The 55,116-nt window shown below is 64.9% G+C and carries 60 protein-coding genes (2 of these 60 running past the window's edge); 20 read left to right on the plus strand and 40 right to left on the minus strand.

Annotated features, from left to right (window positions below; all coding sequences use genetic code 11):
* From RAD04_RS17935 to hemH, 4 genes are all read right to left on the minus strand, one after another.
* Positions 1-125 carry the 5' end (the start) of an NfeD family protein gene (locus tag RAD04_RS17935; RefSeq protein WP_461624817.1) on the minus strand. 316 nt of this gene lie to the left of the window's left edge, so 125 of the gene's 441 nt are visible here — the first part of the coding sequence; it begins with the start codon at positions 123-125; its stop codon lies beyond the left edge, outside the window.
* Positions 126-180: 55 nt separating this feature from the next.
* Entirely contained in the window at positions 181-1,185 is a 1,005-nt protein-coding gene (locus RAD04_RS17940; protein WP_091966789.1) for an SPFH domain-containing protein, read from the minus strand.
* A gap of 223 nt (positions 1,186-1,408) precedes the next feature.
* Positions 1,409-2,386 carry an ABC transporter substrate-binding protein gene (locus RAD04_RS17945; protein WP_461624818.1) on the minus strand — a complete coding sequence of 326 codons (978 nt, stop codon included), beginning with the start codon at positions 2,384-2,386 and terminating at the stop codon, positions 1,409-1,411.
* Between the two features lie 10 nt (positions 2,387-2,396).
* The gene (hemH, locus tag RAD04_RS17950; protein ID WP_461624819.1) at positions 2,397-3,434 is read right to left on the minus strand and encodes a ferrochelatase; all 1,038 of its coding nucleotides are present in this window, start codon (positions 3,432-3,434) and stop codon (positions 2,397-2,399) included.
* An 83-nt stretch (positions 3,435-3,517) separates the two neighbouring features.
* Between hemH and RAD04_RS17955 the strand changes: the two genes are divergently transcribed.
* Entirely contained in the window at positions 3,518-3,916 is a 399-nt protein-coding gene (locus RAD04_RS17955) for an MAPEG family protein (protein ID WP_018316180.1), read from the plus strand.
* A 170-nt stretch (positions 3,917-4,086) separates the two neighbouring features.
* Here the strand turns inward: RAD04_RS17955 and RAD04_RS17960 are convergent, their stop codons facing one another.
* Genes RAD04_RS17960 through RAD04_RS17970 form a run of 3 tightly spaced genes read right to left on the minus strand, consistent with a single transcriptional unit; the run spans position 4,087 to position 7,933 of the window.
* On the minus strand, positions 4,087-5,223 hold the full coding sequence (locus RAD04_RS17960) for a nickel/cobalt transporter (protein WP_461624820.1): 1,137 nt from the start codon (positions 5,221-5,223) through the stop codon (positions 4,087-4,089).
* Positions 5,214-5,852 (minus strand): DUF1007 family protein, encoded by a 639-nt coding sequence (locus RAD04_RS17965; RefSeq protein ID WP_461624821.1) that lies wholly within the window; start codon positions 5,850-5,852, stop codon positions 5,214-5,216. Before RAD04_RS17965 ends, RAD04_RS17960 begins: the two co-directional genes overlap by 10 nt.
* Complete coding sequence (locus RAD04_RS17970; protein WP_461624822.1) at positions 5,852-7,933, minus strand: M3 family metallopeptidase; 2,082 nt, start codon at positions 7,931-7,933, stop codon at positions 5,852-5,854. Before RAD04_RS17970 ends, RAD04_RS17965 begins: the two co-directional genes overlap by 1 nt.
* A gap of 136 nt (positions 7,934-8,069) precedes the next feature.
* Between RAD04_RS17970 and RAD04_RS17975 the strand changes: the two genes are divergently transcribed.
* From RAD04_RS17975 to RAD04_RS17995, 5 genes are all read left to right on the plus strand, one after another.
* Positions 8,070-8,324, plus strand: coding sequence for a hypothetical protein (locus tag RAD04_RS17975; protein ID WP_018316184.1), 255 nt, complete (start codon positions 8,070-8,072; stop codon positions 8,322-8,324).
* A 690-nt stretch (positions 8,325-9,014) separates the two neighbouring features.
* Complete coding sequence (locus RAD04_RS17980) at positions 9,015-10,157, plus strand: type III PLP-dependent enzyme (protein ID WP_104462701.1); 1,143 nt, start codon at positions 9,015-9,017, stop codon at positions 10,155-10,157.
* 129 nt (positions 10,158-10,286) lie between these two features.
* A complete protein-coding gene (locus RAD04_RS17985) occupies positions 10,287-10,874 on the plus strand; it encodes a GNAT family N-acetyltransferase (protein ID WP_461624823.1) in 588 nt (195 codons plus the stop codon).
* A 146-nt stretch (positions 10,875-11,020) separates the two neighbouring features.
* A complete protein-coding gene (locus RAD04_RS17990; RefSeq protein WP_461624824.1) occupies positions 11,021-11,410 on the plus strand; it encodes a RidA family protein in 390 nt (129 codons plus the stop codon).
* A 67-nt stretch (positions 11,411-11,477) separates the two neighbouring features.
* Positions 11,478-12,920 (plus strand): homospermidine synthase, encoded by a 1,443-nt coding sequence (locus RAD04_RS17995; protein ID WP_461624825.1) that lies wholly within the window; start codon positions 11,478-11,480, stop codon positions 12,918-12,920.
* Between the two features lie 132 nt (positions 12,921-13,052).
* Here the strand turns inward: RAD04_RS17995 and RAD04_RS18000 are convergent, their stop codons facing one another.
* From RAD04_RS18000 to RAD04_RS18050, 11 genes are all read right to left on the minus strand, one after another.
* Entirely contained in the window at positions 13,053-13,382 is a 330-nt protein-coding gene (locus tag RAD04_RS18000; RefSeq protein WP_461624826.1) for a hypothetical protein, read from the minus strand.
* Between the two features lie 100 nt (positions 13,383-13,482).
* Positions 13,483-14,199 (minus strand): MgtC/SapB family protein, encoded by a 717-nt coding sequence (locus RAD04_RS18005; protein WP_104462706.1) that lies wholly within the window; start codon positions 14,197-14,199, stop codon positions 13,483-13,485.
* 121 nt (positions 14,200-14,320) lie between these two features.
* Entirely contained in the window at positions 14,321-15,340 is a 1,020-nt protein-coding gene (locus tag RAD04_RS18010; protein WP_461624827.1) for a WD40 repeat domain-containing protein, read from the minus strand.
* Positions 15,340-16,386, minus strand: a complete 1,047-nt coding sequence (locus RAD04_RS18015; protein WP_091966764.1) for a CobW family GTP-binding protein — start codon at positions 16,384-16,386, stop codon at positions 15,340-15,342. Before RAD04_RS18015 ends, RAD04_RS18010 begins: the two co-directional genes overlap by 1 nt.
* A 54-nt stretch (positions 16,387-16,440) precedes the next feature.
* Positions 16,441-17,304 carry a metal ABC transporter substrate-binding protein gene (locus RAD04_RS18020; protein ID WP_461625023.1) on the minus strand — a complete coding sequence of 288 codons (864 nt, stop codon included), beginning with the start codon at positions 17,302-17,304 and terminating at the stop codon, positions 16,441-16,443.
* Positions 17,305-17,309: 5 nt separating this feature from the next.
* The gene (locus tag RAD04_RS18025; protein ID WP_461625024.1) at positions 17,310-18,179 is read right to left on the minus strand and encodes a metal ABC transporter permease; all 870 of its coding nucleotides are present in this window, start codon (positions 18,177-18,179) and stop codon (positions 17,310-17,312) included.
* A gap of 5 nt (positions 18,180-18,184) precedes the next feature.
* Positions 18,185-18,940, minus strand: coding sequence for a metal ABC transporter ATP-binding protein (locus RAD04_RS18030; RefSeq protein WP_461624828.1), 756 nt, complete (start codon positions 18,938-18,940; stop codon positions 18,185-18,187).
* A gap of 2 nt (positions 18,941-18,942) precedes the next feature.
* Positions 18,943-19,173 (minus strand): hypothetical protein, encoded by a 231-nt coding sequence (locus RAD04_RS18035; RefSeq protein ID WP_461624829.1) that lies wholly within the window; start codon positions 19,171-19,173, stop codon positions 18,943-18,945.
* 46 nt (positions 19,174-19,219) lie between these two features.
* Positions 19,220-19,720 (minus strand): hypothetical protein, encoded by a 501-nt coding sequence (locus RAD04_RS18040; RefSeq protein ID WP_018316197.1) that lies wholly within the window; start codon positions 19,718-19,720, stop codon positions 19,220-19,222.
* The gene (locus tag RAD04_RS18045; RefSeq protein ID WP_461624830.1) at positions 19,717-20,328 is read right to left on the minus strand and encodes a permease; all 612 of its coding nucleotides are present in this window, start codon (positions 20,326-20,328) and stop codon (positions 19,717-19,719) included. Before RAD04_RS18045 ends, RAD04_RS18040 begins: the two co-directional genes overlap by 4 nt.
* A 249-nt stretch (positions 20,329-20,577) precedes the next feature.
* On the minus strand, positions 20,578-21,174 hold the full coding sequence (locus RAD04_RS18050) for a superoxide dismutase (RefSeq protein ID WP_028139981.1): 597 nt from the start codon (positions 21,172-21,174) through the stop codon (positions 20,578-20,580).
* 241 nt (positions 21,175-21,415) lie between these two features.
* On the opposite strand from RAD04_RS18050, the gene RAD04_RS18055 reads away from it, so the two are divergent.
* The 3 genes from RAD04_RS18055 to RAD04_RS18065 all read left to right on the plus strand — a co-directional run bounded on the left by RAD04_RS18055 (position 21,416) and on the right by RAD04_RS18065 (position 23,952).
* Positions 21,416-21,943, plus strand: a complete 528-nt coding sequence (locus RAD04_RS18055; RefSeq protein WP_461624831.1) for a GNAT family N-acetyltransferase — start codon at positions 21,416-21,418, stop codon at positions 21,941-21,943.
* 82 nt (positions 21,944-22,025) lie between these two features.
* A complete protein-coding gene (locus RAD04_RS18060) occupies positions 22,026-23,411 on the plus strand; it encodes an MATE family efflux transporter (protein WP_461624832.1) in 1,386 nt (461 codons plus the stop codon).
* Between the two features lie 106 nt (positions 23,412-23,517).
* The gene (locus tag RAD04_RS18065; RefSeq protein WP_461624833.1) at positions 23,518-23,952 is read left to right on the plus strand and encodes a DUF2147 domain-containing protein; all 435 of its coding nucleotides are present in this window, start codon (positions 23,518-23,520) and stop codon (positions 23,950-23,952) included.
* A gap of 4 nt (positions 23,953-23,956) precedes the next feature.
* On the opposite strand, the gene RAD04_RS18070 is transcribed toward RAD04_RS18065, so the two are convergent.
* Complete coding sequence (locus RAD04_RS18070) at positions 23,957-25,102, minus strand: DUF3095 domain-containing protein (protein WP_461624834.1); 1,146 nt, start codon at positions 25,100-25,102, stop codon at positions 23,957-23,959.
* Between the two features lie 225 nt (positions 25,103-25,327).
* Between RAD04_RS18070 and RAD04_RS18075 the strand changes: the two genes are divergently transcribed.
* Positions 25,328-25,714 carry a hypothetical protein gene (locus tag RAD04_RS18075; protein WP_461624835.1) on the plus strand — a complete coding sequence of 129 codons (387 nt, stop codon included), beginning with the start codon at positions 25,328-25,330 and terminating at the stop codon, positions 25,712-25,714.
* Between the two features lie 4 nt (positions 25,715-25,718).
* Here RAD04_RS18075 and RAD04_RS18080 read toward each other — a convergent pair whose 3' ends face one another.
* From RAD04_RS18080 to RAD04_RS18130, 11 genes are all read right to left on the minus strand, one after another.
* Positions 25,719-25,928 carry a hypothetical protein gene (locus RAD04_RS18080; protein WP_461624836.1) on the minus strand — a complete coding sequence of 70 codons (210 nt, stop codon included), beginning with the start codon at positions 25,926-25,928 and terminating at the stop codon, positions 25,719-25,721.
* A gap of 127 nt (positions 25,929-26,055) precedes the next feature.
* Complete coding sequence (locus RAD04_RS18085) at positions 26,056-26,778, minus strand: SDR family NAD(P)-dependent oxidoreductase (protein WP_461624837.1); 723 nt, start codon at positions 26,776-26,778, stop codon at positions 26,056-26,058.
* Positions 26,771-28,153, minus strand: a complete 1,383-nt coding sequence (locus RAD04_RS18090) for a class I adenylate-forming enzyme family protein (protein WP_461624838.1) — start codon at positions 28,151-28,153, stop codon at positions 26,771-26,773. The genes RAD04_RS18085 and RAD04_RS18090 overlap by 8 nt, the downstream gene beginning before the upstream one ends.
* On the minus strand, positions 28,140-28,385 hold the full coding sequence (locus RAD04_RS18095; RefSeq protein WP_008543699.1) for an acyl carrier protein: 246 nt from the start codon (positions 28,383-28,385) through the stop codon (positions 28,140-28,142). Before RAD04_RS18095 ends, RAD04_RS18090 begins: the two co-directional genes overlap by 14 nt.
* Before the next feature lie 141 nt (positions 28,386-28,526).
* Entirely contained in the window at positions 28,527-30,341 is a 1,815-nt protein-coding gene (locus tag RAD04_RS18100; RefSeq protein ID WP_461625025.1) for a long-chain-acyl-CoA synthetase, read from the minus strand.
* Positions 30,342-30,571: 230 nt separating this feature from the next.
* On the minus strand, positions 30,572-30,841 hold the full coding sequence (locus tag RAD04_RS18105) for a DUF3551 domain-containing protein (protein WP_461624839.1): 270 nt from the start codon (positions 30,839-30,841) through the stop codon (positions 30,572-30,574).
* Positions 30,842-30,873: 32 nt separating this feature from the next.
* Positions 30,874-31,158 carry a DUF3551 domain-containing protein gene (locus tag RAD04_RS18110; protein ID WP_104462753.1) on the minus strand — a complete coding sequence of 95 codons (285 nt, stop codon included), beginning with the start codon at positions 31,156-31,158 and terminating at the stop codon, positions 30,874-30,876.
* Between the two features lie 128 nt (positions 31,159-31,286).
* Positions 31,287-33,164, minus strand: a complete 1,878-nt coding sequence (gene htpG, locus RAD04_RS18115; RefSeq protein WP_461624840.1) for a molecular chaperone HtpG — start codon at positions 33,162-33,164, stop codon at positions 31,287-31,289.
* Between the two features lie 123 nt (positions 33,165-33,287).
* The gene (locus tag RAD04_RS18120) at positions 33,288-33,695 is read right to left on the minus strand and encodes a hypothetical protein (RefSeq protein WP_018316212.1); all 408 of its coding nucleotides are present in this window, start codon (positions 33,693-33,695) and stop codon (positions 33,288-33,290) included.
* A 250-nt stretch (positions 33,696-33,945) separates the two neighbouring features.
* Positions 33,946-34,539: a nuclear transport factor 2 family protein gene (locus RAD04_RS18125; RefSeq protein ID WP_461624841.1), complete on the minus strand. Its 594-nt coding sequence runs from the start codon at positions 34,537-34,539 to the stop codon at positions 33,946-33,948.
* Positions 34,540-34,678: 139 nt separating this feature from the next.
* Entirely contained in the window at positions 34,679-35,485 is an 807-nt protein-coding gene (locus RAD04_RS18130) for a response regulator (protein ID WP_026201627.1), read from the minus strand.
* Between the two features lie 219 nt (positions 35,486-35,704).
* Here RAD04_RS18130 and RAD04_RS18135 point away from each other — a divergent pair, with 219 nt between their 5' ends.
* Positions 35,705-35,935 carry a NepR family anti-sigma factor gene (locus RAD04_RS18135; protein WP_026201628.1) on the plus strand — a complete coding sequence of 77 codons (231 nt, stop codon included), beginning with the start codon at positions 35,705-35,707 and terminating at the stop codon, positions 35,933-35,935.
* Complete coding sequence (locus RAD04_RS18140) at positions 35,935-36,483, plus strand: sigma-70 family RNA polymerase sigma factor (protein ID WP_018316216.1); 549 nt, start codon at positions 35,935-35,937, stop codon at positions 36,481-36,483. The genes RAD04_RS18135 and RAD04_RS18140 overlap by 1 nt, the downstream gene beginning before the upstream one ends.
* Before the next feature lie 101 nt (positions 36,484-36,584).
* On the opposite strand, the gene RAD04_RS18145 is transcribed toward RAD04_RS18140, so the two are convergent.
* From RAD04_RS18145 to RAD04_RS18180, 8 genes are all read right to left on the minus strand, one after another.
* Complete coding sequence (locus tag RAD04_RS18145) at positions 36,585-37,283, minus strand: nitroreductase (RefSeq protein ID WP_461624842.1); 699 nt, start codon at positions 37,281-37,283, stop codon at positions 36,585-36,587.
* Positions 37,284-37,430: 147 nt separating this feature from the next.
* The gene (locus tag RAD04_RS18150; protein WP_461624843.1) at positions 37,431-38,675 is read right to left on the minus strand and encodes an acyl-CoA dehydrogenase; all 1,245 of its coding nucleotides are present in this window, start codon (positions 38,673-38,675) and stop codon (positions 37,431-37,433) included.
* Positions 38,676-38,802: 127 nt separating this feature from the next.
* Positions 38,803-40,044, minus strand: coding sequence for an acyl-CoA dehydrogenase (locus RAD04_RS18155; RefSeq protein WP_461624844.1), 1,242 nt, complete (start codon positions 40,042-40,044; stop codon positions 38,803-38,805).
* A 172-nt stretch (positions 40,045-40,216) separates the two neighbouring features.
* On the minus strand, positions 40,217-41,344 hold the full coding sequence (locus tag RAD04_RS18160; RefSeq protein ID WP_461624845.1) for an acyl-CoA dehydrogenase family protein: 1,128 nt from the start codon (positions 41,342-41,344) through the stop codon (positions 40,217-40,219).
* A 112-nt stretch (positions 41,345-41,456) separates the two neighbouring features.
* Entirely contained in the window at positions 41,457-43,328 is a 1,872-nt protein-coding gene (locus tag RAD04_RS18165) for an AMP-binding protein (RefSeq protein ID WP_461624846.1), read from the minus strand.
* 43 nt (positions 43,329-43,371) lie between these two features.
* Complete coding sequence (locus tag RAD04_RS18170) at positions 43,372-44,178, minus strand: enoyl-CoA hydratase/isomerase family protein (protein WP_461624847.1); 807 nt, start codon at positions 44,176-44,178, stop codon at positions 43,372-43,374.
* A 179-nt stretch (positions 44,179-44,357) separates the two neighbouring features.
* The gene (locus RAD04_RS18175; protein WP_461620115.1) at positions 44,358-45,116 is read right to left on the minus strand and encodes an SDR family NAD(P)-dependent oxidoreductase; all 759 of its coding nucleotides are present in this window, start codon (positions 45,114-45,116) and stop codon (positions 44,358-44,360) included.
* A 55-nt stretch (positions 45,117-45,171) separates the two neighbouring features.
* Positions 45,172-45,774 carry a TetR family transcriptional regulator gene (locus RAD04_RS18180; protein ID WP_461624848.1) on the minus strand — a complete coding sequence of 201 codons (603 nt, stop codon included), beginning with the start codon at positions 45,772-45,774 and terminating at the stop codon, positions 45,172-45,174.
* 209 nt (positions 45,775-45,983) lie between these two features.
* Between RAD04_RS18180 and RAD04_RS18185 the strand changes: the two genes are divergently transcribed.
* Positions 45,984-47,156, plus strand: coding sequence for an acetyl-CoA C-acetyltransferase (locus tag RAD04_RS18185; protein ID WP_461624849.1), 1,173 nt, complete (start codon positions 45,984-45,986; stop codon positions 47,154-47,156).
* Positions 47,157-47,273: 117 nt separating this feature from the next.
* Complete coding sequence (locus tag RAD04_RS18190; protein ID WP_461624850.1) at positions 47,274-48,818, plus strand: acyl-CoA synthetase; 1,545 nt, start codon at positions 47,274-47,276, stop codon at positions 48,816-48,818.
* Between the two features lie 178 nt (positions 48,819-48,996).
* On the opposite strand, the gene RAD04_RS18195 is transcribed toward RAD04_RS18190, so the two are convergent.
* On the minus strand, positions 48,997-49,539 hold the full coding sequence (locus RAD04_RS18195; protein ID WP_461624851.1) for a methylated-DNA--[protein]-cysteine S-methyltransferase: 543 nt from the start codon (positions 49,537-49,539) through the stop codon (positions 48,997-48,999).
* Between the two features lie 136 nt (positions 49,540-49,675).
* Between RAD04_RS18195 and RAD04_RS18200 the strand changes: the two genes are divergently transcribed.
* Positions 49,676-50,494 carry an alpha/beta fold hydrolase gene (locus RAD04_RS18200; protein WP_461624852.1) on the plus strand — a complete coding sequence of 273 codons (819 nt, stop codon included), beginning with the start codon at positions 49,676-49,678 and terminating at the stop codon, positions 50,492-50,494.
* A gap of 2 nt (positions 50,495-50,496) precedes the next feature.
* On the plus strand, positions 50,497-51,309 hold the full coding sequence (locus RAD04_RS18205) for an alpha/beta fold hydrolase (protein ID WP_461624853.1): 813 nt from the start codon (positions 50,497-50,499) through the stop codon (positions 51,307-51,309).
* A gap of 38 nt (positions 51,310-51,347) precedes the next feature.
* Here RAD04_RS18205 and RAD04_RS18210 read toward each other — a convergent pair whose 3' ends face one another.
* Entirely contained in the window at positions 51,348-51,803 is a 456-nt protein-coding gene (locus tag RAD04_RS18210) for a carboxymuconolactone decarboxylase family protein (RefSeq protein ID WP_461624854.1), read from the minus strand.
* 99 nt (positions 51,804-51,902) lie between these two features.
* Here RAD04_RS18210 and RAD04_RS18215 point away from each other — a divergent pair, with 99 nt between their 5' ends.
* From RAD04_RS18215 to RAD04_RS18230, 4 genes are all read left to right on the plus strand, one after another.
* On the plus strand, positions 51,903-52,772 hold the full coding sequence (locus RAD04_RS18215; protein ID WP_461624855.1) for a sigma-70 family RNA polymerase sigma factor: 870 nt from the start codon (positions 51,903-51,905) through the stop codon (positions 52,770-52,772).
* 180 nt (positions 52,773-52,952) lie between these two features.
* Complete coding sequence (locus tag RAD04_RS18220; RefSeq protein WP_461624856.1) at positions 52,953-53,630, plus strand: GntR family transcriptional regulator; 678 nt, start codon at positions 52,953-52,955, stop codon at positions 53,628-53,630.
* A gap of 151 nt (positions 53,631-53,781) precedes the next feature.
* Positions 53,782-54,582, plus strand: a complete 801-nt coding sequence (locus RAD04_RS18225; RefSeq protein ID WP_461624857.1) for a phytanoyl-CoA dioxygenase family protein — start codon at positions 53,782-53,784, stop codon at positions 54,580-54,582.
* A gap of 162 nt (positions 54,583-54,744) precedes the next feature.
* Positions 54,745-55,116: the beginning of an NAD(P)H-dependent oxidoreductase gene (locus tag RAD04_RS18230; RefSeq protein WP_461624858.1), read on the plus strand. The gene runs 942 nt beyond the window's last position; the window shows 372 of its 1,314 coding nt (coding positions 1-372); its start codon is at positions 54,745-54,747; its stop codon lies beyond the right edge, outside the window.

Consider the following 55,116-nt stretch of genomic DNA (forward strand, 5'->3'; position numbering starts at 1 on the left):
ACGAGCAGCGCGGCGAGCCCGAGCCAGAACAGGAATATGCCCGGCGCCAGCACCTCCAGCGCCATCAGGATGAAGCCGAAGATGAGCCAATTCCAGGTGCCGAGCGATACGAACATGTCGGTCATGACACGACCTTCCATCATGGTGCATGCCCCCGTTCGGAGGGACACGCGCCGGTGACTATCCCTGCCGCGGCGGCACTGCCGGCGGCGTGCTGCCTGTCGTCGGCACCGAGCCGGTGCGACGGGCGGCGGCGGCCGCAGAGGCTGCGCTTTCGCCGAACGTTGCCTTTGCGATCTCGCCGATGCCGGCGAGCGAGCCCAGCATGGAGGTTGCTTCCACCGGCAGCATGATGATCTTCTGGTTCGGCGCGTCCGCGAACTGGCCGAACGCCTTGATATATTTGTCGGCGATGAAATAGTTCAACGCGGCGACGTCGCCCTTGCCGATGGCTTCCGACACCGCCAGCGTCGCCTTGGCTTCGGCCTCGGCCAGACGCTCGCGCGCCTCGGCGTCGCGGAAGGCGGCCTCGCGGCGGCCTTCGGCCTGGAGGATCTGGCCCTGCTTGGCGCCCTCGGCGCGCAAAATCTCGGACTGGCGCTGGCCTTCGGCGGCGAGAATGTCGGCGCGCTTGACGCGCTCGGCCTTCATCTGCCGGCCCATGGCTTCGACGAGGTCGGCCGGCGGCACGATGTCCTTGATCTCGATGCGGTTGACCTTGACGCCCCAGGGCGACACCGCGGCGTCGACGACGCGCAGCAGGCGTTCGTTGATCTCGTCGCGGTGCGACAGCACCTGGTCGAGATCCATCGAGCCCATCACCGAGCGGATGTTGGTCATGGTCAGGACCGTGATCGCCTGGGTCAGATTGGCGACCTCGTAGCTCGCCTTCGCGGCGTCGAACACCTGGTAGAAGGCAACGCCGTCCACCGTCACCGTGGCGTTGTCCTTGGTGATGACCTCCTGCTCGGGGATGTCGATCACCTGCTCCATCATGTTGATCTTGCGGCCGACGCGATCGAAATAGGGCACGATCAGATTGAGCCCGGGGCTCAGCGTCTGGGTGTATTTGCCGAACCGCTCGATGGTCCAGTCATAGCCCTGCGGCACCGTCTTCACGCCGGCGACCAGCGTGACGATGACGAGCAAAACCAGAACAATCGCGAAAATGTCGAAACCGCTCATATTTCCTCCAAGGCAGGAAAAAGCTCCTTCCCGCGCCGTCATTGGTCGGGAGCGCAACCCTACCGGTTCAGCGGTCGCAATTCACGTCGGTATCGATCCAATTCTGCACAAGTCATCCAAACGGGGAAGGATCAAGATATGTATTTGTAGCGGGCCCTTGAAAGCGTGCAGCGGAAACCTAGCGGCGAAAATTAACGAATCTGAAGGCGCACGTTAGACGATTTCATTCGATAACGTCATTCGCGAGGGCGATGAGGCCCGGGTGAAGTGTGACGCCACACTCCCTGGCGGCCTTGAGGTTGACCGCAAGCTCGAATTTGGTGGGGTTCTGCACTGGCAGGTCGGCTGGCCGCGCGCCGTTCAGGATACGATCGATATAGTCGGCGGCGCGGCGGAGCTGCTCGGCGCTGTCGGTGCTGTAGGACATCAGCCCGCCCTCCTCGACGAAGGTACGGCTCCAGAACACCGCGGGCACGCGCGCCTGCGCAATCGCCGCCAGAAGCTGGCCGCGATTGGCCATGGTGAAGAAGTCCGGCAACACCAGCAACCCGCCGTCTTTCCGCAAGCCCAGCGCCGCGATCGAGGCTGCGTCATGCACCGGCGCGGGCTCGACCGTCACCTGAAGGGCCCGTGCCGCGTCCTCGATCGTGCGCAGCATCAGCGGCGCGAACGGCGCGGTGGCAGGATTGTAGACGACGAAGACGCGAGACACCTTTGGCGTGACTTGCGTCAGCATCTCCAGCCATTTGCCGGCCAGCGGCCCGTCGTAGTCGGTGAAGCCGGTGACGTTGCCGCCGGGATGCGCGAGGTTTTCGACGAAGCCCTGGCTGACGGGATCGGTGACGACGGCGAACACGATCGGGATCGTCGTGGTGCGCTGGCGCAGCTCCTCGACCGAGGGCGTGCCGACCGCGAGTAGGACGTCGGGCTTGAGCGCGATCAGCTCGTCGGCAAGCTGCGCGATGCGCGCGCGGTCGCCGCCACCGCTGCGCCAGTCGATCTTGAGGTTGTCGCGCTCTTTCAGGCCATGTCGTGCGAGCGCCTCGACCAGGACCATGCTGCGGGTCTGGCCGATCGCATCATCGGCAGCCGTGACCGAGAGCACGCCGAGCCGACGCGCCGCGTTCGGCTGTTGCGCCAGGACCGGGACCGGGAGCGCGACGACGGTCCCAAGAAGCGCCAGACATTCACGGCGGTTCATGGGACGTCCATCAGATCCAGCCCTGGAGCTCGCGCAGCACCAGGGTGCGGATCACGTCCATGCCCGGGTCGCTGTCGTTGAGGCAGGGGATCGCGGAAAACTGCTCGCCGCCATTGTGCTTGAATATCTCGGCGTTCTCCTGCGCGATCTCCTCCAGCGTCTCCAGGCAGTCGGCGGAAAAGCCCGGCGTCACCACCGCGAGGCGGCGCACGCCTTCCTTCGCGAGCCGCTCCATGGTCTTGTCGGTATAAGGCTGGAGCCACTCGGCATTGCCGAAGCGCGACTGGAAGGTCAGCAGCAGTTTGGTCTCGTCCATGCCGAGCCGGCGGCGCAGTGCCGCCGTGGTGGCGATGCAGTGCTGCTGATAGGGATCGCCCTTGTCGACATAGGATTTCGGCATGCCGTGGAACGACGCCACGATCAGCTCCGGCTTGAAGGACAGCGTTGCCAGATGCGTCTCGATCGAGACGGCAAGCGCCTCGATATAGGACGCGTCCTCGTAATAAGGCGGCGTCACCCGCAGCGTCGGCTGGTTACGCAAACGGGCGAGCACGCGGAACACTTCGTCGCAGACGGTCGCCGAGGTCGAGGCGGAATATTGCGGATAGAGCGGGACCGCCAGGATGCGCTCGCAGCCTTTCGCGATCAGGGCGTCGATGCCCGACTTGATCGAGGGATTGCCGTAGCGCATCGCCCAGTCCACCACGACGTGGGCCCGGTCCGACAGGGCGGCGGCGAGCTTGTTGCTCTGCGACCGTGTGATGGTCTTCAGCGGCGACTCGTTCTTCTCGGTGTTCCAGATCTTCTGGTAGTCGAGCGCCTTGGTACGGGGGCGGCTGCGCAGGATGATCCCGTTCAACACGAACTTCCAGACCAGACCCTGATCCTCGATGACGCGGGCGTCCGAGAGGAACTCCTTCAGGTACACCCGCACGCCCGGCGCATCGGCCGTGTCTGGCGTTCCGAGATTGATCAGGAGCACGCCAGCGCGCGGCAGGGCGGATTGGGCGGCCGGTCTCGCGGCCTCGATGGGGACGACACTGGTCATGGCTCTGTGGGTCGCGCGTTGGTCCGAACTTGTCAAGATGAGCCCGGTTTCGCTAGGGTCGCACCCAGGCGGGGGAGGCAAAGATGACACTCGCGGAATGGTGCGTCTTTGGAGCGCTGCTGCTCTATCTGTCGACGATCGGCTCGATCAAATGGATCAGGTTTCGCCGCTTCGACAATTCCCGGCCACGCGACCCCGCCTTCTACGAGGACGCGCTCTCGCAGCGCGCGCTCGGCGCGCACCAGAACGGCATCGAGACCTTCCCGTTCTTCGCGTTCGCCGTGCTGCTCGCCGAATTCAGGGATTCGCCGCAGCGGCTGATCGACGAGCTCGCGGCCCTCTTCCTCATCGTGCGCCTTGCCTATGTGCTGACCTATCTCGGCAACCGCCCGACGCTGCGCTCGATCCTCTGGAGCATCGGCTTTGCGATCAATCTCGGGATCTTCTTCATGCCGGCGCTGAAGCGGTTTCTGCCGGTGTGAGCCTCGTGTCCCGGACGCGGTGCAGCGCGCTTGCGCTGCTCCGCAGAGCCGGGATCCAGAAGGCCACAGGCCGTACTAAAAAATAGGCCCCGGCTCTGCAGCGCACCGCACCGGACGATGCTTCGCATCGCCGGGAGCGCTGCGCTGCGTCCGGGGCACGAGAGCTTGGCCTAGAAACACGTGGTCCGTTCGGCCGCGATGTAGCCGAACAAGAGGCCTGCGCCAAACAGCAGCACGACGCCCGCGGCGGCGAATTCGATGCCGCGCATGAACAGCGCGCCGCCGCCGTCGCGCCCGGCACTGAGGCGGGCGGCGATGTCCTTGGCGGAGACGGCGACGACCGCGATGGCCGCGACCGTGATCGCAGTACCCAATCCCATCAGGAAGGTCGCGGCGATGCCGGCCCAGAACAGGCCCTGGGCGAGCGCGAACACCAGCACCAGGATCGCGCCCGAGCAGGGGCGGATGCCGACGGTCAGGATCGCAGCGAAGCCGCGCCGCCAGCCACCAGGGCCGGCGAGTTCGCTCGGGGTGGGGCCGTGGGAATGGCCGCAATGCTCGTCATGGACGTGGTCATGCCCGTGGTGGGCATGGGCGTGCGCATGGCCATGATCGTGGTGATGGTGATCATGGCCGTGATCGTGATGATTGTGGGCATCATGATGATGGTGATGACCGTGATCATGATCGTGCGGCACGCCGGCGATCGCCGGCACCGGCTGGGCCGCCTGCAGCGCCCGGATGAAAATGCGGCCCTTGACCCAGACGAGACGCAGCCCGAACAGCGCGATCAGGGCGTAACTCGCGATCTCGATCGCCCCTTCCGCCTTGCACATGGTCTTCGCGGTCGCGTTCAGCACCCAGGCCGAGATGCCGACGATGAGGATCGCCACCAGCGACTGCATCAGCGCCGAGGCGAACGACAGCGCGATGCCGCGCCGCGCGGTCTCGCGGTTGGCGACGAGATAGGAGGCGATCACTGCCTTGCCATGGCCGGGGCCGGCGGCGTGGAAGATGCCGTAGGCAAACGAGATGAAGAGCAGCGTCCACACCGCCGAGCCGTCGGACTTGGCGGCGCGAATGGTCGCCGACATCTGGCGATAGAATTCCGACTGTTTGGCCAATAGCCAGCCGATGAGGCCACCGGCCTCGGGCTGGGCCGCCTGCGCCGGGCGCGGCGCGCCGAACGGATTTTGCGCGAGGACATCGTGGAGCGCGGCATCGACCACACCCGCGACGAGGAAAACGGCGGCGCAGACAAGAAGCCCGCGGGCAATCGGAGACTGAGGACGACCGATCAAGGGCAATCCACCGTGATCTTGTTGGCGAACATCATGCCGAAATTCGAGTTCTCGCCATTCATGAAAGTCTGCTCGTTGAGCTTCTGCGCGCTCGCGGTGCCGTCGCTCGGGCGCTCCAGCTTCATCTGGCAGCCGGCGGGCGCGCCCACCAGTTTCACCGGGCTCTCCTTGGCCATCTGGAAGTCGATGAAGAAAGAGCGGTCGAACACTTCAAGCACCAGCTGCTTGGACTTGACCGGGTTCTTCAGCGGCAGCGTGAAGTGCAGGGTCAGCACCGTATCCTTGTAGTCGAGGAAATAGTCGATGGGCTCCTGGAATCGCTCCTTCTTGCCGTCCGCTCGCGCGAAGGTGAAGTAAGCGTATTCCTTGAGCGACTCGACGTTGGTCTGCGTCAGCGGCCCGAGCTCCTCGCGCGTATAGGCGCCCTTGGTCTTGCTCTCGAGCCCCTGCACCGCATAGGACGAGAACATGTCATCAAAGGTCCAGGCGTGGCGGACGCCGGTGATGGAGCCGTCCTCAGCGTAGAGCAATTCGCTGGTCGCGGTGATCCAGACATGCGGGTGTGCGCTCGCCGCACCCGCCGCGAGTGACAGGCCGGCAGCGAGCAGCAATCCGAACAGGGCGCGCATGCCCATCAGGCGGCCTTCGCGTCGTCGAGCAGGCCGCGCCGGCGCAGCAGCGCGTCAGGCTCCGGCGGGCGGCCGCGGAACGCCTCGTAGGCGGCCTCGGGATCGACCGATCCGCCCGAAGCATAGATATCGTCGTGCAGACGCTTGGCGACGGCGGGATCGAAGATGTCGCCGGCCTCCTCGAACGCGCCGAAGGCGTCGGCGTCCATCACCTCCGACCACATGTAGCTGTAATAGCCGGCGGCATAATGATCACCGGTGAAGATGTGACCGAACTGGGTCGGACGGTGACGCAGCGCGATCTCCTCGGGCATGCCGATCTTCTCCAGCTCGCGTCTCTCGAAGGCGCGCACGTCGCTGGCCGCTTCGGCCGGCTGGGTGTGGAATTCGAGATCGACCAGCGCCGAGGAGACGAACTCGACCGTGGCAAAGCCCTGGTTGAATTTTCGCGCGGCCAGGAACCGTTGCAACAGCTCGTCCGGCAGCGGCTCGCCGGTCTGGTAGTGACGGGCGAACTTCTGGAGCACCTCGGGCCGCTCCTGCCAGTGCTCATAGAGCTGCGACGGCAGCTCGACGAAATCGGTGAACACGGAGGTGCCCGACAGCGACGGATAGGTCACGTTTGAGAGCATGCCGTGCAGACCATGGCCGAACTCGTGGAACAGGGTGCGGGCATCGTCGGGCGACAGCAACGAAGGCTCGCCGCCGGCGCCCTTGGCGAAATTGCAGATATTGAGAACGAGCGGCGCAACATCGCCGTCGAGCTTCTGCTGGTCGCGCAGCGAGGTCATCCAGGCGCCGGAGCGCTTCGACGGCCGGGCGAAGTAGTCGCCATAGAACAGCGCCTTGTGCTTGCCGTCGGGGCCCTTGACCTCCCAGACCCGGACGTCGGGGTGCCAGACCGGAACGTCCTTGCGCTCCTCGAAGGTGATGCCGAACAGGCGCGTGGCGCAGTCGAAGGCGGCGGCGATCATGTGGTCGAGCGAAAGATACGGCTTGATCGCGGCGTCGTCGAAATTGGCGCGCTGAAGGCGCAGCTTCTCGGCGTAGAAGCGCCAGTCCCAGGGAGCGAGCTTGAAATTGCCGCCCTCTTCCGTGATCAGCGCCTGCATGTCGTCGCGGTCGGCGAGCGCCCGCGCCCGCGCCGGCTTCCAGACCCGCTCCAAAAGGCTCCGCACCGCGTCCGGCGTCTTGGCCATGGAGTCCTCCAGCCGGTAAGCGGCGAAGGTCGGATAGCCCAGCAGCTTGGCGCTCTCTTCACGCAGCTTGAGGACCTCGACGATGGTTCCATTGTTGTCGTTGGCATTGCCGTTGTCGCCCCGCGCGGTGAAAGCCTTGTAGACCTTCTCGCGCAGATCACGCCGGGCGGAGCTCTTCAGAAACTGTTCGACCGAGGAGCGCGACAGCGTGACGATGGCCTTGCCTTCCATGCCGCGCTCTTCTGCCGCAGCCTTGGCGCTGGCGACGAAGCTCTCCGGCAGGCCCTGGCGGTCGGCCTCCCCCAGCTCCATGACCCAGTCCTGCTCGTCGCCGAGCAAATGATGGCTGAAGCTGGTGCCGAGTTGGGCGAGCCGCTCGTTGATCTCGGCCATCCGCGTCTTGGCCTCGTCGGAGAGCCCGGCACCGGCGCGGTGGAAGCGGGTGTAGCTGCGCTCCAAGAGGCGAAGCTGCTCTGGAGCCAGATCCAGATTGGTGCGGTTCTCGTGCAGCTGGGCGATGCGGCCGAACAGCACGGCGTTCATCATGATCGGATTCCAGTGCCGCGCCATCCGCAAGGAGACCTCCTTGTCGATCTCAAGGATGGCCGGGTTGGAGTGCGCCGAGACGAGGTCGTAGAATACCGCCGCCACCTTGCTCAGCAGCTTGCCCGAGCGCTCCAGCGCCGTGATGGTGTTGGCGAAGTCGGGCGCGGCCGGATCGTTGGTGATCGCCGCGATCTCGGCGGAGTGGTCGGCGAAGGCCTGCTCGAAGGCCGGGAGGAAATGCTCCGGCTTGATCTCGTCGAAGGGCGGGGTCGCAAACGGCGTCACCCACGCCTTCAGCAGCGGGTTGGTCTCGGAGTCCGTAATTTGGCGGGGTTCTGACATCACAAGTCCCGATTTCGTGGCAAATTGTTGCGGCCAGCTATAGCACGCGATAGGGCTTTTTTGGGCCATTTGGCCTTGCTCCCGGCCGCCTTTTCGGGGAGATTGCGGCCCTCGAAGACTAGGGATCCCTGAGCCCATGAACGCGCCTTCCTCCTCGTCCCGCCAGATCGCCTGGCCAAGCGTCATCACCGTCATCAGCGCCGCCATCCTGATCGGCGCGGAGGTGTTCGGCGCGGCCTTCGCCGGCGGCTGGGCGCTCGCGATCCTGTTCGGCCTCGGCGACCAGGGCACACACATCCTGCAGGCGGTGCTGTTCGCGCTCGGTGTGCTCGTGATGACCGCGTTCATCCGCGCGGCCCAGCGTGTCGAGCCCTTCACGAAGCGCCGCTGACGCTTCTCGCGCGCGAGAGACGCGCGCGCTGCCACAGAAAACTTAACGCGTGTTCATCTTCCGCGTCGCTCGCGCAACACCGCGCAAGCAGATGTTAGGCAATTCTGTTCTCAGCCTAAAAAAATTCTTGCGAAGCTGATTCAAAACGCTTATGTGCGCTCTTGCCCAATTTCGCACGTGCCTGTGGTCGTGTGTCAGTCGGTAGGTATCCGGACAAGAGGCCGGACAGCCGCCAAGGGGTGAAGAAGCCGAGGGGCTCTTCGGAAGTGCGGAAGTCGGAAGACTGAAGGTCGCAAGGCCTGAAGGTCGGACGAGGAAGCAAACCCGGAGCGTCCAGCATCTCTCTCAAAGAGATGCCTTGTCGAAGGTGACTTCGCTCTTTGCAACCGTGACTGGCAGCCGGAGGCGAACCGGCGCACCCCGCTCTCAACGGGGGACGCGACTTAAAGCAACGACGGATCGGGCTTTTTTGGTCTCTACCGGCATTCCAACGCCGGCGCGGGCTACTGAAAAGGCTTGTCCTTCATTGCCAGGTGTGCGGGCGGGAAATTCCCAACCAATCCACGGCAGCACAATTCGGTCTAGGGGTCTTTGCCCTGTCGCGTCTCCATCGTGCGGCAGCGGCGTAGCACCCTCGTCCGAGAACCACTTTGAACGAGCTCCGTCGCTGGGGCCGCTTTGGAGAGTGCTATGACCGAACGTATCCAGGAATTCCTGCGCAACCGCCGCAAGGATGGCCTCGACACCGAGCCGTGCCTCGTCGTCGACCTCGAGGTCGTGCGCGACAATTACCAGACCTTTGCCAAGGCGCTGCCCGACAGCCGCGTGTTCTATGCCGTCAAGGCGAACCCGGCGCCGGAAGTGCTGGCGCTGCTGGCATCCATGGGCTCCTGCTTCGACACCGCGACGGTCGCCGAGATCGAGATGGCGCTGGCCGCGGGTGCGACGCCCGACCGCATCTCCTTCGGCAACACGATCAAGAAGGAGCGCGACATCGCGCGCGCCTTCACGCTCGGCATCCGGCTGTTCGCCGTGGATTGCGCCGCCGAAGTCGAGAAGGTCGCCCGTGCCGCACCCGGCGCGAAGGTGTTCTGCCGCATCCTCTATGATTGCGCCGGCGCCGAGTGGCCGCTGTCGCGCAAGTTCGGCTGCGACCCGGAAATGGCCGTCGAGGTGCTCGACGTTGCCAAGCGCCTGGGCCTGGAGCCGTGCGGCATCTCGTTCCATGTCGGCTCGCAGCAGCGCAAGGTGAAGGCGTGGGACCGTGCGCTGGCGATGGCCTCGCAGGTGTTCCGCGACTGCGCCGAGCGCGGCATCAACCTGTCCATGGTCAACATGGGCGGCGGCTTTCCGACCAAGTACCTGAAGGACGTGCCGCCGGTCGTGACCTACGGCCGCTCGATCTTCCGTGCGCTGCGCAAGCACTTCGGCAACCAGATTCCGGAGACCATCATCGAGCCGGGCCGCGGCATGGTGGGCAACGCCGGCATCATCGAATCCGAGGTCGTGCTCATCTCGAAGAAGAGCGACGAGGACGAGGTACGCTGGGTCTATCTGGACATCGGCAAGTTCGGCGGTCTCGCCGAGACGATGGACGAGTCGATCCGCTACGCCATCCGCACCGCCCATGACGGCGCGGACATGACGCCGTGCGTGCTCGCGGGTCCGACCTGCGACAGCGCCGACGTGCTGTACGAGAAGAACCCGTATCCGCTTCCCGTCACGCTCGAGATCGGCGACAAGGTGCTGATCGAAGGCACCGGGGCCTATACGTCGACCTACTCGTCGGTGGCGTTCAACGGCATCCCGCCGCTGAGGACGTACCACATCTGATCCGCCTCTTTCTCTGAGGCCTGACGAACCCGGGAGCCGGCTTGCCGGCTCCTCCCTGACATTTCGATCTGACGACGTCTTGGACAGGCGTGCTGCGCGCACGCCGGTTCAAGCGGGGACTGACGCGCCATGACCGCTTTTCGGAAGCCACAGATCGCCCTCACCTCGAAAGCCGCTCCGTTCGTGATCCGCGCGGAGCGTGCTGCCGACGTCGCTGTGCGTGAAACGCTGCTCGATGCCTGCTTTGGCGAAAACCGCCACGGCCGCACCTGCCAGCGCTTGCGCGACGGACGCGCGCCTGCCGCAGGCCTTGCCCTGTCGGCGGTGCGCGAGGGCAAGCTCGTGGGAACCGTGCGGCTGTGGCACGTCAGCGCCGGAGGCAGGCCCGCTTTGGTCCTTGGACCGCTGGCGGTAGACCCTGCCTGCCGCGAGCTCGGGATCGGCGCCGCGCTGATGCATCAAGCGCTGGCCGCCGCCCGGGCGCGCGGGCACGAAGCCGTCATCCTGCTCGGCGATGCCCCCTATTATGCCCGCTTCGGCTTCTCGGGCGAGAAGACCGGCGCGCTGGCGCTGCCTGGCCCGTTCGAACGCGACCGGCTGCTCGCGATCGAACTCCAGGCGGGTGCGCTCGATGGCGCCGAGGGGATGATCGTCCCGACCGGCGTGCCCCTGTCCAAACGGAGGGTCCTTCGCGCCCTCCATGCGCACGCGGCCTGAGGGATTGTCATGATGGCGACGACCGAAGCCGCGTAAAGCGGCAACGCTCGGCTGCGCCGTCCTGACGCCGGTTCTTTCGGGGTTGCGCAGGCCCGCGAAACGCCCTTTAACCCCGCAAAACACGCCTTTCAGTCGAGGTCCGAAACATGTCCCGTCGCCTCATCTCCACCGGCTCCCCCCTCGAGAAGACCGTCGGCTATAGCCGCGCCGTGATCGACGGCGAGTTCGCCTTCGTCGCGGGAACCACGGGCTATGACTACACCACGATGACGATGCCGACCGATGTCACGAGCCAGTCACGCAACTGCTTCAAGACCATCGAAGCTGCCCTGAAAGAGGGCGGATTCGAGATGGCCGATATCGTCCGTGCGACCTACTACGTCACCGACGCCAGCTACATCGATGCCCACTTCGCCGTCTGCGGCGGGGTTCTCGGTGACATCAGGCCGGCGGCGACGTTGCTGGTCGTCAGCGCCCTCGCCAAGCCCGAGATGAAGGTCGAGATCGAAGTCACCGCCAAGCGCCGCAGCATCTGACAAGCGCCGCAGCGCCTGATCCACCCCTCACCATTTGTTTGCCAGCACGTTCCGGAGAAACCATCCCATGAGCCCCGCCTCGCAGATCTACGCGAAGATCACTGGTCCCATCGTCATGGTCGGCTTCGGCTCCATTGGCAAAGGCACGTTGCCGCTGATCGAGCGGCATCTCGACTACGACAAGTCGCGCGTTACCGTGATCGATCCCAAGGACGAGGGCCGCAAGGCACATTGCGAGAAGCAGAATGTGCGCTTCGTCCAGAAGGCCGTGACAAAAGACAATTATCGCGAGCTGCTGACCCCGCTGCTGACCGAAGGCGGCGGCCAGGGCTTTTGCGTCAATCTCTCGGTCGATACCGGCTCCACCGACATCATGGAGCTCTGCAACGAGCTCGGCGCGCTCTACATCGACACCGTCAACGAGCCGTGGCTCGGTTTCTATTTCGACTCCTCCAAGGGGCCGGAAGCGCGCTCCAATTACGCTCTGCGCGAAGCCACGCTGGCGGCCAAGCGCGCGCGTCCCGCGGGATCGACGACGGCTGTCTCCTGCTGCGGCGCCAATCCCGGCATGGTCTCCTTTTTCGTCAAGCAGGCGCTGCTCAACGTCGCCGCCGATCTCAAGCTCAATGCCCCCAAGCCGAAGACCAAGGCCGAATGGGCGGATTTGATGCGGCAGGCCGGCATCAAGGGCATCCACATCGCCGAACGCGACACCCAGCGCTCGAAGAAGCCGAAAGAGCCCGACGTCTTCGTCAACACCTGGTCGGTGGAAGGCTTCCTGTCGGAAGGCGTGCAGCCGTCCGAGCTCGGCTGGGGCACCCATGAAAAATGGATGCCCGAGAATGCGCGGACCCACGAAGCCGGCTGCGGCGCCGCCATCTATCTGATGCAGCCCGGCGCCAACACGCGCGTGCGCACCTGGTGCCCGACCCGCGGCGCGCAATATGGCTTCCTCGTCACCCACAACGAGTCGATCTCGATCGCCGATTACTTCACCGTGCGCGACGCATCGGGCACGGCGGTCTACCGGCCGACCTGCCACTATGCCTATCATCCGGCCGACGATGCCGTGCTGTCGCTGCACGAGATGTTCGGCCGCGCCGCCAAGATGCAGGAGAAGCACCACATCCTCGACGAGAACGAGATCGTCGACGGCATCGACGAGCTCGGCGTGCTGCTGTTCGGCCACGACAACAATGCCTACTGGTACGGCTCGCAGCTCTCAATCGAGGAGACCCGCAAGCTCGCGCCCTACCAGAACGCCACCGGCCTGCAGGTGACCTCCGCCGTGCTCGGCGGCATGGTGTGGGCACTGGAAAACCCGAAGGAAGGCATCGTCGAAGCCGACGAGATGGATTTCGATCGTCTGCTGGAAATCCAGCTGCCCTATCTCGGCCCGGTGAAGGGGTTCTACACCGACTGGACGCCGCTGACTGATCGTCCGGGACTGTTTCCGGAAGACATCGACACCAGCGATCCCTGGCAGTTCAAGAACATTCTGGTGCGGTAAGGGGCCAACTCTCTCCACTCGTCATTCCGGGGCGACGCGCAGCGTCGAGCCCGGAATCCAACGGGCGGCAGAGCATGTAGAAGAATGGATTCCGGGCTCGCGCTTCGCGCGCCCTGGAATGACAGCGGAGAATTACTTCTTCTCGATCGGCGGCGCGATCTTCTCCGCCGGTGCCGGAGGCAGGGCCGGCTTGGTCGCCGCGCCTTGTGTCTGCGGCTCGGGGCGTGCAGGCTCGGGGGCCGGCGTGGTCGGCCGGTCGCCGCCGGGCTTGGCTTCCGCCGGCACCTTGCTCTGCTCGTCAGAGGGCGTGCCCTGAAGCGGCGGTGTCGCCTGCGCCAGTTGCAGCCGGCTCTCGGCGCGGATCTGCGCGATCGATATGCCTGATATCACGACCCCCGCCGCGAACAGCGAGCAGGCGATCATCAGGTCGAGTTTCAGTCTGCGCTTGTCATTGACTGTCATGTCGATCACCGCGTTTGTCCCCGGGATCAACGAAATTGCCCGACCAGGGTTCCGTCCCCGGCAAGGCGGAACTGCACGTCTGCGCGCCAAAACGCCGCGCTTACTCCGTCGTGCTGACTTCCCAGGTCGCGTGGCGGATGCCCGGCAGATGCTGGAGATCGGTCGCAACGGTGTTCAGCTCATTCGGATCGACCGCGCTCGCGACCAGCTTGGCGACGATCTCCAGCATGTCCTCGCCGATCTCGACGACCTCGATACCCGCCACCGGATATTTCGCGGCTTCGAGCTTGTCGACGAGGCGGTCGCGCATGTCGGGCAGGGCGTCGGCGGTAACCGCGAGCTTGAAATAATAGGTCGCCTCCAGTGCCTTCTCGTTCAGCGGAATGCGGTTGATGGCATTGACGAGCGGGCGCAGCATGGTGTTGCCGGCAATCACGAACACGGTCAGGGCGGCCGCCTGCGCGATCATATCGGCACCGGCACAGGAGCCGACCGCGGCCGAGGCCCACAGCGTCGCGGCGGTGTTGAGCCCGCGGACGTCCATGCCCTGCTTCATGATGACGCCGGCCCCTAAGAAGCCGATGCCGGAGACGACATAGGCGATGACCCGCACCGCGCCGTCGGCGCCGTCCAGCTGCATGGCGAGATCGACGAAGGCGGCCGCGCCGACCGCGACCAGCACATTGGTGCGCAGGCCCGCTGTACGCTGGCGATATTGCCGCTCGGCGCCGATCAGCGTGCCCAGCACGAAGGCCGTGGTCAGGCTGACCAGCGTGTCGAGGAAATCAGCAAGCTGGAAGGTCGTCAGAAATCGCATGAATGTCAGCTGCCGTAGGCTGGGCAAAGCGAAGCGTGCCCACGGCTCCCGTCAACGCAAAGAGAGCGTGGGCACGGCGCAAGAGCGCCTTTGCCCACCCTACGGCGTAAAGGATGACAGTTTAAAGCTCCAGCATTCCGCCGTCCCCGTTTTCATCGGCGAAGGCGAGCAGCGTGCCCTTGGCGTTCCAGGCGAGCGCGGCCACGGGCGGGGTGCCGTTGCGGCGGACCAGGATCTCGGCGCCGTCCTCCAGCCGCACCATCAGCACGGTGCCGTCGCTGTAGCCGGCGGCGAGGATGTCGTTCTTCGGATGGCAGGCCACCACGGAGACCCGGGCCTGCAGCGGCGCGAGCATCGCAGGCTCCTTGCCCATCGGGCCGTCCTTGCTGGCGAACGGCCACAGGATGATGGTGTCGGCGCCCGAGGTCGCCAGCGCCTTGCCGCCCGCGCTCCAGGACATCGAGCGGACGCGGCCGGGATAGCCGGTCATGCGCATATGCCTGTTGTCGGCAAGCCGCCAGCCATGCAGCGCCGCCTCGTGCATCGTGGTGACCAGGAATTTGTTGTCCGGGCTGAAGGTGACGCCGAGATGCGAGCCGGCCCAGGGCAGGAATTCGGCTGATCCCGCCATGTTCGGAAACCACAGCGTCGCGCCGTTGTAATGGGCGATCGCGAGCCGCAATCCCTTCGGCGCGAAGGCAAGCCCGCCGACGGTCGAGGGCACCTCGAGCGACTTCTCCTCGGTCTTGCCGCTCTTGACGAAAGCCGTCTTGCCGGCCGACCAGGCGTAGGAGCCGTCCGCATGCAGCGCCACCGCATCTATCCAGCGCCGCTTGGGATCGGTGGCGAGCAGCGTCACCTCGCCCTTGGCGTCGAGCGAGACGACCTTGCCGTCGTCGCCGCCCATCACCAGGCGCTTGCCATCGCAGGCGGTGGAGAGAATGCCGCCGCTGTGAACAGTGACCGTGCTGATCTCACCCTCGTCATCGACGAACGCGACATTCTCCTCGCCGCCGACGAAGGCGGCGCGGTCCCTGAGGAAATGCACCGAGGTCACGCCCATGCCGAGCGTAACGGGCTTGACGCGATCGGTGACGGAGACGATCGAGGCGGAATCGGGGGCCGGCGAAAACTCTTTCATCACGAGACGATGCAGCTCTCAAAACCCTTGCGGATGGCTTCTTCCGGCAGTTCGCGGCCGATGAAGACGAGGCGGCTCTCGCGCGGCTCGCCCTCCTTCCACTTCCGCTGGTGGTCGCCTTCCAGCATCATGTGGACGCCCTGGAAGACGTAGCGGTCGTCGTCGTCGTGGAAGGCGAGGATGCCCTTGGAGCGCAGGATCTTGCCGCCCTCGACCTGCACCAAATTCTGCAGCCAGGGCATGAACACGTTCGGATCGAGCGGCTTGTCGGTCTTGAGCGACAGCGACTGCATGTCCTCGTCGTGATAGTGCTTCAGGCCGTGACCGTGATCATGGTGGTGATGATCGTGGCCGTGATGGTGGTGATCATGGTCGTGGTCATGATCGTCGGCCTCCAGGAAGTCCGGCTCGATGTCGAGGATGCGGTCGAGGTCGAAGGCGCCGCGGTCGAGCACGTCGGCCAGGGCCACCGAGCAGCGCTCGGTGCGGTGGAGTTTCGCATAGGGATTGATGCCGCGGATGCGGGCCTCGACCTCGGCAAGCTCGCCCTTGCTGACGAGATCGGTCTTGTTCAGCACGATGACGTCGGCGAATGCGATCTGGTTCTTGGCCTCGGGCGCGTCCTTGAGCCGGTCGGACAGCCATTTGGCGTCGGCCACCGTGACCACGGCATCGAGCCGCGCATTCTTCTGCACGTCCTCGTCGACGAAGAAGGTCTGGGCGACCGGCGCCGGATCGGCAAGGCCGGTGGTCTCGACGATGATGGCGTCGAACTTGCCCTTGCGCTTCATCAGGCCGTCCATGATGCGCACGAGGTCGCCGCGCACGGTGCAGCAGATGCAGCCATTGTTCATCTCGAACACTTCCTCATCGGCGCCGATGATGAGGTCGTTGTCGATACCGATCTCGCCGAATTCGTTGACGATGACGGCGTATTTCTTGCCGTGGTTCTCGGACAGGATGCGGTTCAAGAGCGTGGTCTTGCCGGCGCCGAGATAGCCGGTCAGGACGGTCACAGGGATTTTGTGCGAGGTCGCTTCAGACATAAGAACTCCGACATCAGGCTTTTTCGCGCGACGCGAGGCGGGGTGGCCCCTGCCCTAGTGGTCAAGCGCGCTGGTCAGGGCCTTTATATTGTGCCTGACCATATCAATGTAAGTGGGTGCCGGCCCCTTTTCGCCGGTCAAACCGTCCGAAATCAGGGTCCCACCGACTTTTGAGCCGGTCTCGGCCGCGATCCGCCGGATCAGCCGGTCGTCACTGATATTTTCCAGGAACACGGCCGGTATTTTTTGGGCCTTGATCTGGCCGATGATGGCCGCGATGTCCCGGGCGCTCGGCTCGGTTTCGGTGGAGACGCCCAGGGGGGCGATGAACTGGATACCGTATTCGGCGGAAAAATAGCCGAAGGCGTCATGGGTCGAGATCACCTTGCGCCGCTCCGGCGGGATTTTCGCCACGGCCTCGCGGACCTCGCGGTCGAGCGTTTCGAGCTTTTCCAGATAGGCTTTTACCTGGGCCCGGAAGAACTCCGCATCATCCGGGGCGGCCGTGGCCAGCGCATTGGCGATATCGGTCACGTAGACCTTAGCGTTGGGGACCGACTGCCAGGCATGGGGGTCTGCGGCCGAGCCGAGCTTCAACGGCGTGATGCCGGCGCTCGCGGTGACCACCACGGCCTTGCTCCCTGCGGACTGCACGAGCCGCGGCAGCCAGCCCTCCAGCCCGAGCCCATTGACGATGACGAGCTTCGCCTCCGCGACCCGCTTCGCATCGGCTGGCGCCGGCGTGTAGACGTGGACGTCGCTGTCGGCGCCGACCAACGTCGTCAGATTGATCCTGTTGCCGCCGACATTGCGGACGAAATCGGCGAGGATCGAGAAGCTCGCGACGACGTTCAGCCGCTCCGCCGCATGCAGCGGCGAGGCGATGGTCAGCAAGGCAAGGAGCAGAAGGAAGCGCATCGCCATCACGCTTCCAGATGCCGGCCGGGAAACATCTGCCGGACGATGCCGCCGACGCGGCCGAACAGCACGGAGACGATGTAGAGCACCGTCGCCACCAGAATGACCGCGGGGCCCGAAGGCACGCGGGTCTGGAACGACAGCACGAGGCCGGCATAGCCGGAAGCCGCGGCAGCGACCACGGCGATGCAAATCATGGCGGTGAGATCGCGCGACCAGAACCGCGCGATACCCGCCGGCAGGATCATCAGGCCGACCGCCAGCAACGTGCCCAGCGCCTGAAAGCCGTTGACGAGGTTGATGACGACCAGCGCCAGGAAGGCGAGATGCGCGGGACCGCCGGCGCGACTGACTGTCCGCAAGAACAAGGGATCGACGCTCTCGATCACCAGCGGGCGGTAGATCACGGCGAGCACCAGCAGCGTCACGGTGGCGTTGAAGGCCACCACCAGCAGGGTCTGGTCGTCCATCGCGAGGATGTTGCCGAACAAGACATGGAGCAGGTCGATATTGGTGCCCTTGATCGAGACGATGGTCACGCCGAGCGCCAGCGAGGCCAGATAGAAGGTCGCGAGCGAGGCGTCCTCTTTCAGCCCGGTCGAGCGCGCGACGACGCCGGCAAGGATGGCGACGGCAAAGCCGGCGATCAGGCCGCCGGCCGTCATCGCGAACAGATTGAGACCGGAGAGTAGGAAGCCGACCGCCGCGCCCGGCAGGATCGCGTGCGCCATGGCGTCGCCGACGAGGCTCATCCGCCGCAGCATCAGGAAGACGCCGATCGGCGCGCCCGCCAGCGACAATGCGATCACGGCGGCCAGCGCGCGCCGCATGAACTCGAATTCGGTGAAGGGACCGATCAGCGCGTCATAGAGCATTGCAATCACGCGGCCCGCGAACTGATATCGTCGGCCGCGCAGGCCGCGGCGGTGTCGTCGAAGGCCTCGCACATCCGCATCGCCACCAGCAGGTTTTCCGGCGTCAGCACCTCCGCCGTCGGTCCCCACGCCACGGGGCCCCGCGCCAGCACCAGCGTCTCGCTGAAATGGTTGCGCACCATCTCCATGTCGTGCAGCGCGGCGAGCACGGTGCGGCCCTCGCCGTGCCAGTGCTTCACCAGCGCGAGCAGATCGGCGGTGGTCTTGCTGTCGATGGCGTTGAAGGGCTCGTCCAGCACGATGAGCGAAGCGTCCTGGAGCAGCACGCGCGCGAACAGCACACGCTGCATCTGGCCGCCCGAGAGCGTGCCGATCGGGCGGTTCTCGAAACCGTTGAGGCCGACGGAGGCGATCGCGCGCAAGATCTTCCCGCGCGCGGCCTTGCCGATGCCGCCGAACAGGCCGGTCCCGCGCCACAGCCCGGTGCCGACGAAGTCGAACACCGAGATCGGGAAGCTGCGGTCGATCTCCGCGCTCTGCGGCAGATAGGCGATATCGCGAGAGTCGAGCCCGCCGAGATGGATGCTGCCGTCGAGCGGTCGGAGGATGCCGACGATGCCGCGCAGCAGGGTCGACTTGCCCGCGCCGTTCGGGCCGATCACGGCGACCAGCGCGCCCCGCGCGACCTCGCCGTTGAGATGGTGCACGGCCGGGTGCCGGTCATAACCGAGCGTGACATTGTGGAAGTGCAGCGCCGCCATGGTCACCTCATCGCCAGGAAGACCACGCCCCAGAGCACGGCACAGACGGCGAGCGCGGCCAGAAGGCGCGCGGCCATGGTCATGCGCAGGATCGACCAGGGCGCGGCCTGGGCCGGATGCGGCGAGGCCGCGTCGTGGACATGGGCGTGGGTGTGGTCGTGCCCGTGCGAATGGTCATGGGGATGACCGTGAGCATGATCGTGATGATGGGCGTGGGACGCGGCGGGAACCATGCAGAGACGTTATATTATAACATTACCCCTGTCCACGACCCGGGTGTCAGGGCTTGCCGATCACCATTGCAATCGCCGCTGCCACGAAGGGAAACGGCACCGAAACGGCGCAGCGGAACCAGACGAAACGGGCCGGCATGAACGGGATTTCCCACAAGATCACCCGCTGGAAGGCGAACAGAGCCCAGGCGACGACATAGGCAACCACCTGCGGCACCCCGCCGCCCGACTTCAGCGCCACCGTGCCGATCGAGAAGCCGATCACGGGCCCGCCAGGCGTGGCCGCGCCGGCGACCACGGCGGTCGCAACCCCGAGCCAGCCGCTGTCCGGCCCGAGCCAGCCGGTGATCACCTCCTGCGGGATGATTGCGGCGATGTAGCCGGAGCCGATCACGCCCAGCGCGATGCGCGGCACGATGTTGATGAAGTCCATCGAGCCTTCGCGCAGCGAGGCCTTGAACACCGGAGGGCCGCGACGAAAGGCGATCAGCCCGACGCCGAACACCGAGCCCCACAACAGGATGTCGATGAAAAGCGCGGCGCTCATGCCGCGTCCTCGTCGCTTTCGCGCTTCGGATAGAGCCGGACATAGACGAAGCGGCCGAGGGCCCCTGCGAGCACCGGCAGCGGCAGCGAAATGAGAATCCGCCACAGCGTGAAGTCGGTGCCCATGATCGGGATTTCCCAGGCCACCGCCCGGCCATAGCCGATCAGGGTCCAGCTCACGACCATGGCGATGGTGGCGCCGAAATCGGCGCCGACTGCGAGCAGCGCACTCGCCACGGGATAGGCGGTGAACGGACCGCCGGGCAGGATCGCGCCGAAGGCGGTGCCGATCAGAAGGCCCGTCAGGCCGGATTTGGGCCCGAGCGAGCGCGAGACCTTTTCGTGCGGCAGGATCTCCGAGATGAAGGCCCCGAGCAGGCAGCCGGCGAGCACGCGCGGCAGGATGCCTGAGAACAGCGACAGATCGTGGGTCAGAATATCGAGAACGCCGTCGGTGCCGTCACGCTGCCAGACCAGCGCCGCGCTCACCGCGACCAGCGCGGCGATGATGATCGTCGACCAGCCGATCGGCTTGCGCACTCGCCCCGGCCGCGGCTCGGACTCGACGTCCTCGGCAGGCGCCGGGTCTTTCGGGGAAGGTTCTGACAACGGGCTCGGTTGGCTCGAGGGTGATGCCTTTCCTGATTAAGGGCGGTGTTCCCCTGATGCAAACAGTACGATGACAGACCGGTGCGCGCGCCACGCAGGGCAATTCCGCACAGCAAAAAGGCGGCCGCGCGAGCGACCGCCTTCTGAGTTCGTCATTCCGGGGCGCTCGAAGTGCGAGCCCGGAATCTCGCGCCACAACTTCCGGATTCCGGGTTCGCCCTGCGGGCGGCCCGGAATGACAACGAGGCCTTACGCCTTCTCGAACAGGGACTCGACGTATTCCCAGTTCACGAGGTTCTCGACGAACGCCTTGAGATAGTCGGGGCGGCGGTTGCGGTAGTCGATGTAATAGGAGTGCTCCCAGACGTCGCAGCCGAGGATCGGGGTGGCGCCATGCACCAGCGGATTCTCGCCGTTCGGGGTCTTGGAGATCTCAAGCTTGCCGTTCTTGACCTGGAGCCAGCACCAGCCGGAGCCGAACTGGCCGACGCCGGCCGCCTGGAAGTCGGTCTTGAACTTCTCGAAGCCGCCGAGGTCCTCGTTGATCTTCTTCTCGATCTTGCCCGGCAGCTTGGTGCCGCCGCCGTTGGGCTTCATCCAGCTCCAGAAGTGGATGTGGTTATAGTGCTGGCCGGCATTATTGAACACCGCGGGGTTCTTGCCGAACGAGCCCTTGACGATCTCTTCAAGGGACTTGCCTTCCCATTCGGTCCCCTTGAGCGCGTTGTTGCCGTTGGTGACGTAGGCCTGATGATGCTTGTCGTGGTGGAATTCCAGCGTCTCCTTCGACATGAACTGGCCGAGGGCGTCATAGGCGTAAGGGAGGGGGGGCAGCGTAAAGGTCATGGGATGTTGTCCGCGACTGATGGGGAACTGGCTTAACGGGGACTCTTATAGAAGGTTCCACCGCCGTTAAATACCGCCAATTTGCGAAAAGGCGCGATGCCACGGCTTGGCCGGATTGCACAAAATCGCCGTACCGGGGGACATTCAATCCGGGCCGGTCCCGCGCCGCAAAATATCATTGCCTTTGAACCGGTTATGACAGAACGAATGGACCGCGCAGCGTGTTGCGAGAGACAAAACCATGAGCATCGAGATCGACATTTTGAACGGCGACGCCTCGTGGCCGATCGCAAAGCCGCTGCTCAGCGCGGTCTGGGGTCAAGATGCCGCGGAGAAGCCGGCCTGGGCTCACATCAAATGGGCCAATGCGGACCTGCGCGTGCTGATCGAGACGCCCGAGGACGGTCTCGTCTGCCATGTCGGCATCTATTTCCGCACCGTCATCTGGAACGGACAGAAGGTCCATATCGGCGGCATCGGCGGGGTCTGCACCCGCGAGGACCGGCGCGGTCGCGGCTATGCGACCGTGGCAATCGACGCCGCCGTGCACACCATCAGGGCCAACGAAGCGGTCCGGTTCGCCCTGCTGTTCTGCGAACCCCACAATTTTTCGTTCTACGAGACCCGAAGCTGGCTGCCCTTCAAGGGCGAGGTCTATTGCGAACAGCCGGAGGGGCGGATCCGCTTCACCGAGATGGCGCCCTACGTCTTCAACATCGTCCGCGCGCCGACGCTGGGCACCATCGACCTATGCGGCCTGCCGTGGTGACCCCTGCGTGGCGTGAGGGCTGCCGCAGGGGCTCGGCCATCCTATAATATGTCGATCATCATCTAAATTCCGCCCGGTGAACATGACGATCGACGCCCCTGCAGACGCCGTCCCGCCGCTTGCGCCGGTCGCCTCCCCGATCGCCAGCCTGCTGACCGCGCCGATCCTGCCGACGCTGCTGCGGCTCGCGATCCCCAACATGATCGCGATGGTCGGCAGCACTTTGGTTGCGATCGCCGAGACCTCCTATATCGGCCGGCTCGGCACCATTCCGCTCGCCGCGATCGCGCTGGTGTTTCCGTTCGCGATGCTGACGCAGATGATGAGCGCGGGCGCGATGGGCGGCGGCGTCTCCTCCGCGATCAGCCGCGCGCTCGGCGCAGGGGATCGTGACCGCGCCGCGACGCTGGCGCTGCATGCCGCCATCATCGGCCTCTGCGGCGGGCTGTTCTTCACGGTGATGATGCTCGTCTTCGGCCGCTCGTTCTTCACGCTGCTCGGCGGGCGCGATCGCGTGCTCGAGGAGGCCAGCGGCTATTCGCAGGTACTGTTCTCCGGCGCGGTCGCGATCTGGCTCGTCAACACGCTGGCCTCGGTGATCCGCGGCACCGGCGACATGCGCCTGCCCTCGATGACGCTGATCGGGGCCAGCGTGCTGCAGATCGCGCTCGGCGGCACGTTGGGGCTCGGCCTGTTCGGCGTGAAGCCCTTCGGTATGCCGGGGGTCGCCAGCGGCCAGCTGATCGCGTTCACCTGCGCCGCGATCTTTTTCCTTTGGTATCTCGCGTCCGGCCGCAGCCGGCTGCCGCTGAATATTCGCGCATTTCATTTCGAGCGCGCGATGTTCCTGGACATCCTCAAGGTTGGTGCGGTGGCCTGCCTATCGCCGCTCCAGACCGTTCTCACCATTTTGATCTTCACCAAGATCCTGGCCACGTTCGGCACCGAGATGCTGGCCGGCTACGGCATCGGCTCGCGGCTGGAATTCTTGCTGATCCCGATCACGTTCGCCTTCGGCATCGCCTCGGTGCCGATGGTCGGCATGGCGATGGGCGCCGGACAGGTGAAGCGCGCCCGGCGTGTGGCCTGGACCGCCGCTGCAGCTTCCGGATTGACGGTCGGCCTGATCGGGCTCGCCGTCGCGCTCGCTCCTTCGCTGTGGGTCGCACTCTTCACGCGCGATGCCGGCGTCACCGCCGCCGCTCACAGCTATTTCCACTGGGCCGGCCCGACCTTCGTGTTCTTCGGCATCGGCGTGTCGCTTTATTTCTCCTCGCAAGGCGCGGCGCGCGTCGGCGGCCCCGTGCTCGCTTCCACCGCGCGGCTTCTGATCGTCGCGATCGGCGGCGTCGGCCTCATGATGACGCAGGCGCCGGCGTGGACTTTGTTCGCGCTGGTCGGCGGCGCCATGGCGGTGTTCGGCCTGTCGACTGCGGCCGCGGTCGCCTTCGCGCGCTGGGACAAATGATCGCAGGCATGAACGCACGCAAATGAACGCAGGAATGTGATTCCAGCCGGCGTTGCACTATCCCGCCGGGCTGCTATGGAGGCGCTCCATTTTCGGGGCCTCTTCCATGACTTCCAGATTCGCTGCTCTCATCGTCCTCCTCGCTGCGCTGCTCGGCGCGCCGGCCGCGCATGCGCAGAGCGCCGATGGGACATGGCTCACCCAGGCGGGCGATGCGCGCGTCAAGATCAGCAAGTGCGGCGGCGGCATCTGCGGCGTCGTCGCCTGGCTGCGCGAGCCCTACGACACCGCGACCGGCCAGCCCGCCACCGACAGCAAGAACCCCAATCGCGAGCTCGCCAGGCGCCCGATGGTCGGCTTGCCATTGTTCAGCGGCATGCAGCCCTCCGGTCCGAACAAATGGTCCGGCCAGATCTACAACGCCGACGACGGCAGCACTTATGCCAGCAGCATCTCCGTGACGGGAGCGGATTCGCTGCGGGTCGAAGGCTGCGTCGGCGCGCTCTGCGGCGGAGAGACCTGGACGCGGGCGGGGCGCTGACGCTTCACGCCATCATCGCCTTCAGCGCCGTGGCCGCCGAGGCGTAGCCGCCCCGTGCGCCATCGATGAAATGGACGTGATCACTGCGCAGCGCCGACGGCGTGAAGCAGGTCATCATGGCGGCATCCTGCTGGTAGAGGCCGTAGCGTACGATGCCGTCACGGGCCGCAATCGCCAGTCGGTCGCTCAGCGCGCGCTCGAGCTGCGGCGTGCAATCGAGGATCATGCGCAGGCCGTCGTCAAATTTCCTGAAGTCCGAGTTCTCGACCACCTGACGCCTGTAGACGTTCGGCACGAAGCCGCCGACCTTGAGGTCGAAGCGCATGATCAGATAGACGAACAACGTATAGGCCAGCACGGTGGCGCGGCGCGCGAGCAGCGGACCACCGCGCCTGGTGCGGGCTTCGTATTCCAGCCCCTGCGGCGGCCATTTCAGCGGCGGCCCCTGCGGCGGCACCGGACGGGCGCCGTCCGGGCTGCGCTCGACGAGGTGGATGATGTCCTCGATCACCTTGCGGAAGGCGTGCGGATCGGCGCCCCGCGCCGGCATCACCAGAACCGACAGGATCAGCCCACGTGAGGCCGGTATCACCTCGAAGCGGCAGGACAGGCCCGAGAGATCGGGCTGCGTGCCCGCCGGCGCGGCCGGGACGGCAAACTCCCCGCGCTTCATTGCGGCATCGGCGAAGGCGAGCCCGCCGCCCGAGAACATCGCATAGGACAGGTTGGCCGACGGACCGAATCGCGCGACGCGCACGTCGAGGCCTTGCGCGCGGATGGCGCTGACCGGCACCAGCGCGACCCGCATCGTCAGATCGAGATCTTCCCGCACCCAGGTCGCGGTTGCCGCCAGCGCCTCTCGGGCAGGTTCGAGGTCGCCCGGCGCAACCGCAAAGCTCGCGCCGTCGCCGCCGAACACGAAGGGGAATTCGCGTCCCTCCAACGCGTTCGTCACCGCCGCGATCACGGCGGCGCCGGCCATGTTCACCGCCTTGTAGCGCTGCGCCGCGATCGCCTTGGTGGAATCGACGATATCGGCAACGCCGATGCTCCAATCGTCCGGCAGCGGCGCATAGAGCGCAGGGTCCATCAGGCTGGTGAAGCCGCGGAAGACGGGAATGCCGCCATAGAAGGATTCGCCTGAGGTCATCGGGGATGCCGGATGGTTGGAATGCAAAACAAATACGTGGCAGGATCGATCCGGGTTCGCCGGCCGGCGGCCCCTTTCAATCATTGGCCGAAACGGGCCAGGACAACAAGATACGGCAACAACAAGGTGAGGCCGCGTTGCAATACCGCAGCGGGTCATTGATCGGAATCAAGCGGCCGGCCGGGGAGAACGGCTATCGTTGGCCAGCTCCAACGGTTGCATGGGATGATCCAGGTGTCAGACTTCGGCAGCAAGGATTCCACCTCTCCTGTCCGCCGGCGCACGGGCACTGACCCGATCAGCGCGGTGAAGATGCCCGAAAGACTGACGGCAGCCGTCGATGCCTGGGCTGAAGCCCATCAGCTGACCCGCTCGGAGGCGATCTGCAAGCTGATCGAGCTGGGCCTGAAGATCGCGCCCCCGGTCCACTCCGCGGCGCATCCGATCGCATCGGACGCCACCAGGATCGAAGAGATCGCGGTCCACGAGATCGAGACGCTGCTCGATCCGGCATTGCCCGTGGACGAACGCGACCGCCGCATCCGCCGCCTCACCGAAGGGCCGCCGGAATTTTCACACGAACGAATTGACCTGCCGAAAGACCGGACGTGAGCTGCTAGTGCAGCTTCTCGTCTTGACGCTTGCGCAAGCTATCGAGAGACGCATCGTGGCAGCCGATCAGGCGCACGAATTGCTGCGGATACATTTCGTGGCCGTGACCGCCGGAATTCTGGTGCGTCATCGGCGGGCAGTGGACATCGTCCGGCTTGGCGCGGGATTGCTCTGTCCGGCCCTGATTTGAAGCGGTCATGTTGGGCATGGTCATGGACTGCTCCCTGTCGATTAGGGCACATCGATTGACGTAACCCAATCGATTGCGGGGCATCTTACGACCAAATCCGGCTGGATGTCATTGTGCCGGATCAATTCAATTGTAACGACGGAGTTCCCGCTTACGCCGTGTTTCCCGCATCGATGGTGAACACCGCACCTGTCACGTTGCGACCACCCTCGCCGAGCAGATATTCCACCATGCGCGCGACGTCGTCCGTCTCCGGCAGGCGGCGCAGCGCGCTGCGGCCGGCGATGCGCTTGCGGGCCTCGTCGGACAGATTGTGCGTGAGTTCGGTGTCGATGAAGCCAGGCGCAATCGCGTTCACAGTGATGCCGAGCTTGCCGACCTCGCGCGCCAGCGAGCGGGTGAAACCGGTGGCAGCCGCCTTGGTCGCGCCATAGACGGACAGGCCGTTGTAGCCGGTGGTCGCGATGATCGAGGAGATGTTGACGATGCGGCCGGCGCCGTCGGCCATCATCTGCCGCGCCACATATTTGGTGAGGATGATCGGCGACAGCACGTTGAGCTGCACCAGCGCCTCGATCTCGGAATTATGCATGGTGGCGAGCAGGCCTTCGGTGCCGAGGCCGGCATTGTTGACGAGGCCGTAGGTCGGGCCGAACTCGTCGCGCACGAGTTTTGCAAAAGCCGGAATGGCGTCGATCACGGCAAGATCGCAGGCGCGGAAATGCAGGCGCCCTTCGGACTCCGCAATCGCGGCCTTGAGCTCCTCGCTCTCGCGCCGGGCGGCCGCGACCACGTTGTAGCCGGCGCCGGCGAGGCGCTTGCCGATCGCAAGGCCGATGCCGCGGCTGCCGCCGGTGACGAGGACATTATGCATCGGTGCGCGCCAGTTTTCCGGCCGGGGTGACGTCGAGCGCCTCGACGAAACGGATCACCGCCGGCACCTTGTGGGACGCGAGCTGCGCGCGGCACCGCTCCAGGATCTGATCGCGGATCTCTTTCGCGCGGGCGGGATCGGTGCCCTCGGTGAGGATCACGTCGGCGACCACGATGCCGCCGGTGATCGGGCTCTTGCGCGATTTGGCCCGCGACATCCGCACGTCGGGATGGCGGTTGATGACCGCCTCGATCTCTTCGGGATGAACCTTCAACCCGCCGATATTGATGATGCCGCCGCGGCGGCCGACGAAATAGTAACGCTCGCCGCGCAACTCGACGATGTCGCAGCTGTCGACAAATCCATCATCATCGGTGAGCGCGGCTGCATTGCGGCCGACATAGGCATGCGCGGTGCGCGTCGAACGAATACGGAGCGAGCCATCGACCACTTTCATCTCGACGCCATTGCGATTGCCGAGATAGTCGGCCGGAAAGCCTTCCAACCCGTCATTGACGGCAAAGCCGACGCCGGCTTCGGTCGAGGCATAGGCATGACCGACGGAGGAATTGGGGAATGCCGCCTTCAGCCCGTCGAGCACCGCCTGGTCGGCAATCTCACCGGAGAGGCGGACGTAAGCCGGGGCGAACTGCGCGGCCGAACCGCTCATCAGGAGCTTGCGCCAGTGCGAGGGCGTGCCGGAGATGTGCGAGACGTCGCGCGCCTTCAGCCGCGCGACGTGATCGCCGAGCGCCTCATGCGGGTCGGACAGCACCATCGAGCCGCCGGAAAGGACGGCGCGCAGGAAGATTTGCAGGCCGCCATAGCGGCGAATGTCGTAAAAGGTCGCCCAGACCGGCGCCGGGCCGCGCGCGGGCCCTTCTGCAACAATCGCACCCGTCAGCGCTTCCAGCGTGTGACCGGCGATCTTCGGCACGCCTGAGGTGCCCGAGGTCAGCATCAGCCATTCCGTCGCGCGTTCGGTCTTGGCGGGCGCGGTGGATACAAGCGGCAATTGCGCGGTGACGATGAGCGCGATGCCTGAGTCGGCCCAACGATCAGGCTCGTCCGTCACGACGGCATCGATCCCGGCATCGGCGATCAGTGCGTCGAGATGCGCCGGGTTGAGATCGGGCGGGCACAGCAGCATGCGACGGGCGATGCCGTCGAGCTCGATCATGGCAAGGCCCGACCGGAGCTGGTCGGACAATTTGAGCAGCACGGAGCGGCCGGACAATTCGCGCAGGCGGCCACCCAGAACCGTCTGCGACAGGATATCGGTCAGCGACACGCAGGTGCGCGCGTCCGACAGCGTACGGCCGGTCAGCTCCGCGCCGAGATGGTCGCGAAGCGCAAAGATCTCACGCGGGGACATTTTCGTAGGCCCGCACGAAATCGCCGACCGTGGCGGGAAACGCTGCGTCCTCGGAGATGGTGAAGGGGTCGACGCCGGTCTCGTCTTCGAGGCGCGCGACCAGGATGGCGAAGGCGAGCGAGTCGAAACCCGTCTCGTGCAGCGACAGATCATCCGAGAGTGCGGGAAGCGTGACGTGCTGCTCTTTGGCGATCTGCTGGATCGCGTCAATGACCTTAGACCTTACCGACATGGCTGGCTCGCTTTGTTATCGTTGGTGTTGCGGCGGCTCTTGCTGGCCGCCTCCCCATGGCCGCTTGTTTACCCGACAGAAGTAAATGGCTTCTTGGACAATTCAGATAAAATTGGACCTAACTGCGGATTTTTGCGGGATTTACAGCCTGATCGAGCCGTCCACGATTCGCCCATAGGCCTCCGTATCGAGCGCCACATAGCCCCCCGACTTCGGGTCGGGCATGAACAGCGGATCGGAGATCGCGGCGGGATCGAAGCCTTCCCGTGCGAGCTCGCCCTTCTTCTGCTTGAACGTCTCGGTCGCGTCGATCTCGCTGGAGATGCGAATGAAGACGGGGCGTGCGTAGGCCGGCAGGCGCTGCGCGAGATGTGCGGGCAGTGCGGCGATGTCAAAGCCCTCGTTGACGACGATCGCGCTCATGCCGGCGCGGCCATCGGCGCCGGGGATGCTGACGCCGTAAGTGGTGGCATCGACCACGCCGGTGAAATCGCGCATCGCGTCGTTCACCTCCGAGGTCGCGACGTTCTCGCCCTTCCAGCGGAAAGTATCCCCGATCCGATCGACGAAATGGAAGAAGCCCTTGTCGTCGATCCGCATCAGATCGCCGGTGCGGAACCAGGCATCGCCCCTGGCAAAGACATCGCGAAGAACCTTCTTCTCGGTCTCGCCGGTGTCGGTGTAGCCCTCGAACCGGCCGCCGCCTTCATCGGCGGTGCCGATGCGGCCGATGGCTTCGCCGGCCTCGCCGCGGGCACAGGCGAGGCAAAACCCCTCTTCGTTGCGCAGCGGCGCGCCGCTGTCGGGGTCGAGCTTGACGAGATTGGCAGGGAAGCGATGCGCCAGCAGCGGCGGGATGCGACCGATCGCGCCCGGCTGCCCCTCGACGTTGAATAGCGAGAAATTGCCTTCCGTCGCCGCATAGAATTCGAGGATGCGCGGAATGGCAAAACGCGACTGAAAGTCTTCCCAGATGTCGCCGCGCAGGCCGTTGCCGCAGACGAGGCGGAGACGATGCCGGTTCTCATATTCCGACGGCGCCGCCTTGAGCAGATAACGGCAGAGCTCGCCGATATATTGAAACAGCGTGCAGTCATGGCGCACGATGTCGGACCAGAAATGCGAGGCCGAGAATTTCTCCACGATCACCACCGAGCCGCCGGCAGCGAGCATGCTGCAGGGCGCGACGATGCCGCCGACCGAGTGGAACAGCGGCAGGCAATCGTAGAGCCGGTCTTGCGGGCTCGCGCCGGTGAGGCCGGCGAACCAAAAGCCCCAATTGAGAATGCGGCGGTGGCTGATGCTGGCGGCCTTCGGCAGGCCGGTGGTGCCTGATGTGTAGATCAGCAGCGCACGGTCATCGATGGTGACCTCGCCGTGCTCCTCCGGCGACAAGGGAGCATCGTCCAGCGCCGCGAGGGCGACGTCGATGGCGCGCTCGCTGCGAGCATCGCCATGCGTCCAGACCTTGGCCTGCGTCTTCAGGTGCGGCGTTGCGCTCTCCAGCATCCGCGTCAGATCATGCGCAACGATGATATGCGAGGGCTTTGCCACATCGAGGCAATGCGCGAGCGAGGGTCCCACCAGCTTGGTGTTGAGCAGCGCCGCCACACCGCCGATCCGGCTGATGCCGAGCCAGGCCGCGACATAGTCGATGCCGTTCGGCATGATCAAGGCGACCGTATCACCCTTGGTCACGCCGGCCGAGCGCGCCCAGCGCGCGTAGCGGTTGATGCGCTTCGACAGGCCTTCATAGTCGAGACTTGCGTCGTCAGTGATCAGCGCGACGCGGTCGGGCTGGCGCTGCGCCCAATCGTCGATGATGTCGGCGAACAGACGCCCCGGCAGCGTCTCGATCCGCGCCGTAAGCTCGATGGCCTTCAGCCACATCTTTGAAGCCGAAGGCGCGCGCGCGACGTTTTGTCGTTCGATGACACCGGTGGTCATGCCGTTGATTCTTTCGGGCCGCCTGCTGACATCAGGCAATCTAGCCCCCGCGCCCTGCCCAGGTGTTAAGAGACAAGGTAAAACTCTGTTAGGGCGCGGTTAACTCTAGTGATCCTTCACCGCCGCCCCGGCAACGCCGGTGAGTTCGGCGGCATGGTGACGGCCGAGACCGATCGCGCCGGCGCAAGGTGGTCGAGCTGTGAGGGGCAGGAAGGAGTAGCGCGCAGCACCTGCCGACGCTAGCCGCTACGCCTGTAGCGCATGTGCGGCGGCGGCGCGTGAACCGGATAATACGGATTGAGATCGCAGATCGCGGATCGGCCATAAGCCGTGGCGCGGCACTGCGGCAACGAGGTGAAGGAGCAGTCGTACCACTCCCCACCTCCCCCGTTCGCACCTGAATAAACGTGCATGCAGACGGGATAGCGCGGATCAAAAGTCTGCGCATGCGACGGCGCGGCTGCGAGCACCGCGCCCACGGTCACGACCATTCCGAATGACAAGCGCATGAACTGTGTTCCGGTACGAGGCATCGGATTCGCTAGTGCACCTTCTTGTGACGCCGGCGCGGCTGCGGCGGCGGCTGGTCGAAGGCGTAGTAGGGGTTGACGTCGCAGCTCGCCGAGCGGCCCGACGCGGTCGCGCGGCACTGCGGCAGCGAGGTGAAGGAGCAGTCGAAATAATCGCCGCCGCCACCGCCGAAGCCGCCGCCGGGCGTGTAAACGTGCATGCACACCGGGTAGCGCGGATCATAGGTCTGGGCGCTGGCATCTGCCGCGACGAACAGCGCGGCAATCGCGGTGAGGGTCAAAATCGACAGGCGCATGGAGTTAGTCCTCGAATCGACGGCGTCGTCGGATCTGATGCCGACAGCCTCGTATGGCATAACACCAGGCCGGAGGCGACTGTTCCTAGGGACAGATGACGGCAAGGTGAGCGCTGCGGGCTGCGGCGCTAGGCGCCGAGCCCCTGCAGCACGAGCCGGTTAAGCCTTGCGGCAAACGCAGCCGGGTCTTCCGGCAACTCGCCGTCCAGGATCTGCGCCTGCTCGAGCAGGAGCAGGCTGAGATCGTCGACCGCCTTCGAGCCGGCTTGCGCCTTGGTGATCGCGCCCACCATCGGATGGCGCAGATTGATCTCCAGGATCGGCTTGGTCTTCATGCCGCGGTTTTGCTGCGACAGAATGCGCTCGAGCTCGCGGCTCGGGCCCTGGCTGTCGGCGACGAGGCAGGAGGCCGAGCTGGTGAGGCGCGTCGAGGCCTTGACGTCGCTGACGCGCTCGCCGAGCGCAGCCTTGATCACGGCAATGGTGGCCGCTTCATCCGCCTCGGGCTCGTCCTTCTTTGCCTCGTCCTTGTCGTCGACGCGCGGAATCAGGTCGAGATTGAGATCGCCCTGGCTCAGCGACTTCAGCGGCTTGCCATCGAACTCCGACGGCATCGAGGTCCAGAACGCATCGACGGGATCGGACAGCAGCAACACCTCGATGCCGCGCGCGGTCGCAGCCTCCAGCCGCGGATTGGATTTCAACCGCTCGATGCTGTCGCCGACGAGATAATAGATCTCGGTCTGGTTCGGCTTGAAATCGGCGATGACCTGCTTCAGCGACCGCGTCTCGCCCGACGTCGTCGTGAAGCGCGACAGCGCCAGCAGCTTTTCGCGGCGCTCGAAATCCTCGTAAATGCCTTCCTTGAGCACCGCGCCGAAGGCGTCCCAGATCTTGGCAAAGTTCTCCGGATCCTTCTCGGCCAGGCTTTCGAGTTCGGACACGACCCGGGTCGCCACGGCTTTCCGGATTTGCGCCAGCTGCGGATTGTTCTGCAGCATCTCGCGGGAGATGTTGAGCGGGAGATCCTCGCTGTCGACGACACCGCGGATGAAGCGCAGATATCCCGGCAACAGATCGGCATCATCGGTGATGAAGACGCGGCGGACGTAAAGCTTCACCCGGCCCTTGCGGTTCGGCTCGAACAGGTCGAACGGCTTGGTCGAGGGCGCGAACAGCAGCACCGCGTAGGAGTAGCGGCCCTCGGCGCGGTAATGCAGCGTCATCGCGGGATCGTCGAAGGCGGAGGCGATCTGCTGATAGGCCTTCTTGTAGTCATCCGGCGTCAGCTCGGATTTCGAGCGTTGCCACAGCGCGCTGGCCGAATTGATCTGGCGCGGCTCGCCTTCTTCCGGCACCAGCTCGATCGGGAACAGGATATTGTCGGAATAGGCACCAACGATGCGCTCGATCTCGAAGGTCTCGAGATATTTCTTGGCGTCGTCCTTCAGGTGCAGGACGATCTCGGTGCCGCGCGTCAGGCGCGTGGCCTCCTCGTCGCTGGCACGGGCGATCTCGAAGCCGGAGCCGCCGGAGGACGTCCAGGTCCAGACGTCGCTCTCGCCGGCGCGGCGGCTGACCACGACGATCTTGTCGGCGACCATGAAGGCGGAATAGAAGCCGACGCCGAACTGGCCGATCAGGCCGAGGCCGTCCTTGGCCTCCTTCAGCTTCGACACGAATGCCTTGGTGCCGGAGCGGGCGATGGTGCCGAGATGGTCGATCAGCTCCTGCCGCTCCATGCCGATGCCGTTGTCGGCGATCGTGAGCGTCCCGGCCGCCTTGTTCGGGATGATGCGGATCTTGAGCGCGTCGCCCTCGCCGAGCAGCGAAGGGGTTGCGATCGCCTCATAGCGCAGCTTGTCGCAGGCGTCCGAGGCGTTGGAGACGAGCTCGCGCAGAAAGATGTCGGTCTCCGAATAGACGGAGTGCACCATGAGGTGCAAAAGCTCGGAAACCTCGGCCTGGAAGGGCTGCGTATGCACAGCCGTGTCTGACGTCGTCATGCGTTTACCCGGTCAAAACGAAAGGGAAGAAACCCGGGATATAACGCGAGCGTAGAGGGGATCAAGTGGACGTGAAGAATCGTCCTCCCGGCGGGAGAACGATCTATCCGGCGCCCGGGCGGATCAGGTCACGCAGCGGCCGGGCTGGAGCAGCTTTGCGACCTCGGTCAGCGAGCTGACCATCGGCTCGCAGGCGATCGTCGGCCTGTTGCGCACCTTCTTCTGGTTCTGGAGCAGCACCGGCGGCTTGGCATTGCCGGTCTCGATCACCGCGGGGACCCGCAGCAGCACCGAGGTGTCGGCGAGGTCATTCAGCCGCATCGAGACGGTGCGGGTCGGAACAGCTGCCTGCTTGATCTCGGCGAGCCGGTCGGCCTTGCCGGTACGATTGACATTGTGGCCGGGCTTGTCGGCCTTGTCGGCGACCGCCTGCCAGCGGTCTGCCAGATCATGACCCGAGGCCAGTTGCACGGCACCGAGCGTCGCAGCAGCGGCAACGACGCTCAAAAATACCTTATGAATCTGTGACATGGCTGTCGATCCCTCGCCCCATGGCGATCGCGGGAACAACGCCGGGGAAGGATCAGGGGTTCTTAGCGGTTACGATCACTTAACCGTGTGCGACAAATACGACAGCGTGCGCAAAATATTTCGCGAGGGGTGGAACGACTTTCGCAGACTGGAGTCGTCTCAACAGCCGGCTATTCCCCCCTGCCCCATAAGCCGGTGACGTAGGGCGCGACTGTGGTGATGCCAGTCGCGCCTTACTTTTTTCTGGGGTTCACTTCCCCGCCAGCCACTCTCGCCCCTCGCCATAGAGCTTCTCGACCTCGGGACCTATCAGGCCCGGCATGTCGCGCTTGACCTTGTAGCCGATCAGCTCCTGCATATAGGCGAGGTGGCGGTAGCCTTCGGGCAGCCCGGCGAGCGCCGTCTGATCCAGACGGAGGGAAGCCGCGGGATCGACCGGATCGATCCGATCCTTCTCGTAGATCGGCTGGCGGCGGACGATGCCCCACTTCCCCTGCCGCTTCTCCAGGAAATCGTAGAAGCGGCCGGTGCAGACGACGTCGCAGACCACGTCATGCACCGGGGCGCGCTGCGAGATCGTCATCTTGGTCTGCGCGATGGCCCGCTCGCCCGCGAGATCGATGCTGGTGCCGCCGAGGAAATGCAGGATGCGAACGCCCCTGGCAAAGCCCTCCTGGCTGACGCGCATGAAATCCCGCGCCGGGCCCTGAAACCAGGTGGCGGACATCCAGCCCTCTTCGTGCCAGACCGTGGCAAACCGCTCCCAGTCACCGGCATCTCGCCAGACCGCCCAGTTCTCGACGAGGTCGCGAATGGCGAGGCGATCGAGGAGTTGCTGGTCCATGGGCACATCTCCGGCTGGGATCAATGCAGGAGGTATGAGCGGCGAAGCCGACGCACGTCAAGCACGGCAGGCGACACGAAAAATCCGGCGTGCCTTGCAGCACGCCGGATCGGATCGTTTGGCCAAATGGCCAGCTCTATTAAGCCGCCGGCGCCTTCGGCGTGCGGTTGCGCGAGTTGCGCTGGAAGAACAGCGCCTGGCTCGCCACCGCCGACACCATCGCGGGCTGGAACGGTTTTGAGATCAGGAACGCCGGCTCGGGCCGCTCGCCGGTGAGGAAGCGCTCCGGGTACGCGGTGATGAACACCACCGGCACCTCGAACGTGCGCAGCAGCTCGTTGACGGCGTCGAGGCCGGACGAGCCATCGGCGAGCTGGATGTCGGCGAGGATCAGGCCGGGCCGCTTGTTCTTGGCCAGTGCCACCGCATCGGCATGCGTGCGCGCGACGCCGACGACATTGTGGCCGAGATTCTTCACCAGGCTCTCGAGGTCCATGGCGATGAAGGTCTCGTCCTCGATGATCAGCACGTCGGTGGCGATCTCGGCGGCCATCTCGCGTCCGGCGGCATCCGCAAGCCGCCGCGTCTCGGCGACGTCGGTGCCGAGGATGTAGCCGACTTCCTCTTCCGAGAATCCCTCCAGCGAGAGCAGCAGGAAGGCCTGGCGCGGCAGCGGCGTGATGTTCGACAGCCGCCGCTCCGGCGGCATCGGCAAGGTCGTCACCTCGGAATCATCGTTGACGGAGACCGAGTTCCAGATCTGGGTGAACAGCCGGAACAGGCCCGCGCGCGGCCCATGGCTCTCGTCGAGCACCGAGGGATCCCCCAGCATGGCTTCCAACATGGCTGCGACATAGGCGTCACCGGAGGCCTGGCTGCCCGTCAGGGCGCGTGCGTACCGGCGCAACAAGGGCAAGTGTTCAGCAACAAGCTGTGAACGGGACATCCCCACTCCATTCATCTTCGGGCCAACCTTGACGTCCAGGCAATCCGAGGGGGGCCCGGGTTCCCCTGCTCGGCTGATTACGCCTCAGGCCAAGAAAAGTTCCGCCTGAGCGGGAACTTTTTCTCGAACCTCGAATTGAGCCTATCCAGGGAACGGCTCCCGGTTGAGAAAACCTCTCGATTTTACAGTCACTTAACTCGGGGAAACGTGGAACAGGTCATGAAAGATCTCAAGTCTCAAGCCAGCAGAAGCACGACCCCCGGCAAGGGAGGCCTCACTCCGGAGATACAATCCCGGATCGGGCACCAGTTGCGCGCCATGTATGATGATGTGGTGCGACAAGGGGTTCCAGATCGGTTCGCAGAACTGATCAAGAAGCTTGATGCGCCAGGAGCGACGCCCCACGTGGGACATGAAGGCGGATCCAACGACAACAATGGGAGGGATTAATGCCTCTCACGGACTCCCTGCGTAACGACATCCTGGCGGCCGTGCCCAGTCTGCGCGCGTTCGCCATTTCGCTCAGCGGCAATGCGGACCGCGCCGATGATTTGGTCCAGGAGACGCTGCTCCGCGCGCTCGCCAACATCGACTCGTTCCAGCCTGGCTCCAATCTGCCGGCATGGCTGTTCACGATCCTGCGCAACCTTTTCCGCTCCGACTATCGCAAGCGGCGGCGCGAGGTCGAGGATGCCGAAGGCAACTACGCCAAGACGCTGAAGACACAGCCGTCGCAGAATGCGCATCTCGAGTTCGAGGAGTTTCGCACGGCGCTCGACAAGCTTCCGCAGGACCAGCGTGAAGCGCTGATTCTGGTCGGCGCCTCCGGCTTCTCCTACGAAGACGCGGCCTCGATCTGCGGCTGTGCAGTCGGCACGATCAAGAGCCGCGTCAACCGCGCGCGCTCGAAGCTCGCCGCGCTGCTCTATGTCGATGGCGCCGAGGATTTTGGCCCGGACGAGACCGTGCGGGCCGTGATCGGCGGCAGCGGCGGCTGACGGCCGGCGTCAACCCCGAGCTCAGATGAGACGAAGGCGGCCGCTTCCGCGGCCGCCTTCGCGCGCGTCCGACAGCGATAGCGCAAAGCTACGCCGCTTGATCAATCGTCTGCGAAGGTCACGGTCTCGGCCACGCTGGCGCGCGAGGTGCGGTAGCTGTTGACCTTGTGGGCGTCGTCGGCATAGCCGAACGAAATGCCGCAGACGACGCGGCGATCGTCGGGCAGATTGAAGTGGCGGCGGATCAGTCCGGAATGCCGCGCGAGTGCCGCCTGCGGAATCGTGCCGAGCCCGAGCGCCTGCGCGGCCAGCATGAAATTGCTGACATAGGCGCCGCAATCGATCGCACCGTAGATGCCGAGCGGCTCGTTGGTGTGAATGATGGCGACATGCGGCGCGCCGAAGAAATTGTAGTTCTCCAGCGCCTGCCTGGCGTAGGCGCTTCTGTCGCCACGGGCGATGCCGAGCGTGTTGTAGAGCTGAAAGCCGCTCTCGCGGCGGCGTTCCAGATAGACACCGACATACTCGCGCGGCGGCGTGAAATCGTAATCGTCGCCGAGACCTCCGGAAGCCTCCGTGTAGATCAGCTGGCGGAAGCGCTCCTTGGCCTCGCCGCTGGCGATGATGACCTGCCAGGGCTGACTGTTGCACCAGGACGCAGTGCGCTGCGCGGTGGTCAGCACATGCTCGATCGTCGCGCGGTCGACCTCCTTGGGATGGAAGGCGCGGACGGAGTAGCGCTCGTTGAGCAGCTCTTCGAGCACGCCGATGCGGTCGTTTTGTTTGACGGTAGCGTCCATGATTCAGCTCGCGTCGCTTTCTTCGTAGGGTGGGTTAGCCTCGCGGATTGCGCGAAGCGCAAACCGCCCGGCGCAACCCACCTCTCTTGTTTCCGCGTCTACAGACGTGGTGGATTACGCTCCGCTAATCCACCCTACAAGTCACGTCTACCGCCCCTTGGTCGGAATCTTGTTGTACGGCACGTCCTTATCGACGCGGATGTCGCCGGGCAGTCCCAGCACGCGCTCGGCGATGATGTTGCGCAATATCTCGTCGGTGCCGCCGGCGATGCGCATCGAGGGCGAGGACAGCAGCATCTGCTGAAACTGGCCCTGCACGGTTTCCTCGTCGCTGCCCGTGAGAGCACCGGCTGCGCCCTGCAGGTCCATGGCGTAGGTCGCGATGTCCTGCAGCATCATGCCCGAGACCAGCTTGCCGATCGAGTTCTCCGGGCCCGGCCGCTCGCCCTTCGACAGCGCCGAGATCGTGCGATAGCTGGTGTATTTCAGCCCGCTCGATTTCGCCGCCCAGGTCGCGAGCTTCGAGCGCACGGCAGGATCGTCGATGGCAAGCCCGTCCTCCAGCATCAGATTGGAGCAAAACTCGAACATCTCAGGCACGCCGGTCGCAAGGCGCGAGCCGATCGACATGCGCTCGTTCATCAGCGTGGTCAGCGACACGCTCCAGCCTTCACCGACGGCCCCTAGCCGCTGGCTGTCTGGGATCACGACGTCGGTGAAATAGACCTCGTTGAACTCCTGCATGCCGTTGGCCTGCCTGATCGGACGCACCTCGACGCCGGGGCTCTTCATGTCCAGGAAGAACATGGTGAGGCCCTTGTGCTTGGGCACGTTCGGATCGGTCCGCGCGATCAGGAGACCGTAGTCGGAGTAATGCGCGCCCGAGGTCCAGATCTTCTGGCCGTTGACGACCCAATTGTCGCCTTTCTTCTCCGCGCGGGTGCGCAAGCCTGCGACGTCCGAACCGGCCGACGGCTCGGAGAACAGCTGGCACCAGATCTCCTCGCCCGAGGCCAGCTTCGGCAGATAGCGGCGCTTGGCATCCTCGCTGCCGAAGGCCATCACGGTGGGGCCGCACATGCCCTCGCCGATCTGGAACGGCTGCGTCAGCTTGCCGTAGACGCCCTCTTCCTGCTGCCAGATCACCTTCTCGATCGGCGTCGCGCCACGGCCGCCATATTCCTTCGGCCAGTGCAGGCAGGCCCAATTGCCTTCGAACTTCTTCTTCTGCCAGGCCTTGCCGACCTCGACGATATCTTGCTTGGCAAGCCGAATGCGGCCGAGCGAGGATTTTGACAGCTCGACGTGCAGCTCTTTCGGCGCATTGGCGTCGACCCATTGGCGCGCGGTGGCGCGGAATGCGGCTTCCTGCGGGGTGTCATCGAAATTCATTTTCGAACTCTCCTCTCTCGTGCCCCGGACGCGGCGCAGCGCGGAGCGGTGCGCTGCTGAGCCGGGGCCCATTGTAGTTTCTGGGTCCCGGCTCAGCGGCGCGTTGCGCCGCGTCCGGGACACGCATTCATCTTCCCTTCGTCGGGATCTTGTTGAACGGCACGTCCTTGTCGACCCTGATATCGCCGGGCAGGCCCAGCACGCGCTCGGCGATGATGTTGCGCATGATCTCGTCGGTGCCGCCTTCGACACGCGTGCCGGGCGCGCGCAGCAGCATCGCCTGGAAACGGCCGGCAAGCTCGGCACCCTCGCCGCTGACGACGCCGCTCGCGCCCTGCAAATCCAGCGCGTAAGTCGCGACGTCCTGGATCATCGAGCCCGCCACCAGCTTGCCGATGGAGTTCTCCGGCCCCGGCCGCTCGCCCTTCGACAGCGCCGAGATCGCGCGCATGCTGGTGTATTTCAGCCCGCTCGCCTTCACCGCCCAGTTCGCCAATTTCGAGCGCACCGCGCGATCCTCAATCGCGGGGCCGTCGTCGAGCATCAGGCTGGAGCAATACTCGAACAGCTCCGGGAAACCGGTCGAGACGGCCGCGCCGATCGCGCTGCGCTCATTCATCAGCGTGGTCAGCGAAACGTTCCAGCCGTCGCCGACCTCGCCGAGGCGCTGATGATCGGGAATGCGGACGTTGGTGAAATAGACCTCGTTGAAGTCGGAAGCGCCGCTGGCCTGCTTGATCGGCCGGACCTCGACGCCGGGGCTCTTCATGTCCAGGAAGAACATGGTGAGGCCCTTGTGCTTGGGCACGGTGGGATCGGTACGGGTCAGCAAGATGCCGTAGTCGGAATAATGCGCGCCCGAGGTCCAGATCTTCTGGCCGTTGATGACCCAATCGTCGCCGTCCTTTTCCGCGCGCGTGCGCAGGCCCGCGACGTCGGAGCCGCCGGCGGGCTCGGAGAACAGCTGACACCAGACCTTTTCGCCCGAGGCCAGCGGCGGCAGATAAGTGCGCTTATGCTCCTCGCGCGCGAATGCCATCATGGTCGGCCCGCACATGCCGTGGCCGATGATGAACATGCGGGACAGCAGTCCGAACGGCCCCTCCTCCTGCTGCCAGATCACGCGCTCGATCGGCGATGAGCCGCGGCCGCCATACTCCTTCGGCCAGTGCAGGCAAGCCCAGCCGGCGTCGGCCTTCTTCTTCTGCCAGGCCTTTGCGACCTCGAGAATGTCAGCGTTCTTGAGCACGGTGCGGCCGAGCGAGGATTTGCGCAGCTCGTCCTCGTATTGCTTTGGGGCATTCGCACCGATCCAGGCGCGGGCGGTGGCGCGAAATTCGGCTTCCTGCGGGGTGTCGTCGAAGTTCATGGTTTCATCTCTCTGTTCGTTCCCCGGACGCTGCGCAGCACCATTAGCGCGTTTACGCGCGTCTGGGACGCGCTATGGTGATGCGCTGCAGATCCGGGGTCCATTGCGGCCTCTGGGTCCCGGCTCTGCGAAGCGGCATTGCATGCCGCGCGTCCGGGACACGAGCGGTGGACTACGCCGCATTCTTCTTCCGCATGCGGTCGATCAACTGGTCTTCCCAATAGGTGAGGCTGCCGAGCCCGAGCGCCATCGCGTTGGCGCGGCGGTAGTACATGTGGCAGTCAAACTCCCAGGTGAACCCCATGCCGCCGTGGACCTGGATGTTGTTCTTGGCACAGTGCTGGAACGCCTGCGTCGCGCTGATGCGCGCGGCGGCCGCGGCTTCCGGCAATTCAGCTGCGTTGGTCGAGAGCGCCCAGGCACCGTAATAGCTGTTGGAACGCGCCAGCGTCGCCGAGACATACATGTCGGCGAGCATGTGCTTGACCGCCTGGAACGAGCCGATCTGGCGACCGAAGGCGATGCGGTCGAGCGCGTAGTCGCGGCCCATCTCCAGCGCGCGGTCGGAGCCGCCAACCTGCTCGAACGCACAGAGCACCGCGGCGCGATCGAGCACCTGGGTGAGGATGCTCCAGCCTTCGCCGGCAGCTCCCAGTGGCTCAGCCTTGCAGTCTTTGAAGGTGATCTCGGCCTGCCCGCGGGTCGGATCGAGATTGGTGAGGCTCTTCACCTCGACGCCGCCGGCTTTGAGATCAACCAGGAACAGCGAGATGTCGCTGTCGCGACCGCTCGATCCGTTGCGCGCCGCGACCACCGCGAAATCGGCGATGGTGCCATCCGCGACCGGTTTCTTGACGCCGTTGAGCACGCCGTTCGCAGCCGTCAGCTTGACGTTCTTCGGCGCGGGATTGCCCTTGCCCTCGAACAGCGCCAGCGTGCCGATCGCCTCGCCCGAGGCAATCGCCGGCAGCCATTTCTTCTTTTGCGCGTCGCTGCCGGCGATCAACAGCGCTTCGGCGGCGAGATAAACGGTCGAGGAGAACGGCACCGGCGCGTTCGCGCGTCCCATCTCCTCCGCGATCACGCAGAGTTCGAGATGGCCCGCGCCGGCACCGCCGAACTCCTCGGGGATCGCGACGCCGAGGAAACCCATCTCCGCGAGGCCCTTCCAGAGTTCCTTGTCGTAGGGAGCCTTGCCGTCGAGGACGATGCGCACCGCCTTGGGCGAGCATTTCTCGGTGAGGAATTTGCGCGCCTGATCGCGGAGCTGCTTCTGGTCGTCGGAGAAGTCGAAGTTCATGGCGGGCTACCCTATTATTGCTGTTCTGTAGGATGGGTGGAGCGAAGCGATACCCATCGATTGTCTGAGCAAGAATGATGGGTTTCGCTGCGCTCTACCCATCCTACCGTCTTCATCGCAACACGATCACACCTTCATCCGGCTTCTCGGCATAGAGCCGCTCGACCAGCGCGGCGCGGCGTTCGAGGCCGGCGCGCTGGTTGATGTAGCCCTTGTCGGTGAGCTCGTTGCCGTCGATCGAGGGCGGCTCGACCATCAACATGGCGCGCGCGATGATGCGGCTGCTGGCGCCTTCACAGTCCCGGTTGTGATCCTCTAACCCACGCCTGAAGCAGGCGATCACCTCGGGATGCTTCACTGCGTCCTCGAAGCTGAGATCGGCGTTGCCGACAAGTTGCCGGCAGGCGTGCAGGTTTGGCCAGGCGAGTAGGCCGATGAAGGCCTGGTCCTGCCCCGCGACCAGCGCGTCGTGCACGACAGGCGTCGCTGCGGCGATGGCATCGGTGCGGAGTGAGCCGACATGCACGAAGGTGCCGGTGGTGAGCTTGAAATCCTCGACAACACGTCCCGCAAAGATGATGCCCTTCACCGGATCGGCATCGTCGACGAAAACGCCGGCATCGCCGATGCAGTAATAGCCCTCCTCGTCGAACATCTTCTTGGTGAGATCAGGCTGGCCGAAATAGCCCGGCGTGACGTTGACGCCGCGCAGGCGTAATTCGTATTTCGAACCGCACGGCACCATCTTCAGCTCGACACCGGGGAACGGCAGGCCGATCAGGCCGACGCGCTCAGTGTCCCAATAAGTGCCGGTCGAGGTCGGCGCGGTCTCGGTCGAACCCCAGCCGGTATAGAACACGATGCGTTCGCCAGTGGTCTTCACGGCCAAGGCCTGCATGCGATCGTAGAGATCGTCAGGCAGGCGCGCGCCGCCATAGGCCATGATCGACAGGTTCTTGAAAAAGGAACGGCAGAGCGCATCATCCTTTTCCATGGCGGCGGCGAGCGCGGCATAGCCGGCCGGAACGTTGGCGTAATAGGTCGGCGAGATCTCGCGCAGGTTCCGCAGCGTCTCCTCGAATTGGCCCGGCATCGGCCGGCCGTCGTCGATATAGAGCGTGCCGCCATCGACCAGGATCGGGTGGAACGCCGCGTTGCCGCCCATGGTGTGATTCCACGGCATCCAGTCCAGCATGGTCGCAACAGGGCCATCAGCCGAGCGCGGCCGCACCTGCATCATCATCGCCGCATTGGCGCACATCATCTCCTGCGTATTGATGACGGCCTTGGGCATGCCGGTCGAGCCTGACGTGAACAGCAGCTTGCCGACGGTGTCGGGCGTGATTTTCGCGATCGACTCCTCGACGTCCTCGGTTACCGGCGTTACCGCAAGCTCGGCAAAGCTGACGCTCTTGATGCCGTCACAGGGACGCGCGACGTGAACCACCGTGACGCCGGTAAGATCGATCGCCTTGAGCGCCTTCTCGAACGTCGGCCCGTCCTGCACCATCACCACAGCCGGTTTGATCAGGTCGAACAGGTACTTCAGCTTGACGTGATCGTGGCTCATCAGCGAGTAGGCCGGCGACACCGGCGCCGCGGGCGCACGCGCCTGCATCGCGGCCTGCGTCATCAGCGCATGCTCGATCGAATTGCCGGAGAGGATCGCAACGGGACGACCATCGAGAGCGAGATTGAGCAAGCCTTGGGTCAGCGCATCCACGGTACGCTTGGCTTCGCCATAGGAGACCTTGCGCCATTCGCGATTGGGACCGCCGCGCTGGGCGAGCCAGATGCGCTCGGGCGCTTCCTTCGCCCATTTGGCCAGCGACGCCGGGATGTGCGTCTCGTAAGCTTGCAGCGGAATGCGCGACTTCAGCACCACCGTGCCGTCGTCGCGGCGCTCGACGTCGATGTCGCGCGCGAGCCATTCGATCTTGCGAAAGGCGGGCTTCGTCATCACAGCCGCCGCGCTTCCACTCATTTTGCGTCTCCCGGAATTATCGTCCTTTGCGGATCGTTCTCGTTCAGCGCTTGATATAGACAGGCTTTCGCTTCTCAAGGAAGGCCCTGATGCCTTCCGAAAATTCCTCCGATCGGCTGCAGAGGACCTGGTTGCGATCCTCCATCGCGATCGCAGCCTCCAGTGATCCCGCATCGACGCTCATGTTGAGGCATTCCTTGGACAGCCGTAGGCCCACGGGCGAAGCCGTCATCATCGCCTCGACATAGGGCTCGGCCGCCGCATCGAGCTTGTCTTCGTCGACGACCTCCGAGACCAGCCCGACCGCCAGCGCGCGCTCGGCGCCGATGAACCGGCCCGTGAGGATCAGCTCCGACGCCACGGACACGCCGACCAGCCGCGGCAGGAAATAGCTGGTGCCGATGTCACAGCCGCCGAGGCCAAGCTTGATGAAGGCGCAGTTCATCCGCGCCGATTTCGTCGCGATGCGGATGTCGGAGGCAAGCGCCAGCGCAAAACCGCCGCCGGCCGCCGCGCCCTGCACGAGAGAGATGATTGGTTGCGGGCAACGCCGCATCAGCATCACGATGTCGGCGATGCGGCGCTGCGAATCCAGCGACTCAGTGACGCCAGGCGGCTCCTGCTGGCCGGCACGGCGGGCCATCGCAGCCTTGAGGTCGAGGCCCGCGCAAAAATTCTTGCCGGCACCCTTCAGCACCACGACACGCGTGTCACGGTTGCGTTGCAGGCCCTGGAAATAGTCGTTGAGCGCGTCGATCAGCGCAGGATCGAGCGCGTTGAGGTGCTCGGGCCGATTGAGCGTCACCCGGTCGACGCCGTCGTCATGCTCGATCAGCAGCGGTTGGGACATGGGGCGCTCCTGCTTGCCGCCGATCGCGGTTCCAATTGCTGCGCCCTCTCCCCTTGTGGGAGAGGGCATGTACGTCGCTGACCAAGAACTCGTTGGGGTGAGGGGTCTGTCTCCGCGGAGAGAAACCCCTCATCCGGCGCTTCGCGCCACCTTCTCCCACAAGGGGAGAAGGGAAGAAGCTACCTCGGCGCCATACGGATGGCGCCGTCGAGGCGGATGGTCTCGCCGTTGAGCATCGGATTCTCGACGATGTGCACGGCGAGCGAGCCGTATTCCTTGGCATCGCCGAGACGAGAGGGATGCGGCACCTGCGCGCCCAGGCTCTTGCGGGCCTCCTCGTTCAACCCCATCAGCAGCGGCGTGAAGAACAGGCCGGGCGCGATGGTGTTGACGCGGATCTTCTGGCTGGCGAGATCGCGCGCGGCCGGCAAAGTCAAACCGACGACGCCGCCCTTCGACGCCGAATAGGCGATCTGGCCGATCTGGCCCTCGTAAGCGGCAACCGAAGCCGTGTTGACGATGACGCCGCGCTCTTCGCCGACCGGCTCGATCGTGACGAGGCGCTCGGCGAACAGCCGCAGGCAGTTGAAGGTACCGATCAGATTGACGTTGATGATGCGCGCGAACTTCTCCAGCGGATAGACGCCGTCGCGGCCGACTATGCGCTGCGAACCACCGATGCCGGCGCAATTCATCAGCACCCGGGCGACGCCGTGCGCGGCTTCGGCCTTGGCGATCGCCGCCTTGATCTGCTCCTCGCTGGTGACGTCGGCATGGAGCGCAACGCCCTTCACCTCGGCCGCGACCTTCTCGGCATTCTCCTTGTTCTGGTCGATCACGCCGATCTTGGCGCCCTTGGCCGCCATGGCGCGGGCGGTCGCCTCGCCGAGGCCCGAACCACCGCCGGTGATGAGAACGGCTACGTCTTTCAATTCCATGACAGGCTACCTTTCCTTGGACGTTTCTTCTCTAGACTTGAGAGTTGCGGCCGGATCATCCGGCCGCGGCAGCTTCCCCGGCTTGCGTGAGGATGCCGCCGCAGATCAGCGTTTCCATGTGCTTGATATATTGCCGGCAGACATCATCGGTGACCGGGCCGACGCCGGTCGCGCGAGACATCGCGTGCCGGCCAAAGAACAGATGATCGCAGGCGCCGATCAGGCTGGTGTAGAACAGCACCGGATCGGTGGCGCGGAACTCGCCGTGGCTGATGCCTTCGGCCAGCAGGCGGCGGTGAAAGTCGAGCAGCGGCGCCACGAAGAATTTCGACACTTCGTCAGCGGAGGCCGTGTTGGTCTCGTGCAGCAGGTAGTGGATCAGCCGGTTCATGTAGGGGAACCGGTGATAGGCGCGGATGATGCCGCCGATATGCAGCTTGAGCTTCGCCGTCGCCGTGATCGGCTGCGCCAGCAGATATTCAAGATTGGACATCTCGGTCGCGGCATCCCGCGCGAGCAGTGCCAGCAACAGGCCGTCCTTGTTGCCGAAATGATATTTGACCAGCGCGGCGTTGGCGCCCGACTTCTGGGCGATGTCGCTGAGCGAAATCTCGATCGAGGAGCGTTCGATCATCAGCTCGCTCGCGGCCACGAGCAATTTCTCTGCCGTGGAATTTTTTCCGCTGGGGAGCCTGTTCGGTACGCTGGTAGCCACGGAGTTCCCTGAATGCGCGTCGAGACGGGGCGCAGATAAGCCCAAGCAGCGGCTCATCACAAGAATTAATTGATCGATTGACTAATTCATCTTGCGTCCCTTAAATCCGCCCCCGACAACCGACCCAATCAAGAATTCAGGGAGAAACCGACATGGCCGAGGCTTACATCGTCGCCGCTGCGCGTACCGCGGGCGGGCGCAAGGGGGGCCGTCTCGCGGGCTGGCATCCGGCCGATCTCGCCGCAAAAGTGCTGGACGAGTTGGTCGACCGCACCAAGGTCGATCCTGCACTGGTCGAGGACGTGATCATGGGCTGCGTCATGCAGGTCGGCGAGCAGTCCAACAATGTCGCGCGCAACGCGATCATGGCCTCGAAGCTGCCGGAGAGCGTGCCGGGCACCTCGATCGACCGCCAGTGCGGCTCCTCGCAGCAGGCGCTGCATTTTGCCGCGCAAGCGGTGATGTCCGGCACCATGGACGTCGTGATTGCCGCCGGCGTGGAATCGATGACGCGCGTGCCGATGGGCCTGTCCTCACAGCTCGCCGCCAAGAACGGCTTTGGCCATTACAAGAGCCCGGGCATCGAGGCGAGATATCCGAACATCGTGTTCAGCCAGTTCACCGGCGCGGAGATGATGGCGGAGAAGTACGGCCTGTCGAAGGATGACCTGGACGAATATTCCTATAACAGCCATCAGCGCGCGATCGCGGCAACGCAAGCCGGTTACTTCAAGAAAGAGATCGTGCCGCTCGAGATCACCCGCGCCGACGGCAGCAAGGACACTCACCACATCGACGAGGGCATCCGCTTCGATGCCACGCTCGACGGCATCAAGGGCGTCAAGCTGATCGCGGAGAACGGCAAGCTCACCGCGGCCAGCGCCAGCCAGATCTGCGACGGCGCTTCCGGCGTGATGGTCGTGAACGAGCGCGGCCTGAAGCAGCTCGGCGTCGCACCGCTGGCGCGCATCCACCACATGACCATGACCGGCGGCGATCCCGTCATCATGCTGGACGCGCCGCTGCACGCCACCAAGAAGGCGCTGGAGAAGGCCGGCATGAAGATCGACGACATCGACCTGTTCGAGGTCAACGAGGCCTTTGCCTCGGTGCCGACCGGCTGGCTCAAGACCACCGGTGCAGATCCGGCCCGCCTCAACGTCAATGGCGGCGCCATCGCGCTCGGCCATCCGCTCGGCGGCTCCGGCACCAAGCTGATGACGACGCTGGTTCACGCCCTGCACCAGCGCGGCAAGCGCTATGGCCTGCAGACCATGTGCGAAGGCGGCGGCATGGCCAACGTGACGATCGTGGAGCGGCTGTAAGAAAAAACAAAAGCGAGTAGTGAGTGGCGAGTAGCGAATGGTGAGTAGGCGAAGAGCGGTTTGCCCTTCTTCCTATTTGCCATTCGCTACTCGCCATTCGCGTTTTGAGGAAACGCCATGACCCACCCCTCCATCCACGCCCGCACCACGCCCGACAAGATCGCCTACCAGATGGCCGGGACCGGCAAGGCGATCACCTATCGTGAGCTCGACGAGCTTTCGAACCAGGGCGCGCATTTGTTCCGCTCGCTCGGCCTCAAGGCCGGCGACCACATCGCGCTTCTCATGGAAAACCGCCTCGCCTTCATGGAGCTCTGCTGGGCCGCGCAGCGGAGCGGGCTCTATTACACCGCGATCAGCCGTTATTTGAAGCAGGACGAGATCGACTACATCATCGCCGATTGCGGCGCCAAGGTCGTGATCACGACGCCGAAATGCGCCGACCAGATCAAGGGCCTGATCAAGGGCGCCGCCGGCGAGCCGATCTTCTACATGATGGACGACCCGCTGCCCGGCTTCCGCTCCTACGACAAGGAAGCCGCCGCGCAGCCGATCACGCCGATCGCCGACGAGATCGCCGGCTATGACATGCTGTATTCGTCCGGCACCACTGGCCGGCCCAAGGGCGTCAAGAAGGCGTTCGAGGGCAAGCCGATCGACGAGCCGAACGCATTCCTGCGCGTGCTCTGCGCCAACATGTGCGGCATGAACGCCGACACAATCTATCTTTCTCCGGCGCCGCTCTATCACGCCGCTCCGTTGCGCTTCAACATGATGGCGACCGTGCTCGGCGGCACCTCCATCATCATGGAGCACTTTGACGCCGAGGAATTCCTGAAGCTGGTCGAGAAATACAAGGTGACGCAGTCACAGCTGGTGCCGACCATGTTCGTGCGCATGCTGAAGCTGCCGGACGAGGTCCGCGTGAAGTACAACGTCGCCACGCTCAAGGGTGCGATCCACGCCGCAGCCCCCTGCCCCGTCGACGTGAAAGCGAAGATGATCGAATGGTGGGGGCCGATCCTGATCGAGTACTACGCTGGCTCGGAAGGCAATGGCGTCACCGTCTGCGGCTCGAAAGAATGGCTGGAGCATCGCGGCAGCGTCGGCCGTGCCGTGGTCGGCAAGATCAAGATTCTCGACGAGAACGACGCGGAGCAACCGCCCGGCGAGATCGGCACGGTCTATTTCGCCGACGCGCCCGCGTTCACCTATCACAACGACCCCGAGAAGACGAAGAAGGCCTACAACGCAAAAGGTTGGTCCACGCTCGGCGACGTCGGCTATCTCGACAAGGAGGGCTTTCTCTATCTCACCGACCGCAAGTCCTACATGATCATCTCGGGCGGCGTGAACATCTACCCGCAGGAGACCGAGGACGTGCTGATCACCCACCCCGACGTCGCCGACGTTGCGGTGTTCGGCGTGCCGAACGAGGAGATGGGCGAAGAGGTGAAGGCGGTGGTGCAGCCGCACGACATGAATCGTGCCGGCAAGGCGCTCGAGGCCGATTTGATCGCCTATTGCAAGGGCCGCCTCTCCGCCATCAAGTGCCCGCGCTCGATCGATTTCGAAGCTGAGCTGCCGCGCACGCCCACAGGCAAGCTGGTGAAGCGGCATTTGCGCGACAAATATTGGCCGAAGGTTACGGCGAAGATTTAGGGCTCGCTTTTACTTACCCTCCCCTGGAGGGGGAAGGTCGGCGCGAAGCGACGGGGTGGGGTGATCTCTCCACTCGGGCACCGTTCAACGCGGAGGGACTGTCACCCCACCCCGCTGCGCATTCCGCTTCGCTGCATACGCATCGACCCTCCCCCTCCAGGGGAGGGTGAAGTGGAGATCAATCAAACAAACTCGGCGTGTGGTTCACCAGCGCGCCTTCGATCTCGAGCATCTTCAGCTTCGTCACCACGCCGCCGTTCGCCGAGAAGCCACCGGGCTTGTTGCCGGCCGCCAGCACGCGATGGCAGGGCACCACGATCGGGCACGGGTTGTGGCCGAGCGCCTGGCCGACGTCGCGCGAGAGCTGGACGCCGCCGAGCTGCTTGGCGATGTCGCCATAGGTGATGGTCTTGCCGGGCGGGATGGCGCGGGCGAGCGCGTAGACGCCGCGATTGAAGTCGGGCACGCCGTCGAGATCGAGCTCGATATCGGTGAGGTCATCCGGCTCGCCCGCGAGCAGTTTTGTCATGCGGTCGATCGCCTGCCGTACCTCGGCGGTCGGCTCGGCCTCGACGGCGTCACCGTGGCGCTGGCTGATGCGGGTGCGGATCTTCTGCTCGCCGCCCATCGGCAATTGCGTGCCGTTGATGCCGCGCGGGCGCCAGGCGATGGCGCAGAGGCCGATCCTGGTGTCGAACAGGGCGAAATGCTGGTCGGTCATGGCTTGGTTCCTGGCTTGCGTTGCCGTCGCATGCCCCCAATGTGATCTCGGACCAAATCTAGGCTTGGAAATAGTTGCGATCCACCCGGTTTCCGGGAATCTTGCACAGGAGTTCCAATCCCTTCGCGAGCCCGGAATGCAAAGCCTCCACGTCAACGAATACGACATGCCCTATCTCGATGTGGGCGAGGACCACGGCCGGCCGCCGCTGGTCTGCGTGCACGGTTCGCTCAACGATTTCCGGGTCTGGGGCTGCGTGCTCGGCCCGCTGACCCAGCGGCACCGGGTGATCGCTGTCAGCCTGCGGCACTTCTTCCCGGCGCGATGGGACGGCATCGGCGACACCTACTCGATCGCCCAGCACGTCGACGACGTCATCGCCTTCATCGAGAAGCTCGATCTCGGCCCGGTCGACCTGATGGGCCATTCCCGCGGCGGGCACATCTGTTTCCGCGTGGCGCAGCGGCGGCCGGATCTGCTACGGCGGCTGATCCTCGCCGAACCCGGCGGCGAACTCGATGCGAGCCTCGACCCCGATTATGCCGGCGGGCCCTCGCCGCTGCTGGCGCGTTTCATGGCCTCGGCCGAAAAGATCGCAGCGGGCGATGTCGACGGCGGCCTCGCCGTCTTCGTCGACACGCTGGAAGGCGCCGGCACCTGGCCGCGGCTGCCGGCCCTGGTGAAGCAGAATTTGCGCGATAATGCCACTACGCTGATCGGCCAGGTCCGTGATAACCGCCCGCCGTTCTCCAAGGCGGATGCGGAGGCGATCAAGATGCCGACGCTGTTCATCCTGGGGGCGCGGACCAAGGGCCTGCTGCCGAAGGTGCTGCATGCGCTCGCCGCGCATGTGCCCTATTCGAAGACGGCGATCATCCCGAACGCGACGCATCCGATGTTCGAGCAGGCGCCGCAAAAATACTCCGAAGTGGTTCTCGACTTCTTGGCGAGCTGATCATGCAGACATTTCGCGTCAACGGTTACGACATGGCCTATCTCGAAGTCGGAGAGGGCCATCCGCTGGTCTGCGTGCACGGCACGCTCGGCGACTTCCGGACCTGGTATTCGGTGCTCGGCCCGCTGTCGAAGGCGCATCGGGTGATCTCAGTCAGCCTGCGGCATTTCTTCCCCGAGCATTGGGACGCCGTCGGCGACGACTACAAGATGGCGCAGCACGTCTCTGACGTGATCGCCTTCATCGAGCAAGTGAGGCCCGGTCCCGTCGACCTGATGGGCCATTCGCGCGGCGGTCACATCGCGTTTCGCGTGGCGCAGGCGCGGCCTGATCTGGTGCGAAAGCTGGTGCTGGCCGAGCCGGGCGGCGATCTCGACGCATCGCTGCCGGTGCCGGAAGGCACGCCCGCGCATCCGCCGCTGGCCGCGCGCACGGCGCGATCGGTCGAGATGATCCGCGCCGGCGATATCGAGGGCGCGCTGCAGAATTTCTACGAGGGCATCGAGGGCGACGGCTCGTGGCGGCGCGTGCCGGCGGCGGCGAAACAGCAGCTGCGCGACAACGCGCTGACGTTCCTCGGCCAGATCAACGAGCAGCGCAGGCCTTACACGCTCAGCGATGCGCAGGCGATCCGCACGCCGACACTGCTGATCGGCGGCGGGGCGACAACGGGAAGCCTCTCGGTGATGTGGCGCGTGCTCGCCGAGCACATCACGGCCAGCCGGACAGCAGTGATTCCGAACGCCGGCCACTGGATGTTCGAGCAGGCTCCGCTGGAGTTCGGCGAGGTGGTGAGCCGGTTCCTGGCGGAGTAAGTGCTCCCTCTCCCCGCAAGCGGGGAGAGGTGAAGACCTCACACCTTCCAAACACCCACCGGCATCTTGATCGTTGCGTTCAGTCGGTTCCAGACGTTGATGGTGGCAATCGAGAGAATTAGCGTTGCAAGCTCGCGCTCGTCGAAATGCTTGGCGGCCTCGTTCCAGATCGCATCCGGCACCGGGTCCTCGCGATCGGCGAGGCGCGTGACGGCCTCGGTCAGCGCCAGCGCGGCGCGCTCGGCGTCAGTGAAATAGGGCGCATCGCGCCAGGCGGACACGGCGAACAGACGCTCGTCGGTCTCACCGAGCTTGCGGGCGATCTTGGGATGCATGTCGACGCAGACGCTGCAACCGTTGATCTGGCTGGCGCGCAGGTGCACCAGTTCCAGGAGCTTTTCCGGCAAGCCCTGCTTGGTCAGATTGCCGAGGGACTGCAGGACATTCATGGCGTCGGGGAGGACCATGACAGGGTGATTCATGCGGGCGTGCATCTTTTTCGTCTCCATCGCTCGAATTTCGAAGGTTCCGGTCACATCGGCCGGATTGGCTTCGTCATGGGCATGACGGATCGCGACGAGGGAATGTGACCGATGACCGAAAAAAACGTCGAAGACAATTTTCTCAGCCACCAGTTTGAGGCCAGCAGGGACCATCTGCGCGCGGTCGCCTACCGGATGCTGGGCTCCGGCGCAGAGGTCGACGATGCCGTGCAGGAGGCCTGGCTGCGGGTCAGCCGCTACGACATGTCCGATGTCGCGAATTTGCGCGGCTGGCTGACGACCGTGGTCGCGCGCATCTGCCTCGACATGCTGCGCGCGCGGAAGTCGCGCAAGGAAGAGCCGATGGGCCCGCACGTGCCGGAGCCGGTCGACGAGACGCGGGAGCGCGAGGCGGAGATGGCCGATTCCGTCGGCGCGGCGCTGCTCGTCGTGCTCGAGACTTTGCAGCCGGCGGAGCGGCTCGCCTTCGTGCTGCACGACATGTTCGCAGTGCCCTTCGAGGAGATCGCGCCGATCGTCGGCCGCTCGGTCGACGCATCGCGGCAGCTCGCGAGCCGGGCGCGGCGGCGCGTGCAGGGGGCGCCGGTGCCCGAGACCGACCTGTCGCGCCAGCGCGGAATCGTCGATGCCTTCCTCAAGGCGTCGCGCGAAGGCAATTTCGAGGGGCTGCTCGCCGTGCTCGATCCCGACGTGGTCTTCCGCGCCGATCAGGCCGCGGTGCGGCTCGGCACGCTGCCGGAGATCCGCGGCGCGGACGCGGTCGCGCAACTCTACAAAGGCCGCGCCCAAGCCGCGCGGACGGCACTTGTCGACGGCGAGATCGGCGTGGCCGTCATTCTCGGCGGACAGCTGCGCATCGCGCTGCGCGTGACGTTCAAGGGCGAGCGCATTGCCGGGATCGAGGCCTTGGCCGATGCGGAGGGGATCGCCGCGCTGGAGGTGGAGGTGCTGGAGGGTTGAGGCGGAGGTTTTTTTTCGCGAAAACAACCCCATGCACAGTAGACGAGCATAGCGAAATCAATGGTTTAGCGAAGTCGCACGGGCGCCCTGGGCGTGGCCGGGCAGCCTATCTTGACGCCCTCCCCCTCTCGCGGTAGCTTCGAATACGGAATTCCGTATTCCATCGTAGGAGCTGCCGGCGTGATCCCTCTCGACCCGCTCCCGAACCTGATCGACCAGGTCTATGCCCGGATCCTGGAGGCGATCTCCGACCGCACCCTTCAGCCCGGCCAGCGCATCCGGCAGAACGAACTCGCCGACAAGCTCGGCGTGTCGCGTCAGCCTGTCTCGCATGCGCTGCATCTGCTGCACCGCCAGGGTCTGGTCGCCGAAAGCGGCAAGCGCGGCTTCGAGGTCACCCAGCTCGATCCCGCGCGCATCCGCCAACTCTACGAGGTGCGCGGCGCGATCGACGCGCTGGCCGCGCGGCTTGCGGCGAAGCGCGCCGCCAGCGACGCGGCAGGACGCGCACGGCTGGAGGCTGCGTTCGCCGCGGGGCGCGGCATCGATCGCAACACGACACTCACTGAACTGATCGTGCTCGACGTGGATTTTCACCGCGCGATCTATCAGCTCGCCGGCAATCCCGTGATCGAGGAGACGATCGCGCCGCAATGGCCGCACATGCGGCGTTCGATGGCGACGGTGCTGTCGGAGCTCGACTATCGCGGCAGCGCCTGGGCCGAGCATGCCGATATCGCCGGATACATTCTCGCAGGCGACGCGAAGGCGGCCGAAGCCGCCGCGCTGGCGCATGCGCAGACGGCGGGACGGATGACTGAGGAGAGATTGAGAGCGACGGAGGAAGCGGCGGCGTAGCGACAAAAGCACGCCGTCATTCCGGGAATGGTCCGAAGGACCAGACCCGGGATCTCGAGGTTCTCAGGTGCGCAAGTGCGCACCGGAGTTCGGTCCTGCGGACCGCCCCGGAACGACAAAAAACGAAACAACGCAAGGAGGAAACGACCCCATGAAACTGTCTCAGGAGCAATTGGAGTTCTTCCACCGCGAGGGTTGGCTGTTCCTGCCCGAGCTGTTTAATCAGGAGGAGGTCGATCTGCTGGCGCGCGAGGCGGTCGGTATCTACGACGCCAACCGTCCCGAAGTCTGGCGCGAGAAGAGCGGCGCGCCGCGCACGGCGTTTGCCGCGCATCTTTACAACGAGGCGTTCGGCCTCCTCGGCGCTCATCCGCGCATGATCGACCCGGTCGAGCAGCTGTTCGGCGAACCGGTCTACATGCACCAGTTCAAGATCAACGCGAAATCGGCCTTCACCGGCGATGTCTGGCAATGGCACCAGGATTACGGCACCTGGAAGCGCGACGACGGCATGCCGGAGCCGCGCGCCATGAACATCGCGATCTTCCTCGACGAGGTGATGCCGATCAACGGGCCCCTGATGCTGGTGCCGCGCAGCCAGAACGCCGGCGATCTCGAAGCCTCGCACGACCTCGCCACCACCTCCTATCCGCTGTGGACGCTGGACGAGGCGACCGTGACGCGGCTGGTCGCGCAGGGCGGCATCGTCGCGCCGACCGGCAAGCCCGGCGGCATGCTGATGTTCCACGGCAATCTCGTGCACGGCTCGGCCGGCAACATCACGCCCTTCCCGCGCAAGATCGTGTACCTGACGCTGAACGCGGTCTCGAACTACATCCGCACCCCCACGCGGCCGGACTACATCGCGCATCGCGACTTCGCCCCGATCAAGACGGTGGACGACGACGCGCTGCTGCGGCTTGCCCGTGCGCCAAGGCAAGCGGCGGAATAAAGATGCTTTCGTGCCCCGGACGCAGCGCAGCGCTTCTTAGCGGTGCGCTGCAGAGCCGGGGCCCATGCCGCACGGATAGACTTTTTCTCTGGGTCCCGGCTCTGCGGAGCAGCACTACGTGCTGCACCGCGTCCGGGACACGATACTGATCGGATTCGCCCCATGAACCTCTTCCGCCTCCTCCAGGCCCGCGCGTCCGCCGGCAAGCCTGTTCGTGTCGCGCTGATCGGCGCGGGCAAGTTCGGCTCGATGTTTCTGGCGCAGGTGCCGCACACGCCGGGGCTGGAAGTGCCCATCATCGTCGACATCGACCGCGAGCGCGCACGCGAGGCCTGCCGCACGGTCGGCTGGAGCGCCGAGCGGATCGCCGCAACCGTCTTCACCGATGACGGCGCGCGCGCCATTGCGGGCGGCGCGATGGACGTGGTGGTGGAGGCGACCGGAAATCCCGCCGTCGGGATCAGGCATGCGCGCGCCGCGATCGCGGCGGGCAAGCATATCGTGATGGTGAATGTCGAGGCCGACGCGCTGGCA

This window comes from Bradyrhizobium sp. 25ACV, from assembly GCF_054863005.1.

Excerpts from the sequence above, each read along its gene's own strand:
- RAD04_RS17940 (WP_091966789.1), bottom strand. The coding sequence starts at position 1,185 with ATGAGCGGTTTCGACATTTTCGCGATTGTTCTGGTTTTGCTCGTCATC.
- RAD04_RS17945 (WP_461624818.1), bottom strand. The coding sequence starts at position 2,386 with ATGAACCGCCGTGAATGTCTGGCGCTTCTTGGGACCGTCGTCGCGCTC.
- hemH (WP_461624819.1), bottom strand. The coding sequence starts at position 3,434 with ATGACCAGTGTCGTCCCCATCGAGGCCGCGAGACCGGCCGCCCAATCC.
- RAD04_RS17955 (WP_018316180.1), top strand. The coding sequence starts at position 3,518 with ATGACACTCGCGGAATGGTGCGTCTTTGGAGCGCTGCTGCTCTATCTG.
- RAD04_RS17965 (WP_461624821.1), bottom strand. The coding sequence starts at position 5,852 with ATGGGCATGCGCGCCCTGTTCGGATTGCTGCTCGCTGCCGGCCTGTCA.
- RAD04_RS17970 (WP_461624822.1), bottom strand. The coding sequence starts at position 7,933 with ATGTCAGAACCCCGCCAAATTACGGACTCCGAGACCAACCCGCTGCTG.
- RAD04_RS17975 (WP_018316184.1), top strand. The coding sequence starts at position 8,070 with ATGAACGCGCCTTCCTCCTCGTCCCGCCAGATCGCCTGGCCAAGCGTC.
- RAD04_RS17980 (WP_104462701.1), top strand. The coding sequence starts at position 9,015 with ATGACCGAACGTATCCAGGAATTCCTGCGCAACCGCCGCAAGGATGGC.
- RAD04_RS17985 (WP_461624823.1), top strand. The coding sequence starts at position 10,287 with ATGACCGCTTTTCGGAAGCCACAGATCGCCCTCACCTCGAAAGCCGCT.
- RAD04_RS17990 (WP_461624824.1), top strand. The coding sequence starts at position 11,021 with ATGTCCCGTCGCCTCATCTCCACCGGCTCCCCCCTCGAGAAGACCGTC.
- RAD04_RS17995 (WP_461624825.1), top strand. The coding sequence starts at position 11,478 with ATGAGCCCCGCCTCGCAGATCTACGCGAAGATCACTGGTCCCATCGTC.
- RAD04_RS18000 (WP_461624826.1), bottom strand. The coding sequence starts at position 13,382 with ATGACAGTCAATGACAAGCGCAGACTGAAACTCGACCTGATGATCGCC.
- RAD04_RS18005 (WP_104462706.1), bottom strand. The coding sequence starts at position 14,199 with ATGCGATTTCTGACGACCTTCCAGCTTGCTGATTTCCTCGACACGCTG.
- RAD04_RS18010 (WP_461624827.1), bottom strand. The coding sequence starts at position 15,340 with ATGAAAGAGTTTTCGCCGGCCCCCGATTCCGCCTCGATCGTCTCCGTC.
- RAD04_RS18015 (WP_091966764.1), bottom strand. The coding sequence starts at position 16,386 with ATGTCTGAAGCGACCTCGCACAAAATCCCTGTGACCGTCCTGACCGGC.
- RAD04_RS18020 (WP_461625023.1), bottom strand. The coding sequence starts at position 17,304 with ATGCGCTTCCTTCTGCTCCTTGCCTTGCTGACCATCGCCTCGCCGCTG.
- RAD04_RS18025 (WP_461625024.1), bottom strand. The coding sequence starts at position 18,179 with ATGCTCTATGACGCGCTGATCGGTCCCTTCACCGAATTCGAGTTCATG.
- RAD04_RS18030 (WP_461624828.1), bottom strand. The coding sequence starts at position 18,940 with ATGGCGGCGCTGCACTTCCACAATGTCACGCTCGGTTATGACCGGCAC.
- RAD04_RS18035 (WP_461624829.1), bottom strand. The coding sequence starts at position 19,173 with ATGGTTCCCGCCGCGTCCCACGCCCATCATCACGATCATGCTCACGGT.
- RAD04_RS18040 (WP_018316197.1), bottom strand. The coding sequence starts at position 19,720 with ATGAGCGCCGCGCTTTTCATCGACATCCTGTTGTGGGGCTCGGTGTTC.
- RAD04_RS18050 (WP_028139981.1), bottom strand. The coding sequence starts at position 21,174 with ATGACCTTTACGCTGCCCCCCCTCCCTTACGCCTATGACGCCCTCGGC.
- RAD04_RS18055 (WP_461624831.1), top strand. The coding sequence starts at position 21,416 with ATGAGCATCGAGATCGACATTTTGAACGGCGACGCCTCGTGGCCGATC.
- RAD04_RS18060 (WP_461624832.1), top strand. The coding sequence starts at position 22,026 with ATGACGATCGACGCCCCTGCAGACGCCGTCCCGCCGCTTGCGCCGGTC.
- RAD04_RS18065 (WP_461624833.1), top strand. The coding sequence starts at position 23,518 with ATGACTTCCAGATTCGCTGCTCTCATCGTCCTCCTCGCTGCGCTGCTC.
- RAD04_RS18070 (WP_461624834.1), bottom strand. The coding sequence starts at position 25,102 with ATGACCTCAGGCGAATCCTTCTATGGCGGCATTCCCGTCTTCCGCGGC.
- RAD04_RS18075 (WP_461624835.1), top strand. The coding sequence starts at position 25,328 with ATGATCCAGGTGTCAGACTTCGGCAGCAAGGATTCCACCTCTCCTGTC.
- RAD04_RS18080 (WP_461624836.1), bottom strand. The coding sequence starts at position 25,928 with ATGACCATGCCCAACATGACCGCTTCAAATCAGGGCCGGACAGAGCAA.
- RAD04_RS18085 (WP_461624837.1), bottom strand. The coding sequence starts at position 26,778 with ATGCATAATGTCCTCGTCACCGGCGGCAGCCGCGGCATCGGCCTTGCG.
- RAD04_RS18090 (WP_461624838.1), bottom strand. The coding sequence starts at position 28,153 with ATGTCCCCGCGTGAGATCTTTGCGCTTCGCGACCATCTCGGCGCGGAG.
- RAD04_RS18095 (WP_008543699.1), bottom strand. The coding sequence starts at position 28,385 with ATGTCGGTAAGGTCTAAGGTCATTGACGCGATCCAGCAGATCGCCAAA.
- RAD04_RS18105 (WP_461624839.1), bottom strand. The coding sequence starts at position 30,841 with ATGCGCTTGTCATTCGGAATGGTCGTGACCGTGGGCGCGGTGCTCGCA.
- RAD04_RS18110 (WP_104462753.1), bottom strand. The coding sequence starts at position 31,158 with ATGCGCCTGTCGATTTTGACCCTCACCGCGATTGCCGCGCTGTTCGTC.
- htpG (WP_461624840.1), bottom strand. The coding sequence starts at position 33,164 with ATGACGACGTCAGACACGGCTGTGCATACGCAGCCCTTCCAGGCCGAG.
- RAD04_RS18120 (WP_018316212.1), bottom strand. The coding sequence starts at position 33,695 with ATGTCACAGATTCATAAGGTATTTTTGAGCGTCGTTGCCGCTGCTGCG.
- RAD04_RS18125 (WP_461624841.1), bottom strand. The coding sequence starts at position 34,539 with ATGGACCAGCAACTCCTCGATCGCCTCGCCATTCGCGACCTCGTCGAG.
- RAD04_RS18130 (WP_026201627.1), bottom strand. The coding sequence starts at position 35,485 with ATGTCCCGTTCACAGCTTGTTGCTGAACACTTGCCCTTGTTGCGCCGG.
- RAD04_RS18135 (WP_026201628.1), top strand. The coding sequence starts at position 35,705 with ATGAAAGATCTCAAGTCTCAAGCCAGCAGAAGCACGACCCCCGGCAAG.
- RAD04_RS18140 (WP_018316216.1), top strand. The coding sequence starts at position 35,935 with ATGCCTCTCACGGACTCCCTGCGTAACGACATCCTGGCGGCCGTGCCC.
- RAD04_RS18145 (WP_461624842.1), bottom strand. The coding sequence starts at position 37,283 with ATGGACGCTACCGTCAAACAAAACGACCGCATCGGCGTGCTCGAAGAG.
- RAD04_RS18150 (WP_461624843.1), bottom strand. The coding sequence starts at position 38,675 with ATGAATTTCGATGACACCCCGCAGGAAGCCGCATTCCGCGCCACCGCG.
- RAD04_RS18155 (WP_461624844.1), bottom strand. The coding sequence starts at position 40,044 with ATGAACTTCGACGACACCCCGCAGGAAGCCGAATTTCGCGCCACCGCC.
- RAD04_RS18160 (WP_461624845.1), bottom strand. The coding sequence starts at position 41,344 with ATGAACTTCGACTTCTCCGACGACCAGAAGCAGCTCCGCGATCAGGCG.
- RAD04_RS18165 (WP_461624846.1), bottom strand. The coding sequence starts at position 43,328 with ATGAGTGGAAGCGCGGCGGCTGTGATGACGAAGCCCGCCTTTCGCAAG.
- RAD04_RS18170 (WP_461624847.1), bottom strand. The coding sequence starts at position 44,178 with ATGTCCCAACCGCTGCTGATCGAGCATGACGACGGCGTCGACCGGGTG.
- RAD04_RS18175 (WP_461620115.1), bottom strand. The coding sequence starts at position 45,116 with ATGGAATTGAAAGACGTAGCCGTTCTCATCACCGGCGGTGGTTCGGGC.
- RAD04_RS18185 (WP_461624849.1), top strand. The coding sequence starts at position 45,984 with ATGGCCGAGGCTTACATCGTCGCCGCTGCGCGTACCGCGGGCGGGCGC.
- RAD04_RS18190 (WP_461624850.1), top strand. The coding sequence starts at position 47,274 with ATGACCCACCCCTCCATCCACGCCCGCACCACGCCCGACAAGATCGCC.
- RAD04_RS18195 (WP_461624851.1), bottom strand. The coding sequence starts at position 49,539 with ATGACCGACCAGCATTTCGCCCTGTTCGACACCAGGATCGGCCTCTGC.
- RAD04_RS18200 (WP_461624852.1), top strand. The coding sequence starts at position 49,676 with ATGCAAAGCCTCCACGTCAACGAATACGACATGCCCTATCTCGATGTG.
- RAD04_RS18205 (WP_461624853.1), top strand. The coding sequence starts at position 50,497 with ATGCAGACATTTCGCGTCAACGGTTACGACATGGCCTATCTCGAAGTC.
- RAD04_RS18210 (WP_461624854.1), bottom strand. The coding sequence starts at position 51,803 with ATGCACGCCCGCATGAATCACCCTGTCATGGTCCTCCCCGACGCCATG.
- RAD04_RS18215 (WP_461624855.1), top strand. The coding sequence starts at position 51,903 with ATGACCGAAAAAAACGTCGAAGACAATTTTCTCAGCCACCAGTTTGAG.
- RAD04_RS18225 (WP_461624857.1), top strand. The coding sequence starts at position 53,782 with ATGAAACTGTCTCAGGAGCAATTGGAGTTCTTCCACCGCGAGGGTTGG.